This window comes from Streptomyces sp. KL109B (assembly GCF_030766935.1).
GTDB lineage: Bacteria > Actinomycetota > Actinomycetes > Streptomycetales > Streptomycetaceae > Streptomyces.
Window position 1 is genome coordinate 1 of record NZ_JASERL010000012.1, and the last position, 56,494, is coordinate 56,494.

General features: G+C 71.3%; 50 protein-coding genes (1 of these 50 cut by a window edge). 18 read left to right on the forward strand and 32 right to left on the reverse strand.

The features are described 5' to 3' along the window. The first annotated feature begins 54 nt into the window (after positions 1-54). Complete coding sequence (locus RBJ65_RS32090; RefSeq protein WP_306322806.1) at positions 55-1,161, forward strand: amidohydrolase family protein; 1,107 nt, start codon at positions 55-57, stop codon at positions 1,159-1,161. 91 nt (positions 1,162-1,252) lie between these two features. On the opposite strand, the gene RBJ65_RS32095 is transcribed toward RBJ65_RS32090, so the two are convergent. Beyond that, the gene (locus RBJ65_RS32095) at positions 1,253-2,443 is read right to left on the reverse strand and encodes an amidohydrolase family protein (RefSeq protein WP_306322805.1); all 1,191 of its coding nucleotides are present in this window, start codon (positions 2,441-2,443) and stop codon (positions 1,253-1,255) included. 642 nt (positions 2,444-3,085) lie between these two features. On the opposite strand from RBJ65_RS32095, the gene RBJ65_RS32100 reads away from it, so the two are divergent. After that, on the forward strand, positions 3,086-4,393 hold the full coding sequence (locus RBJ65_RS32100; RefSeq protein ID WP_306322804.1) for an MFS transporter: 1,308 nt from the start codon (positions 3,086-3,088) through the stop codon (positions 4,391-4,393). A 134-nt stretch (positions 4,394-4,527) separates the two neighbouring features. Here the strand turns inward: RBJ65_RS32100 and RBJ65_RS32105 are convergent, their stop codons facing one another. From RBJ65_RS32105 to RBJ65_RS32125, 5 genes are all read right to left on the reverse strand, one after another. Further along, positions 4,528-5,628, reverse strand: coding sequence for an amidohydrolase family protein (locus tag RBJ65_RS32105; RefSeq protein ID WP_306322803.1), 1,101 nt, complete (start codon positions 5,626-5,628; stop codon positions 4,528-4,530). 211 nt (positions 5,629-5,839) lie between these two features. After that, entirely contained in the window at positions 5,840-7,480 is a 1,641-nt protein-coding gene (locus RBJ65_RS32110; protein WP_306322802.1) for an FAD-dependent monooxygenase, read from the reverse strand. Further along, a complete protein-coding gene (locus RBJ65_RS32115) occupies positions 7,480-8,388 on the reverse strand; it encodes an alpha/beta fold hydrolase (protein WP_306322801.1) in 909 nt (302 codons plus the stop codon). Before RBJ65_RS32115 ends, RBJ65_RS32110 begins: the two co-directional genes overlap by 1 nt. Positions 8,389-8,556: 168 nt before the next feature. Then, a complete protein-coding gene (locus tag RBJ65_RS32120) occupies positions 8,557-10,017 on the reverse strand; it encodes an aldehyde dehydrogenase family protein (protein WP_306322800.1) in 1,461 nt (486 codons plus the stop codon). A 54-nt stretch (positions 10,018-10,071) separates the two neighbouring features. Beyond that, complete coding sequence (locus RBJ65_RS32125) at positions 10,072-11,031, reverse strand: amidohydrolase family protein (protein WP_306322799.1); 960 nt, start codon at positions 11,029-11,031, stop codon at positions 10,072-10,074. A 106-nt stretch (positions 11,032-11,137) separates the two neighbouring features. On the opposite strand from RBJ65_RS32125, the gene RBJ65_RS32130 reads away from it, so the two are divergent. Continuing rightward, positions 11,138-12,760 carry a bifunctional 3-(3-hydroxy-phenyl)propionate/3-hydroxycinnamic acid hydroxylase gene (locus tag RBJ65_RS32130; protein WP_306322798.1) on the forward strand — a complete coding sequence of 541 codons (1,623 nt, stop codon included), beginning with the start codon at positions 11,138-11,140 and terminating at the stop codon, positions 12,758-12,760. 68 nt (positions 12,761-12,828) lie between these two features. Next, on the forward strand, positions 12,829-13,647 hold the full coding sequence (locus RBJ65_RS32135) for an IclR family transcriptional regulator (protein WP_306322797.1): 819 nt from the start codon (positions 12,829-12,831) through the stop codon (positions 13,645-13,647). Between the two features lie 185 nt (positions 13,648-13,832). On the opposite strand, the gene RBJ65_RS32140 is transcribed toward RBJ65_RS32135, so the two are convergent. The 6 genes from RBJ65_RS32140 to RBJ65_RS32165 form a co-directional block, all read right to left on the reverse strand. Next, complete coding sequence (locus RBJ65_RS32140; RefSeq protein ID WP_306322796.1) at positions 13,833-14,399, reverse strand: VOC family protein; 567 nt, start codon at positions 14,397-14,399, stop codon at positions 13,833-13,835. A gap of 57 nt (positions 14,400-14,456) precedes the next feature. Beyond that, complete coding sequence (locus RBJ65_RS32145; RefSeq protein WP_306322795.1) at positions 14,457-15,299, reverse strand: fumarylacetoacetate hydrolase family protein; 843 nt, start codon at positions 15,297-15,299, stop codon at positions 14,457-14,459. A gap of 76 nt (positions 15,300-15,375) precedes the next feature. Further along, positions 15,376-16,599: an acyl-CoA dehydrogenase family protein gene (locus RBJ65_RS32150; protein WP_306322794.1), complete on the reverse strand. Its 1,224-nt coding sequence runs from the start codon at positions 16,597-16,599 to the stop codon at positions 15,376-15,378. An 88-nt stretch (positions 16,600-16,687) separates the two neighbouring features. After that, positions 16,688-17,209, reverse strand: a complete 522-nt coding sequence (locus RBJ65_RS32155) for a flavin reductase family protein (protein ID WP_306322793.1) — start codon at positions 17,207-17,209, stop codon at positions 16,688-16,690. Positions 17,210-17,440: 231 nt separating this feature from the next. After that, positions 17,441-18,130, reverse strand: coding sequence for a GntR family transcriptional regulator (locus RBJ65_RS32160; RefSeq protein ID WP_306322792.1), 690 nt, complete (start codon positions 18,128-18,130; stop codon positions 17,441-17,443). Between the two features lie 60 nt (positions 18,131-18,190). After that, positions 18,191-18,694 carry an Lrp/AsnC family transcriptional regulator gene (locus tag RBJ65_RS32165; RefSeq protein WP_306322791.1) on the reverse strand — a complete coding sequence of 168 codons (504 nt, stop codon included), beginning with the start codon at positions 18,692-18,694 and terminating at the stop codon, positions 18,191-18,193. A 284-nt stretch (positions 18,695-18,978) separates the two neighbouring features. On the opposite strand from RBJ65_RS32165, the gene RBJ65_RS32170 reads away from it, so the two are divergent. Further along, on the forward strand, positions 18,979-21,306 hold the full coding sequence (locus RBJ65_RS32170) for a pyruvate dehydrogenase (protein ID WP_306322790.1): 2,328 nt from the start codon (positions 18,979-18,981) through the stop codon (positions 21,304-21,306). A gap of 158 nt (positions 21,307-21,464) precedes the next feature. Here the strand turns inward: RBJ65_RS32170 and RBJ65_RS32175 are convergent, their stop codons facing one another. From RBJ65_RS32175 to RBJ65_RS32190, 4 genes are all read right to left on the reverse strand, one after another. After that, on the reverse strand, positions 21,465-21,932 hold the full coding sequence (locus tag RBJ65_RS32175; protein ID WP_306322789.1) for a hypothetical protein: 468 nt from the start codon (positions 21,930-21,932) through the stop codon (positions 21,465-21,467). Between the two features lie 647 nt (positions 21,933-22,579). Then, a complete protein-coding gene (gene proP / locus RBJ65_RS32180) occupies positions 22,580-24,067 on the reverse strand; it encodes a glycine betaine/L-proline transporter ProP (protein ID WP_306322788.1) in 1,488 nt (495 codons plus the stop codon). Positions 24,068-24,340: 273 nt separating this feature from the next. Next, on the reverse strand, positions 24,341-24,859 hold the full coding sequence (locus tag RBJ65_RS32185; RefSeq protein ID WP_306322787.1) for a lytic polysaccharide monooxygenase auxiliary activity family 9 protein: 519 nt from the start codon (positions 24,857-24,859) through the stop codon (positions 24,341-24,343). A gap of 286 nt (positions 24,860-25,145) precedes the next feature. Then, complete coding sequence (locus tag RBJ65_RS32190) at positions 25,146-25,352, reverse strand: EF-hand domain-containing protein (RefSeq protein WP_306322859.1); 207 nt, start codon at positions 25,350-25,352, stop codon at positions 25,146-25,148. Between the two features lie 108 nt (positions 25,353-25,460). Between RBJ65_RS32190 and RBJ65_RS32195 the strand changes: the two genes are divergently transcribed. Further along, positions 25,461-25,976, forward strand: coding sequence for a DinB family protein (locus RBJ65_RS32195; RefSeq protein ID WP_306322786.1), 516 nt, complete (start codon positions 25,461-25,463; stop codon positions 25,974-25,976). Positions 25,977-26,020: 44 nt separating this feature from the next. Here the strand turns inward: RBJ65_RS32195 and RBJ65_RS32200 are convergent, their stop codons facing one another. The 7 genes from RBJ65_RS32200 to RBJ65_RS32230 form a co-directional block, all read right to left on the reverse strand. After that, positions 26,021-27,562, reverse strand: coding sequence for an MFS transporter (locus RBJ65_RS32200; RefSeq protein WP_306322785.1), 1,542 nt, complete (start codon positions 27,560-27,562; stop codon positions 26,021-26,023). A 53-nt stretch (positions 27,563-27,615) separates the two neighbouring features. Then, the gene (locus tag RBJ65_RS32205) at positions 27,616-28,293 is read right to left on the reverse strand and encodes an AIM24 family protein (protein ID WP_306322784.1); all 678 of its coding nucleotides are present in this window, start codon (positions 28,291-28,293) and stop codon (positions 27,616-27,618) included. 39 nt (positions 28,294-28,332) lie between these two features. Beyond that, the gene (locus tag RBJ65_RS32210; RefSeq protein WP_306322783.1) at positions 28,333-29,028 is read right to left on the reverse strand and encodes a hypothetical protein; all 696 of its coding nucleotides are present in this window, start codon (positions 29,026-29,028) and stop codon (positions 28,333-28,335) included. Between the two features lie 10 nt (positions 29,029-29,038). Continuing rightward, entirely contained in the window at positions 29,039-30,253 is a 1,215-nt protein-coding gene (locus tag RBJ65_RS32215) for a methyltransferase (protein ID WP_306322782.1), read from the reverse strand. A gap of 78 nt (positions 30,254-30,331) precedes the next feature. After that, positions 30,332-30,619: a tetratricopeptide repeat protein gene (locus RBJ65_RS32220; protein ID WP_306322858.1), complete on the reverse strand. Its 288-nt coding sequence runs from the start codon at positions 30,617-30,619 to the stop codon at positions 30,332-30,334. Positions 30,620-30,758: 139 nt separating this feature from the next. Continuing rightward, on the reverse strand, positions 30,759-32,222 hold the full coding sequence (locus RBJ65_RS32225) for a GDSL-type esterase/lipase family protein (RefSeq protein WP_306322781.1): 1,464 nt from the start codon (positions 32,220-32,222) through the stop codon (positions 30,759-30,761). 78 nt (positions 32,223-32,300) lie between these two features. Beyond that, positions 32,301-33,746: a helix-turn-helix domain-containing protein gene (locus RBJ65_RS32230; RefSeq protein WP_306322780.1), complete on the reverse strand. Its 1,446-nt coding sequence runs from the start codon at positions 33,744-33,746 to the stop codon at positions 32,301-32,303. Positions 33,747-34,130: 384 nt separating this feature from the next. On the opposite strand from RBJ65_RS32230, the gene RBJ65_RS32235 reads away from it, so the two are divergent. Both RBJ65_RS32235 and RBJ65_RS32240 read left to right on the forward strand, forming a co-directional pair. Further along, positions 34,131-35,102: a triacylglycerol lipase gene (locus tag RBJ65_RS32235; RefSeq protein WP_306322779.1), complete on the forward strand. Its 972-nt coding sequence runs from the start codon at positions 34,131-34,133 to the stop codon at positions 35,100-35,102. Positions 35,103-35,293: 191 nt separating this feature from the next. Beyond that, on the forward strand, positions 35,294-38,542 hold the full coding sequence (locus tag RBJ65_RS32240; protein WP_306322778.1) for an amidohydrolase family protein: 3,249 nt from the start codon (positions 35,294-35,296) through the stop codon (positions 38,540-38,542). A gap of 23 nt (positions 38,543-38,565) precedes the next feature. Here the strand turns inward: RBJ65_RS32240 and RBJ65_RS32245 are convergent, their stop codons facing one another. From RBJ65_RS32245 to RBJ65_RS32265, 5 genes are read right to left on the reverse strand one after another with little or no spacing between them, the layout of a single operon-like run. Next, positions 38,566-39,216, reverse strand: coding sequence for an ABC transporter permease (locus RBJ65_RS32245; RefSeq protein ID WP_306322777.1), 651 nt, complete (start codon positions 39,214-39,216; stop codon positions 38,566-38,568). Continuing rightward, a complete protein-coding gene (locus RBJ65_RS32250) occupies positions 39,216-39,941 on the reverse strand; it encodes an ABC transporter permease (RefSeq protein WP_306322776.1) in 726 nt (241 codons plus the stop codon). The genes RBJ65_RS32245 and RBJ65_RS32250 overlap by 1 nt, the downstream gene beginning before the upstream one ends. Next, a complete protein-coding gene (locus RBJ65_RS32255) occupies positions 39,938-40,915 on the reverse strand; it encodes an ABC transporter ATP-binding protein (protein WP_306322775.1) in 978 nt (325 codons plus the stop codon). The genes RBJ65_RS32250 and RBJ65_RS32255 overlap by 4 nt, the downstream gene beginning before the upstream one ends. Continuing rightward, positions 40,912-41,808, reverse strand: coding sequence for a glycine betaine ABC transporter substrate-binding protein (locus tag RBJ65_RS32260; RefSeq protein ID WP_306322774.1), 897 nt, complete (start codon positions 41,806-41,808; stop codon positions 40,912-40,914). The genes RBJ65_RS32255 and RBJ65_RS32260 overlap by 4 nt, the downstream gene beginning before the upstream one ends. 2 nt (positions 41,809-41,810) lie before the next feature. Beyond that, complete coding sequence (locus tag RBJ65_RS32265; RefSeq protein WP_306322773.1) at positions 41,811-43,829, reverse strand: CocE/NonD family hydrolase; 2,019 nt, start codon at positions 43,827-43,829, stop codon at positions 41,811-41,813. Positions 43,830-43,972: 143 nt separating this feature from the next. On the opposite strand from RBJ65_RS32265, the gene RBJ65_RS32270 reads away from it, so the two are divergent. Then, entirely contained in the window at positions 43,973-44,815 is an 843-nt protein-coding gene (locus tag RBJ65_RS32270) for an N-formylglutamate amidohydrolase (protein WP_306322772.1), read from the forward strand. On the opposite strand, the gene RBJ65_RS32275 is transcribed toward RBJ65_RS32270, so the two are convergent. After that, positions 44,802-45,956: an alpha-hydroxy-acid oxidizing protein gene (locus tag RBJ65_RS32275; protein WP_306322771.1), complete on the reverse strand. Its 1,155-nt coding sequence runs from the start codon at positions 45,954-45,956 to the stop codon at positions 44,802-44,804. The genes RBJ65_RS32270 and RBJ65_RS32275 overlap by 14 nt on opposite strands. Before the next feature lie 77 nt (positions 45,957-46,033). After that, positions 46,034-46,591, reverse strand: a complete 558-nt coding sequence (locus tag RBJ65_RS32280; RefSeq protein ID WP_306322770.1) for a quercetin 2,3-dioxygenase — start codon at positions 46,589-46,591, stop codon at positions 46,034-46,036. A gap of 143 nt (positions 46,592-46,734) precedes the next feature. Between RBJ65_RS32280 and RBJ65_RS32285 the strand changes: the two genes are divergently transcribed. The 7 genes from RBJ65_RS32285 to RBJ65_RS32315 all read left to right on the forward strand — a co-directional run bounded on the left by RBJ65_RS32285 (position 46,735) and on the right by RBJ65_RS32315 (position 52,790). Further along, positions 46,735-47,163, forward strand: a complete 429-nt coding sequence (locus tag RBJ65_RS32285; RefSeq protein WP_306322769.1) for a MarR family winged helix-turn-helix transcriptional regulator — start codon at positions 46,735-46,737, stop codon at positions 47,161-47,163. Positions 47,164-47,237: 74 nt separating this feature from the next. Then, positions 47,238-47,891 carry a GntR family transcriptional regulator gene (locus tag RBJ65_RS32290; protein WP_306322768.1) on the forward strand — a complete coding sequence of 218 codons (654 nt, stop codon included), beginning with the start codon at positions 47,238-47,240 and terminating at the stop codon, positions 47,889-47,891. 48 nt (positions 47,892-47,939) lie between these two features. Continuing rightward, entirely contained in the window at positions 47,940-48,698 is a 759-nt protein-coding gene (locus RBJ65_RS32295) for a PIG-L deacetylase family protein (RefSeq protein WP_306322767.1), read from the forward strand. After that, the gene (locus RBJ65_RS32300) at positions 48,698-49,402 is read left to right on the forward strand and encodes a 4-carboxy-4-hydroxy-2-oxoadipate aldolase/oxaloacetate decarboxylase (protein ID WP_306322766.1); all 705 of its coding nucleotides are present in this window, start codon (positions 48,698-48,700) and stop codon (positions 49,400-49,402) included. Before RBJ65_RS32295 ends, RBJ65_RS32300 begins: the two co-directional genes overlap by 1 nt. Continuing rightward, positions 49,399-50,451: a PrpF domain-containing protein gene (locus tag RBJ65_RS32305; RefSeq protein WP_306322765.1), complete on the forward strand. Its 1,053-nt coding sequence runs from the start codon at positions 49,399-49,401 to the stop codon at positions 50,449-50,451. Before RBJ65_RS32300 ends, RBJ65_RS32305 begins: the two co-directional genes overlap by 4 nt. After that, complete coding sequence (locus tag RBJ65_RS32310; RefSeq protein WP_306322764.1) at positions 50,448-51,404, forward strand: catechol 2,3-dioxygenase; 957 nt, start codon at positions 50,448-50,450, stop codon at positions 51,402-51,404. Before RBJ65_RS32305 ends, RBJ65_RS32310 begins: the two co-directional genes overlap by 4 nt. Positions 51,405-51,443: 39 nt before the next feature. Beyond that, on the forward strand, positions 51,444-52,790 hold the full coding sequence (locus RBJ65_RS32315) for an aromatic acid/H+ symport family MFS transporter (RefSeq protein WP_306322763.1): 1,347 nt from the start codon (positions 51,444-51,446) through the stop codon (positions 52,788-52,790). Between the two features lie 73 nt (positions 52,791-52,863). On the opposite strand, the gene RBJ65_RS32320 is transcribed toward RBJ65_RS32315, so the two are convergent. After that, the gene (locus RBJ65_RS32320; RefSeq protein WP_306322762.1) at positions 52,864-54,432 is read right to left on the reverse strand and encodes a subtype B tannase; all 1,569 of its coding nucleotides are present in this window, start codon (positions 54,430-54,432) and stop codon (positions 52,864-52,866) included. Positions 54,433-54,836: 404 nt separating this feature from the next. Continuing rightward, positions 54,837-55,427, reverse strand: coding sequence for a TetR/AcrR family transcriptional regulator (locus RBJ65_RS32325; RefSeq protein ID WP_306322761.1), 591 nt, complete (start codon positions 55,425-55,427; stop codon positions 54,837-54,839). 90 nt (positions 55,428-55,517) lie between these two features. Here RBJ65_RS32325 and RBJ65_RS32330 point away from each other — a divergent pair, with 90 nt between their 5' ends. Together RBJ65_RS32330 and RBJ65_RS32335 are read left to right on the forward strand one after the other, a co-directional pair. Next, complete coding sequence (locus RBJ65_RS32330; protein ID WP_372341418.1) at positions 55,518-56,342, forward strand: class I SAM-dependent methyltransferase; 825 nt, start codon at positions 55,518-55,520, stop codon at positions 56,340-56,342. 53 nt (positions 56,343-56,395) lie between these two features. Beyond that, positions 56,396-56,494, forward strand: the start of a protein-coding gene (locus RBJ65_RS32335; protein ID WP_306322760.1) for a hypothetical protein. Its footprint extends 150 nt past the window's final position; only the first 99 of its 249 coding nucleotides appear in the window; its start codon is at positions 56,396-56,398; the stop codon falls past the right edge of the window.

Sequence of the window (56,494 nt, forward strand, 5' to 3'; positions counted from 1 at the left end):
ACAGCCGTACGCCCCCCACAGCCGTACGACCCCCAACGCACAGGAGAACCCCCGGTGACCCGAACCGCCCCCGAAACCACCGGCCCGGCCAGGACGGCCCTGCTCAATGTCCGCGTCCTCGACGGCCGGGAGCTGACCGAGCCGCGTACCGTCGTCATCGACGGCGATGTCATCTCACCCCGGACCGAGACCGGGGGCGCCAGGCTGGTGGACGGCACCGGTATGACCTTGCTGCCCGGTCTCATCGACGCCCACGTGCACCTGCACGGAGCCGACACACTGGCCGCCCTCGCCTCCCACGGAGTCACCACCGCCCTGGACATGGCCACCTGGCCACCACAACTGCTGGCCTCCCTGCGCCGGGTGCCGCACCTGACCGACATCCGCAGCGCCGGCACACCTGCCATCGGCGACGGCGGACCCCACGCCCGGATCCCCGGCATGTCCGAGGACGCCGTCGTGCGCGGCCCGGTCCAGGCCCGAGAGTTCGTGGCGGCCCAGGTGGCGGCGGGGGCCGACTACATCAAGATCGTGACCGAGGCGCCCGGCGAGGGCGGACCCGACCGGGAGACCGTGGACGCCCTGGTGGCAGCAGCCCGTGCACACGGCAGGAAGACCGTCGCGCACGCCGCGAGCGCGGGTGCGTACCTCATGGCCTTCGACACGGGCGTCGACCTCATCACCCACATCCCGCTGGACCGTCCGCTGGACGCCGCCGAAGCCACGCGCATGGCGGTGCGGGGACAGGTCTGCGTGCCCACCCTCACCATGATGGAAGGCACGGCGGCAGCGCGGGGCATCGCGCCCGCCTACCGCAACGCGGTGCGGAGCCTGGCCGCGCTGCGCGACGCAGGCGTGCCGATCCTGGCAGGCACCGACGCCAACACCCAGGCAGGGGTTCCCTTCCAGGTCGAGCACGGCGCGAGCATCCATCACGAACTCGAGTTGCTCGTCGAGGCCGGGCTCACCCCCGCCGATGCGCTGCGCTCCGCCACCGCCCTGCCCGCCGAGCACTTCGGCCTCGACGACCGGGGCTCCGTCACCCCCGGGCTCCGCGCCGACCTGATCCTGGTCGAAGGGAACCCGCTGGACGACGTCCGGGCCACCCGCGCCCTGCGCCACATCTGGTGTGCGGGCGTCGAGCAGGCCCCGGCCGCCTGACGGGGCGGCGAACTCGCTGCGGAGCCGCAGGATGTTCCCGTTGCGTCGGTCCGCCGGGACGCGGTCGCCACGGGCCGTCCGCTGCTGCCGGTCAGCCGGCGGTGGAGTACTCCACGCCGCCCACCCAGACACCCCGGATGGCGCGCGTCGCGGTGATGTCGGCGAGCGGGTCGCCGTCGATCAGGAGAAGGTCTGCGCGGCAGCCGGGACGGATGACACCACGGTCCCGCAGTCCGAAGGACTCGGCGGGCAGGTTCGTCGTGGCCCGCAGTGCCTCACGGGTGGTGAGCCCGGCCCGTACCAGCAACTCCAGTTCATGGTGGAGGCTGGTGCCGAACGGCGGCTGCACCGGGATCCCCGGCGTCCGATTGGCGTCCGTGCCCGCCAGGATCCGGGCGCCGGCCCGGCGCAGCGCGGCGACGCTGCCTTCGGCGGCCGCGTAGTCCATGCCGGGGATCCCGAGGCCGGCGAAGCCCTCCATCATCGTCAGGGTGGGTACGGCCACGGTGTTGGTGGCGGTGTAGCGTGCCGCCGTCGCGGCGGACAGGGCGCTGTCCAGGGGGACGTGGTGGATCATGTCGACGTCGGCGTCCAGCGCCCGCTCCACCGTCGCAGTGGTGGTCGCGTGGGCCATGACGAGCCTGCCGAAGGAATGCGCCGACGTCGTCACGGCCCTGATGGTCTCCGGGGCAAGGCCCGGTTCATCGACGATGATCTTGATGTAGTCCGACCCTTCGGCGATCCGCGTGCGTACGAACCGGGGGGCCTGGTCGGGGCCGGTCAGGACGGCGTCCGGCGGGAAAGTGGGCAGCTGGCTCTGCGCGCTTCCGGGCGCGACCGCCGGCGTGCCCGCGCTGCGGATGTCGGTCAGACCGGGCAGGCCGCGCAGTGAGTCGACGGCCGAGGGCGGGAAACAGGCCATGTCAAGGCCCGTCGTGACACCGGAACCCGCCAGCTGCCGAAGGGTGTTGACGTCCTGCAGGTGGAGGTGCGCGTCGGTGAGGCCGGGCAGCAGGACCGCGCCTGCGCAGTCGATTCTGCGGGCCCCGAGTGCGGTGACACCTATCCGCCCGTTCTCGATGACCACGGTGCGCGGTGCGGTCACCTCGGAGCCGTCGAAGACCCGCACATTGGTCAGCGCGACCTTCTCGGCGAGGCTGCCGGTCTGCTCCTGCGCGTGGGCGACGGTGGGCCCGGCCAAGGCCTGCACCCCCGCGACGGCGATGCCGGCCACCGCGGCCGTCTTGAAGAAGTCACGCCGGTTCGTGTGGTTGATGCACATTCTCGTGCCTCTCTGCGGAGCGGATGCGGAAAGTGCGGGGGCCTCGCCACGGGCCGGACACGGCTCCGGTGTCGGCTCCGGTGTCGGCTCCGGTCTCGGCCGTCGACGCGAAGTTCGGTGTGGCGCGGCTGCCGGCCGTGCGGGCCTCGGGTGTTCCGGGCGCCGGGCAATCCGGCGGTGACACCGGTGGGCGCGGCCTTGGTGGCCCCGACCGAAGAGTTCGGGGCCCAGGCGATCGGACCGACCGTAGCTGCAATATGTGATAACAGCAAGCCTTGGTGTCACTTGGCGACCCCATCCGGCGAGGAAGAGGTGTCGCCGCCGAATTCGGTAGGCAGAGGGCATTGACACGCACTCGTGTCGGGCTCCAGCATCACTGCCAGTTCCCTGCGACGTGACACGACGGAACGGGCCACGCCCGCGCCGACGTTCCCGCGCCCTTGCATGTCCGTGACGCCCGGCGACGCGTCCCGGCAATCCAACTCCCCTTGTGGTGCCCGCTGTTGGCGTCCACCGGGTGTGCTCTCTGAAGCAGGAATCCCTACCGCGGCACCCCGTTTTCCGGGTGTGGACGCACTCGCATGCCTTCTTCGGCGTCGCCGTGGCCTTCCACTCGTGCAGTCCCTCGTGAGGAGTACGGACATGAACCCCACCCCTGGCGCACTCGCGACAAGAGGCCGCCCCGGCCCCGCCGTGGCCCTCGGACTCGTCATCCTGTGCATCGAGGGCTACGACCTCTTCATCCTGGGGTCGGTCGGCCCCGCTCTGATGTCCCATCCCGACTGGGACGTCACCAAGTCGACGCTGGGACTGCTGGGCAGTCTCACCGCGCTCGGCATGCCCCTGGGCTCCATCGCGGCCGGCTGGGCCGGTGACCTCTACGGCCGTCGTCTTCCCATGCTCGTCAGCCTGGTCTGGCTGTCCCTGAGCATGCTCCTGAGCGCCGCCTCCGGTGATCTCGCCCTGTTCGCGGCGACACGGTTCCTGACCGGCATGGGCATCGGCGCCCTGATCCCCCTCGTCACCGCGTACGTCAGCGAAGCCGCCACGCCCGCTCGTCACTCCCTCCAGGTCGGGGCCGCCACCACGGGACTGCCCATCGGGGGGATTCTCACCGGGGTCGTCGGCCGCACCCTGCTGCCGGAATGGGACTTCCGTTGGCTCTTCCTCTTCGGGGTCATCCCCTTGCTCCTGGTCCCCGTGGTGTGGCGCCTGGTCCCCGCTGGGACGCGGGACCACCCGAGGCGGGACCACCCGAGGCGGGACCGGCTCGAAGCCGCGAACACCCCGACCGGAACCTCCCTCAAACGCCCCGCCAACCAGCTCGGCCAACTCCTCGCCCCCAACCACCGCCGGTCGACCCTGCTGTTCTGGGCGGCCACGTTCGCCGGCCTCGTCATCGTCTACGGTGCCAGCACGTGGCTCCCGGCCCTGATGGTCGACTCCGGCTACGACGTCGGCTCTTCGCTGGAGTTCTCCATCGCCTTCAACGCCGGGGCCGTGGTCGGCACCATCGGGGCCGCACTGGTCGCGGACCGGGGACTCCTGAAGGCCGCCACGATCGTGAGCTTCCTCCTCGCCGCCGCTGCCATGGTCACGCTGAGCACACCACAGCCCCGCCCGCTGCTCCTCGCCGCCTCGGCCGTCGCGGGTTCCGGGGCGCTCGGCACCCAGGCGCTCGTCAACATCTACGTCGCTCATGCCCACCCGGCGCGGCTGCGCGGCACCGCCCTGGGCTTCAGCCTCGGAGTGGGACGTGTCGGCGCGATCGTCGGCCCGAGCTACCTGGCCGCCGTCACCGTGCTGATCGCCTCCTCCAAGGCCGGCTTCTACGCCTTCGTCGTCCCGGCCCTCCTCGGCGCGGCCCTGATCGCGATGCTGACACCGTCCCGCCGTCCGTCCGGAGCGGAGCAGCCCGGGGTATCGGCCGGGGCGCCCACGACCTCCTGAAAAAGGGGCTGTTGGGAGGCCGCGCATGACATGGGCCCTGTGGCCGCCCCGGCCGCGGCCACCCTTGACGCCCCGCGCACCATGACGAGCACGGGGCGGGGCGCCAACGGTGTGCCTCTCGGTGCCTGGGCGCATCACAGCTTCAGGATGCGCTCGGCATTGCGGTGGGCGATTTTCTTGCGGTGGCCGCTCGACAGGTTCGCGTGACGCAGGAAACCGACGGCCTGTTCGCTCTTTTCGAAGGGGTAGTCGACGGCGAAGAGCACGTTGTCGATGCCCATGGCCTGGATGGCGGCCTGGAGCATGGTGTCGTCCATGACTCCCGAGGTGGTGATGGCGATGTTCTCGACGAGGTACTCGGACGGCTTCTTCTTCAGCGCCACGCGGGTGTTGATGTTCTGGATCTGTACGTCGAGGCGGGACATCTGGAAGGGCAGGAACTCGCCCATGTGGCCCACGATGAGTCTGGCCCCGGGGAAGTCGTCGAAGACCCCGCCGAGGATGACCCGCAGGGCGTGTCCACCGGTCTCGGCCGCCCAGCTGTAGAGCGGGCCGACCAGCTCAGGGCGGTCCTTCGTGAGACCCCAGTCACCGGCCGGGGCCGGAGTGGGGTGGAGGTAGAGGGCGGCGCCCAGTTCCTCGAGCGCGGCCCACACCGGCCGGAACTGCGGCTCGTCCAGGTAGTGGCCACAGGTGTGGCCGTTGACCAGGAACCCGGCCATCTTGAGGTCACGCATGGCACGACGGGCCTCCCGCACGGCCGCCTCGGGGTCCTGGAGGGGCAGCGCGGCGAGGCCGCCGAACCGGGTGGGGTGGGCCGCGATGATGCCGGCCAGCGCGTCGTTGGCGACCTGCGCGTCCCGCACGGCGACGGCCGCGTCGGGCTGCATCTGCACACCGGGCGGGGTGAGGGACAGCACCTGCATGGCGACGCCGTTCGCGTCCATGTCGGCGAGCCGGTAATCGGTGATGTCGGGGAGCCGCTTCATCCACTGCGCGGTGACCTCGGGTTTGAAGGGGATCGCACCGTTCAGTGCCGTGCCCTGGGTGATGAGGCCGGGCAGCATGACGGCTTCCTCGATGGCGATGATCCTCAGACGGCCGTCCCGGTCGGGCTTGCCGTCGTGGGCCGTGGCAACGCCAGAGGCCATCAGTGTGGTGGCGCCGGCGAGTGCGGCGCCTGTACCGGCGGCGGTGTTGAGGACCTGACGTCTCGTCCACGGGCGGGTGTTCATGCGGGCCACTTCCTTCGGGAAAGGGGGTTCGGGTGCGCAGCTGTCTCGTTCATCGGGTACAGGCCGCCCCGGCCGCGAGGCAGGTGCCTCGGACAGGGCGCGGCCGGGGCGGAGTCCGGTGTTCGGAGGGCAGACGTGCCGGTCAACGGAGCCGCGGAGCACGCCTGTTGAAGAATCGACGGACGATACGGGCAGGTCTGTGCGGAGGCCTTCAAGCGCGGCGAGGCGCCGCCGACCCGCCCGGGTTCGCGCGGCCGACCAGTGTGTCCACGAGAGCGAGGGCGTCCTCGGGGGCCGTGTTCCCCAGCCAGCCGACCACCTGGTCAGGGCGGACCAGCACCAGGCGGCTGCCCAGCAGCTCGGCGTAGTCGGTGCGCGCCGACTCCGGCAGCCGCACCACGGTGAGCGGCACGCCCCGCAGACGTGCGGCCTCCTCGATGGCGGTCTCCGACGCCCAGTCCCCGAAGGTGAGCAGCGTCAGATGGTCCCCGAGCAGGTCGTACAGGGAACGGCCGTCGTCGAGGAACACATGCGGCAGTCGGGCGCCCGTCCGCGCGGCGCCCTCCGGTCCGTCGCCGCCCGCGGGCACGATCGGTGAGGCGGTGATCCGGAGTCCGAGGACCAGGTCGAGGGCGTGGAACTCCGCCTTCTTGGTTTCCTGGATGCGCGCGCCCGCCGCGCGCCGGGCCTCGGCACCCGCCTCGTCCGCCGCGTCGAGGTTGGCGGCGAGCAACTCGGTGGAGAGCACGCGCATGTTGGCGGTCGCTTCGCGGATGACGCGTTCCTGGACGGGGCGGCGCTCATCCTCGTAACTGTCGAGGAGGCCCGGCCCGCCCCATCCGCCGAGCACGGCCGCGAGTTTCCAGCCCAGATCGACCGCGTCCGCGATCCCGGTGTTCAGCCCGTGCCCGCCGAACGGCGGGTTGAGGTGCGCGGCGTCACCGGCGAGGAAGACCCTGCGGCGGCGCATGCGGTCGACGATCTGCATCCGGGCGGTCCACGGGTCGGTGGACAGCACTTTGGCCCGCACATGCCTGCCCGCCACCGCGTCGATGATGTGCCGCGCTTCGCGCTCACCGGTCTCCCGGTCGACGCCGAAGGCGATCGCCCACCAGGTGTTCGCCCGGTCCAGCGGGCCGACCAGGGCCGGGGCGGTCGGGTTGACGACCCAGTACTGCACGGCAGGCCCGTGCCGTACGTGCTCCCACAGTCCGGGGCTCTCGAAGACCATGCCGAAGTTCGGGCTCAGTGACTTCCCACCCAGGTAACGGGAGTTGATCTGCTCCCGCACGACGCTGCGCGGGCCGTCGCAGCCGATCACGTAGTCCGCCGTGACGCTGCTGCGGTCACCGAGACGGTCCTCGACGGTCACGGACACCAGGTCGTCGTCCTGGTCCACGCAGGTCACCTTCGAGCCGAGGGCGAGCCGACATGTGCCGAGTTCGTCGACCGCGTCGCGAAGGACCTCCTCCAGGACGTACTGCGGTGCCTGCTGGCCGACTTCCGGGAAGCGGTCGCCCTCGGGCACAAGCCCCAGCACACCCCTGAAACGTGACAGTTCCCTGCCGGTCAGTGAGGTGCAGAACACGACGTCCTGCGCCCAGGACGTGGGCAGCGGGGCGCGTGCCCGCAGGCGCTCGGCCAGACCCCAGCGGCGTAGGTGCTCCATCGTGCGTACGTTGAGCGTCTTGCAACGGGGGCGAGCCCTGGAGACGGTGACACGCGGCTCGACCACCAGGCAGTCGACACCGCGCCGGCCCAGCTCGACGGCCGCCGCCAGACCGACCGGCCCGCCCCCGGCGATGAGTACCCGCACATGCCGGGGGAGGGGCTCGGCGTCGGCGGACGGCATCAGGTCTCGTCTCCTGCCCGCTGCCGCGTCGCAGCCCAGTGCGCACACTCCTCGGCGAACGCGAGCTGCCGCAGGTGCAGCGCGTCCCCGAGCACGTGGTGATCGATGCAGTGGCCCGTGTCCCGGGCGACGCTCGCGTCCACGAAGGGGGCCGCGGTGAACATCGCGGCGAACCGGGCGACGTTCTGAGAGCCGCTGCTCCACAGGGCGTCGAACTCGGCGAGCGCGTTGTGCACGGGAACCCGGACCCGTGGGGCGAGGGCGGGCAGATGCTCCCTCGGCCACGCCGGAGCCTGCACCAACTCCCGTACGGGCACGGGCGCGTAGGACTCGTGCGCCTGCCGCATCCCCTCGGCCCTGTAGGTGTGCGCGGGGCCGAACATCACCTTGTCCCGCTCCTGGTATGGCAGGTCCACGGTCTCGTCCGGAGGGAGGGAGCCGAGAGCCTCGGCCGCTCCGCCGCCGGGGATGACGGCCCCCATCCCGGTCGCCGAGACACCGATCAGCGGGACGTCGGGGGGCGAGGCGGCGATCATCAGGGCGAGCATGCCGCCGATCGAATGGCCGACGAGGAACACGCCGTCGGCCCCGAGACGTGTGGCCGCCTGGGTCATGGCGTCGCTGAGCAGAGCCACGTGCCGTGAAAAGGTGTTGGCTTCGGGGGCGAGAGGGGTGCTGCCGCCGTAGCCGGGGCGGTCGAAGGCCAGCACCGGGTGGCCGTGTGCGGCGGCGACGTCGAGGAAGGACCCCTCAGGGGAGCCCGCGACGTCGAAGTACTGCGCCGTGTACGTGCCGCCGTGCAGGGCGACGATCAGGGGCTTGCCGGTTGCTTCGGCCGGTCCTGCGGTCAGTGCGGTGATCTTGTGTCCGTCGACTTCAAAGGTCAGAACGTCGCGCTGCTTGGCCATGTGTGGCCTCTCCTGCCAGAGGTGGGTCCCGTCGGAGCCCGGTTCAGTTGCTTCGGGGCTCTGCGAGCGTATGTGCTATATGTGATAACAGAAAGGGTTGGCGGTGCTTTGTGGTCGGCCCTTGATGTGCCCTCGCCGAGTCGTCCGTCATCCGTCATCCGTCATCCGTCACCCGTTGTACGACGCGTAGTCCTGAGTGATCTGCTTGTGCTCCAGGAAGTCCTCGACGGACGCCAGGCCCCCGAGCCGGCCCACGCCACTGGACTTGAAGCCGCCCTCCTCGAACTCGACGGTCAGATTCGCCCAGCTGTTGACGGAGATGAGCCCCGCGTCGAGCTGCCGGGCCACCCGCGGCGGACGGTCCGCGTCCCGGGTCCAGACGCAGGCGCTGAGCCCGTACGCGGTGTCGTTGGCGAGGGCGACGGCCTCCGCCTCGGTGTCGAAGACCTGAACCGTCTGCACCGGGCCGAAGGTCTCCTCCTGGACGATCGGGAGCGAGGAGTCGGACACCGCGAGAAGGGTGGGGTGGTAGAACGCTCCCCCCGCCAGTTCGGGGCGAGTGCTCGGGCCGCCGCGGACGAGCGGCTTCGCGCCGGCGGCGATCGCCGCCTCCACGGCGGCGTCGACCCGGGCGACCGACGCCTTGTCGATCAGCGGGCCGATCTGGCTGGCCGGGTCGGCGGCCGGGCCGGGACGCACGCTCTCCAGGCGCCGGGCCAGGGCGGAGGAGAACTCGTCGGCGATCTCCCGCTGGACGAGGACCCTGCTGCCGGTCATGCAGAACTGCCCGGCGAAGACGGTGCACGACTGGACGGCGGTGGCGAGGGCGGCCTCCAGGTCGGCGTCGGCGAAGACCAAGTGCGGTGTCTTGCCGCCCAGTTCGAGCCCCACCCGCTTGAAGTGGGCCGCCGCCCCCTGGGCGACGAGCCGTCCGGTGGCGGTGCTGCCGGTGAAGCTGATCACGGGCACCCGGGGCGATTCGACCAGCAGGCGGGCGACATCGGAGCCGGACTCGACGACGACGTTCACCACGCCCTTCGGCAGGTCGGGGACGGACGCGAGGATCTCGCTCATGAGCGCCGCGGTCTGGGCAGCCTGTCCGGGCATCTTCACCACGGCCGTGCAGCCCGCGGCGAGGGCCGGGGCGAGCGCCCGGACGCAGAGGTAGGCGGGGGAGTTCCAGGGCACCACGATGCCGGCGACACCGACGGGCTGCCGGATCGTCATGGCCTGGCGGCCCGGATGGGTGTCGGTGACCCGGCCGTGCGGCTGCACGGCGAGACCCGCCGCGAAACGCAGTGCGCGCAGGATGAAGTGCGCCTCGAAGCCCGCTTCGTGCCGGAGCTTGCCGTTCTCCAGGCTGAGGGTGGCGATCACCTCGTCCATGCGCGCGTCGTACGCGTCGGCGAGGTGGCTCAGGGCGGTGGCCCGCGCCATCGGGTCAAGGCGCCAGGTGCCTTCGGTGAACGCGCGCGTCGCCGCGTCGACGGCCCGCTGCCCCACCGCGGCGTCGGCCTCCGCGTACGTACCGATCACTTCGCCCGTGGCCGGGTCGATGCTGTCGGCGGTGCGGGCGGAACCGACCCACTCGCCGTCGATCCAGTGCCGTGCGGCGCGCTCTCGGGGCATGTCGGCGACTCCTTGTGTGAGGGCGACTTGAAGGGAGGGGAAGGGGGTTGACGACTAGAGACCGAGCAGCCGTTCCGCGTTGAGATGGGCGATCTTCGCCCGGTCGGCCTCGCTGACCGGGGCCGTCTCCAGGAACGCGGTGGCCGCGGCCATCTCCTCGAAGGGGTAGTCGGTGCCGAAGAGGATGTGCTCCGAGCCCATCGCGAGGAGCGCGCACAGCAGGGGAGGGGCAGAGCAGACGCCGCTGGTCGTGATGTACAGGTTGTGGCGGACGTACTCCGAGGGATTGCCCCGGGCCAGCTCGATGCCGTGGTGGTTGTGGTAGTCCCAGCGTGAGTCCAGTCGCCACAGTGCGTAGGGCAGGCCCTCGCCCATGTGCCCCAGCAGCAGTTTGGCCTCGGGGAAATCGTCGAAGACTCCGCCGAACACGAGGCGCAGGAAGTGTGTGGCGGTGTCCGTGCCCCAGCTCCACATCGGCCCGACGAGTTCGGGGTGGCCCTCGATGACATGGGGTGTGCCGACACCGTTGGCGGGGTGCAGGTAGAGGGGGACGTCCAGCCCCTCGGCGCGCTCCCACACGGTGCGCAGCTCTGGGTCGTCGAGATAGCGGCCCTGGGTGTGTGCGTTCACCAGGGCTCCGCGCATGCCCAGTTCGGACACGGCGCGTTCCAGCTCCTTCGCGGCCGCCTGCGGATCCTGCAACGGAAGAGCGGCGAAGCCCGCGAAGCGGTCGGGGTGGTCCGCCACCACTGCGGCCAGCAGGTCGTTCACCGCCGCCGCCTGGCGGACCGCGGTCGCCGCGTCCGACTCGGCCTGGATGCCGGGGGAGTTGAGGGACAGCACCTGCATGTCGAGACCTGCCGCGTCCATCTCGGCCAGCCGCTCCCCGGTGAGGTCGAGGAGGCGCCGGGACGCCTCCTGCCACTTTCCGGGCTGAAGGATCGAGGCCGACGAGGCGCCGTAACCCACCAACTCCGGTGTGACGAAGTGCTCTTCAAGGCCGATGGTGCGCATCGCAACCCCTCTGCGTTTCACTTATATGCATTGACTTCATCGATGGTGAAACGTACGTTCCGTCGGTGTCAACCCTCTGGAAGGCCCGAGGAAAGGGAGGCGCCCGATGACGGGTGCGGACGGTGTCGTCGAAGATCGGCCCGCGGACGCAGGCGCGGTGGACGTGGCCGTGGTGGGATACGGGCCGGTGGGCATGGTGATGGCCGGCCTGCTGGGGCAGGCGGGGCACCGCGTCCTGGTCCTCGAGCGGTACCCGGGCCTCTACAACCTGCCCCGGGCCGCCAGCTTCGACGACGAGACCATGCGCACGCTCGCACGCCTCGGAGTGGCGGAGGAGCTACTCCCCAAGGTGCGCGTACAGCCCACCTACGAATGGCGAAACGGCGGCGGAGACCTGCTGATCGAGCAGCACTTCGCCGATCCGGGACGCAGCGGCTGGGCGGAGTGGAACATGATGTACCAGCCCGACCTCGAAGAGGCGCTGGACGCCGTGTGCCGGTCGATGCCCCAGGTGGAAGTGCGGCACTCCAGCACCGTCGTCGCCCTGGAACAGAGCCCGGAGAAGGTCACACTCACCGTCGAAGGACCCGAAGGCCGTCAAGTGCACGACGCCCGCTATGTCGTGGGCTGCGACGGAGGCAACAGCTTCGTGCGCTCGGCGCTGGACGTCGGGCTGCACGACTACGGCTTCTCCGAGCCCTGGATGGTGTGCGACTTCCGCTTCCGCCGCCCGACCCGGGTCCCGTACGCGTTGCAGCTCGGCGACCCGCGGAGCCCGACCTCGATCATCTCGCTCGGCCCGGCACACCACCGGTTCAGTTTCATGCTCGACTCGGTGGACGACTTCGGGGCCGAACGCGATCCGCGGCGCGTCTGGAAGCGTGTCGCCCCCTACCTCACGACCGACGACGCCGACCTCATCCGCGTCGCCACGTACACCTTCAGGTCCCTCATCGCGCACGACTGGCGCCGCGGCCGCGTCCTGCTCGCCGGTGACGCGGCGCACCAGATGCCCCCGTTCCTCGGGCAGGGAATGTGCTCCGGTTTCCGCGACGCGCAGAACCTCGCGTTCAAGCTGGACCTCGTCCTGCGCGCAACCGCACCGGACGACATCCTCGACACCTATCAGACGGAGCGTGAACCACATGTCCGCGCGGTGACCGAGAAGGGCATCGAGCTCGGCCATCTCCAGACCCTGCGCGACCCGGAACGTGCCGCGGAGCGCGACCGGATCCTGCTGGCCCGCCGCGCGGAGTCCGACGCACCCGAGGCCATGCGCTTCCCGAGCCTCGACAACGGGCTGTTCGCCCGCAACTCGGGTGCCGGGCAAGGCCAGTTGTCGGTCCAGGGCGTGGTGGACGACGGCACCCGCCGCGATCTCCTCGACCACATCGTGGGCGGCGGCTTCCACCTGCTCGTCGAAGAGCAACTCCTGGTCGCGCTGGAACGTGACCAACTGCTCGACGACCTCGCCGGGGCGGGCGTCCGGGTCGTCGTCCTCGGTGAGCGGACCACCGCGCACCCGGGAGCAGCCTTCGTCGTCGACGACGTGGACGGCACGTACCGCGACTGGTTCGCCGAACTGGGCTGCTCCGCCGCCGTGGTCCGCCCCGATTGCTACGTGTTCGGCACGGCGAGCGGGCCCGACGCGACGGCCGACCTGGCCGACGAGTTGCTGGGAGTGGTGCGCGGTGTCGCGTGCGCGGCGGACGCGGGCGTCGATGCCTGATGCCCGGCCCTCGCTGCTCGCGAAGGCCAAGGACAGCTGGTCTTGAACCGGTCACTATGATCGCCCCTGTGACAACTCAGCGTCCCTCCGACTCCGAGGCCGAGGCGGCAGCACCCGCGCGGCAGGGCATCCAGTCCGTCGAACTGGCGATGACGGTACTGCAAGCCCTCGAAGAGGGACGCGGGCCGATGAGCCTGACACAGCTGGCCGCCGCCAGCGGCATGCAGCCGAGCAAGGTCCACCGCTATCTCGTCAGCCTCGCCCGCGTCGGCCTCGTCGCGCAGTCTCCCAGCTCCGGGCGGTACGACATGGGGCCCGCCATGCGGCGCCTCGGCGTCGAGTCACTCCGCAGGATGGACGAAGTGGCGCTTGTCAGTGAGCACCTGCCGGGGCTGCGGGACACCACCTCGCACGCGGTGAACCTGGCGGTGTGGGGCGATCACGGCCCCGTCGTCGTGCGGTGGGAGTACGGCGCCCATGCGCTGCCGATCACCGTCCGGGTCGGTGCCACCATGCCGCTGCTCACCTCGGCGATGGGCGGCGCGTTCCTCGCGCATCTGCCCGCGCAGCTCACCGAGCCCGTGCTGCGTGGGCAACTGGAGGTGAAGACCCTGGACGCCGCCACCCGGGAGCGTGTCGACCGGATCAAGGCCGACGTCCTGCGGGAGGGAGTGGCCACCACGGAGGGAGGCGTCATCCCCGGAGTCACCTCGGTGGCCGCCCCCGTGTTCACCGCGGGTGAGTCCTTCCCGCTCGTCGTCACCCTCGTGATGCCCGCACGGGGCGTGACCGAGCAGGACGTGGCCGGCCTCTCGGCCGAACTGCTGCGCTCCACGCGTGCCATGTCCGACATGCTCGGGCACGCGGTGGACCGGCAGCTGCCGTAGCCACCGTCGCCGACGGGCAGAAGCACCGCTACGGATCTGCACGGCACCGAGCTGACGGACCGGCCGGCACAGCACCTTGCGGTGCCGGCGGACACACCGCGTACGAAGTCCCTTCGCCGAAACCCGCCGCGCGGCTTGGTCGTGTCTGTCCTCGCTGTACACGCCGGTGGGTGACCGGCTTCCGCTCAGCCGCCCATGAGGATTCCCATGGGGTCGGGCAGGTCCTGCTTGAGTGCCCAGGATCGGTCGGTGAGTTCCTCGGTGGCGGCGCCGGCACGGCGCGCGGCGAGCAGCGCGGCCGGGTCGAAGGCGGGGCCGACGGAGTCCTCGCGGTACTCGTCGCCGTGCATGTACGCGGTGGCCTGCTCCGGCTCGGCGAAGTTGTCGATCTGCATCTCGACGAAGTTGCCGTCGGGGTCGCGGTAGTACATGGACGTGGTGACGCCGTGGGCGATGCACACCGCCGGGAGCAAGCCGCCTTCCCGGAGCTTCTCGTAGCGCGCCAGGAGATCGTCGAGGTTGTCGAAGGTGTACGCGACGTGGTGGGCGCCGGCGGCGGTGGGGCTCTTGCGCTCCAGCGGGTCGGGCGGGGTGATCAGTGCTACGCGGTGGTGCTCCTCGTCGAAGGTGAGGAAGCACAGGGCGTCGTCCTGGAAGACGGTGTGACCGTCGAGGACCGCGCAGTACCAGTCACGCATCTCGGTGGGCTTGCTGGTCTGGAACACCACGTGGGCGAACTTGGGGGCTCCCATGTCGATCCTCCTTGATCGATACCGGGATCGATACCGGTGGTACGTACGCGTCGGAATTCAGTTGGTGAAGCGCTGGCGGAGCTCGCCGATGCCTTCGATGGTGCTGACCAGTACGTCGTTGGCGGCGATCCAGTGCGGCGGGTTCTGGCCGATGCCGACACCGGCCGGGGTGCCGGTGAAGACGACATCACCCGGGGACAGCGGGACGACGGCCGAGAGGCGGGCGAGCAGATCGGGAACGGAGAAGATCATTTCGCTGGTGCGGCTCTTCTGGACCTCCTCGCCGTTGAGTGTGCAGCGCACTTCCAGGTCGTCGGGGTTGTCGAGGTCGTCCGGGGTGACGAGCCAGGGGCCGATCGGGGTGAAGCCGGGGAACGACTTGCCCAGGCTGAACTGGGGTGAGGGGCCTTCGAGTTGGGTGATGCGCTCGGAGAGGTCCTGGCCGACGGCGAGGCCGGCCACGTGCTCCCAGCCGTCCTCGGCCGCGATGCGGTGGGCGTGGGCGCCGATGACCACCACGAGCTCGATCTCCCAGTCGGTGTGGCCACCGGGCGGGAGGGTGACCTCGGTGACGGGGCCGCTGATGCTGGAGTTGAACTTGGTGAAGACCGGTGGCATCCGGTCGGGCAGCTCGAACCCGGATTCGGCGGCGTGGTCACGGTAGTTGAGGCCTGCGGCGATGAGCTGGCCGGGCGCCGGGGCGGGCGAGCCGAGGTCGGCGGCGTCGAATTTGGCTCCGCGCGGCAGCCGGGCGCCGGCCGCCCAGGTGCGGAACTCCTCCCAACGCCCGTAGACGGCCTGCGGGTCGGCGGAGAAGAGGCCGTCACTGGCCTTCTCCACGTCGACGGCGAGGCCGTCGACGTGGAGAGCCAGACGGCCGGAGAGATTGGCGATGCGCACGATGTGCTCCGTGGGTACGGTGGCCGCCCGTGGCGGCCCGAATGGATGCTGGAGAGCGCGGCCCGACAGGCCCCGCTCACACCAGCGGGGTGATCTTCTCGTCGAGGTTCAGCAGCGCCTTGCCGTACACCTCGTAGCTGACGGCGGGCAGCGTGACCGCGTGCCGGGCGGCGACGGCGGAGTCCCGCCAGATCCGTTGCAACGGATTGACGTCGGCGAAGCTGCCGGCTCCGTGCGCGTACAGCAGCACGTCGATGGCCTTGGTGACGTGCTCGATGGCGCACGCGGTGTCGGCCCGGACCCGGGCTCGGGTCAGTGTGTCGGGGTACTCGCCGCGGTCGGCTGCCCGCTCGATGTCCTCGGCGGCGCGGTAGGCGTGCAGCTGGGCGGTGTCGATCATCATGGCGGCCTGGGCGATCTGGTTCTGGAAGGTCACCGACTCCGACTGCGTGTCGAAGAAGGTGTACGAGATCGGCTTCCGGCCGGCCTTGCCGCGCACGATCTCCAACGCCGCCCGACCCAGACCGAGTTGGGGTCCTGCCAGTACCAGGGAGAGAATGGGCACGAACGCCGAGCGGTACAGCGGCTCTTCGTCGCCCCGCTCCGTGGGGTAGTCACCTTCGATGGCGGCGGGCACGGACACCACGCGGTGCTCGGGGACGAACACGTCCTCGGCGACCAGGCAGTTGCTGCCGCTGCCCTTCATCCCGGCGACGAACCAGGTGTCCTCGACCGTCATCTCCGGCACCGGGATCAGTACCAGGCTATGGTCCACGGCCTCTCCGCTCTCGTCGGTGAGCGGCACCCCGAGAACGGCCCAGTCGGCGTGCAGGGAACCGGAGTTGTAGTACCAGCGCCCGGTCACCCGCCATCCACCGTCGACCTTGCGGGTGGTGGAGGTGGGAGCCAGTACGCCGGAGACCCGGGCGTTGGGGTCTGCGCCGAAGACGTCGTCCTGGGCCCGCTGCGGGAACAGCCCCGTCATCCAGGCGCAGATGTTGATGAGGGTGACCACCCAAGCGGTTGAGCCGTCGCCCTCCGCCACCTGGGCGGAGACGTCCAGCATGGTCTTCACGCCGGCCTCGTGCCCGCCGTAGCGCCTGGGCACGGCGGTCTTGAACAGCCCGGCCTCGGCCAGGGCGTCGATCACTTCCTGCGGGACGCGGCGGTCGGCCTCGGTACGCGCGGAGTGCCGGCGCACGAGCGGCCGCAGCTCCGCGGCCCGGGCGACCAGCGCCGCTCGCTCTGCCGCCTCGTCCGCGGGCGAGAGCGGGGGATGAGTGGGTGCCGTGGTGGTCATGTCGTCCCTTCGTGCTGAATGCAGGGGGTGCCGCACGCCGCTGCGGGAGTCGGCGTACGGCGGGGTGCCGTAAGTGCCGCGGGACGGATCAGCGCGAGCAGGCCAGCAGCTGATCGGTGAGTGGGCGGCGCGGGCGCCGGGCGAAGCCGGAGTGCGTGCCGAAGGTGCGGTGGCCGTAGACCAGCGGGGGAGCTGTCGTGGTCCGCGCGTGCGCGACCGAGCCAAGGAGCAGGCGGTGGTCTCCGCCGGGCACGTTCTGCGCGAGATCGCACACGATCCAGCCCGGCGCCTCGGCCAGCCGCGGCAGGCCGTGGTCCAGGTGCCACTCCACACCGTCGAACCGGTCGGCGGAGCGACGGGCGAACTGCGGAGCCAGATCGCCCTGCGCGTGCGACAGCACGTTGATGCCGAACCGGCGGGTCCGCTCGATCCTGGCCAGCAACTGGGAGTTGCTGTCCAGGGCGACGGTCACCATGGGCGGCCGCAGGGACAGTGAGGCGAAGGCGCTCACGGTGGCGCCGTGCGGACGGTCGTCCGCCATGGCGGTCACCACGGTGACCGGGGCGCATACGCCGGCCATCAGATCACGGAATTCCTGGTCAGCCACCATGGTCGACTCCTCGCAGAGGGTGGGTAACTGTGCAGACGGTGGGATCACGTACCGGCCGACCGCGATGCGCATCAGACTAAGCAGCTATATGTGATAACAGCAAGGGTGAGACGAAGCGAACTTCTTGAGGAGCGGCCGGAATTGATCAAGAAACGTGCTCGTCCGGGCCCATGGGACCCGCCCGGCAGGGCATCGGGCGGGTTGCCTGCCCGCGGCGGTCGGCCGGGCTGTTCAGTCGGCGACCGCGGCGATGCCCTGCTGGGCGATCTGCTCGTTGGTGTCCAGATGGACCAGTACGGCGTGGGCGGCGCTGCCGGGGTCGCGCTTCGCCACCGCGGAGAGGAGCTCGGCGTGGGCGGCTTCCCGGCGTCTCGGTTCGTCGGGGTCGCTGTCGCGGCCGCCGAAGGCCAGCCGTACGTAGCGCTCGGCGGAGTGCCAGAGCATGCCCAGGATCCGCAGGTCCCACTCGGTGGCCGCGGGGCGCAGCAGGTCCAGGTGGAACTCGTGGTGGGTCTCGTAGATCTCGTCGAGCCCCAGGCTCTCGTCACCGATGACCGCCAGGTGCTCCACGAGCCGAGCGTGGTCGCGGTCGGTCAGGAGCAGGCAGGCCCGGCCGACGAGTTCGGGTTCGATCTGCCGGCGCAGGCGGTAGATGGCGCGCAGGTCGTCGTGGCTGAGCGGGGCAACTGCCGCGCTCTTGCCGGGGGTCGTGATGACGAGGCCCTGGCTTTCGAGGTGACGAAGCGCCTCACGTACGGGGATCATGCTGACGCCGAGACGGCCGGCGATCTCCCGGAGCGAGAACTCCTGCGCCGGGAGCAGATCGCCGGAGAGGATGGACCGGCGGATCTCCTTGGTCACCTGCTCCACGACCGACAGTGGTTGCACGCGGCGTACGCCTTTGGTGCTCGCTTCGGCCATGACGGTCTCCCTGGGGCGTTGTCCTCGAGCCTCGCCGGCTCCGGGATGCCATCAGTTATATCAATTTGCGGTCCGGTGCTGGTGTTTGTCGACGGCCGCCCTTTTGAGCAGCGGGCTGATGCGGTAGTCGACCAGCTGACGCATCACGAGGGCGGTGGTGGTCCGTTCGACCCCGGTGATGCCGAGGATCCGGCCGGCTGTCCTGTACAGGTCCTCCGCGTCGGTGGCCACCACGTGCACGAGCAGGTCGCTGTCGCCGCTCAGGCCGTAGACCTGCAGCACCTCGCCGATGGCGGCGAGTGCGGTGGCCACCTCGTCGAGCAGGCGCTGGGCGACCCGCACGGTGACGAACGCGGCCAACGGATAGCCGAGCGCGGCAGGGTTGACGCGATGCTCGAAGGACGACAGGGCGTCGGTGCGCTCCAGCGTGGCCAGCCGGGACTGGACCGTGTTGCGGCTGAGGCCCGCGCGGTCGGCGAGTGCGACGGCGGTGGCCCGCGGGTGCTCGGTGAGAGCGAGCAGCAGTCGGGCGTCGGTGGAGTCGATCCGCGCGGAGCTGGGCATGATGCACGCCTTTCCTGGGGCTGGACGGGAAATGTTGAGCATCCTGCACTGTTATCACGCGGAGTCTTGTGCGTATTTCCGGACGGATGATCTCCTCGACGGCAGATGCGCACCGTCCGGTGCTTCGAGCCAGGCCGCGACCCGGCCTTCGCCCCACCGGCACACCGACCGGAGCCCTGGGCGTTCGCGGGCTCGCAGGTCGTCTTCCTCTGTCGTTTCTCCCGTCGATTCCCGACCGCTCACCTCGCTTCGGCGACAGCAGGTCACGAGGAGGTCCGATCCGTATGACCATTACCCCCGACCGAGCCGCCGCCTTCCGCGCGACCGACGACTTCGAGGCCCTGCGTGAGGTCGAGGAGCGCGTGCTGTGGCTGTCCAGCTCCATCGTCCACCACGCCAACCGGGTGCGCCCCAACCCGACCGGGCTCAAGGTGGGCGGTCACCAGGCGTCGTGCGCCTCGATGGTGTCGATCATGACCGCGCTGTGGTTCCGGCACCTGCGGCCGGAGGACCGTGTGTCGGTCAAGCCGCACGCCTCGCCGGTTCTGCACGCCATCAACCATCTCCAAGGCAGCCTCGACGCCGAGCATCTGACGACCCTGCGCGAGTTCGGCGGCCTGCAGAGCTACCCGAGCCGCTCCAAGGATCCCGACCCGGTCGACTACTCCACCGGCTCCGTCGGCATCGGCGCGACCGCCACCATCTGGGGCGCCAACGCCCGCCGTTACGTCTCCGCGGATCCCGGGACCCCGGCAGGCCGCCAGTACGCGCTGGTCGGCGACGCCGAGCTGGACGAGGGCGCCGTGTGGGAGGCGGTCATGGACCCCCAGGTCGCCGGGCTCGGTGAACTGGTGTGGATCGTGGACCTGAACCGGCAGTCCCTGGACCGGGTCGTGCCCGACATCGCGGCCGGCCGGCTGCAGGGCATGTTCGGCGCGGCCGGCTGGCAGGTGCTCACCCTCAAGTACGGGACCCTGCTGGAGGACCTGTTCGACCGCCCCGGCGGGGAGCAACTGCGCCGCCGCATGGACGCGATGCCCAACCCCGAGTACCAGCGGCTCCTGCGCTGCTCCGCCGACGAACTGCGCGACCGTCTGCCCGGCACGGGCGCGGATGCCCAGCCGATCGCGGCGCTGATCGGGCAGTTGGACGACTCGGTCCTGGTGCGGGCCCTGAGCAACCTGGGCGGCCACGACCTGCCCGCACTGGACACCGCACTCGACTCGGTCGACGACCACCGCCCGACCGTGATCTTCGCCTACACGGTCAAGGGCTACCGGCTGCCCACCCAGGGCCACCCGCAGAACCACTCCTCCCTGCTGACCGAGGACCAGATCAACGAACTCGCGACGCAGGTCGGTGCCGACGCGGACCGGCCCTGGGACGCCTTCTCCGCCGACAGCGAGGCGGGCCGGCTGTGCGCCGAGGCCGGAGCCCGACTGCGCAGGGAACCGATCGCGTCGGCCGAACCACCCACGGTGCCCACCGACATCGGCCGCACCCCCACCGGGACGACGACCACCCAAGCCGCGCTCGGCCGCGTCCTGCTCGACCTGACGCGCGCGGCCCCCGACGCGGCACGGAGCGTCGTGACCGTCAGCCCGGATGTCAGCTCCACCACCAACCTGGGCGGATGGGTCAACAAGGTGGGTGTGTGGGCCCCGTCCGAACGCCTCAACTGGTTCCACGACGACGCCGAGACCCTGCTGCACTGGCGCGAGAAGCCCACGGGTCAACACATCGAACTGGGCATCGCCGAGACCAACCTCGTCGGCATGCTGGGCGAACTCGGCGCGACCTGGAGCCGCTGGGGCAAGCCACTGTTCCCCATCGGCGTGATGTACGACCCGTTCGTCCAACGCGCCCTGGAACCCTGGTCGTTCGGCATCTACGCGGGCGGTCAGTCCATCCTGGTCGGCACCCCGTCCGGAGTCACCCTGGCCCCCGAGGGCGGGGCCCACCAGTCCATCACCACCCCCTCCCTCGGCATCGAGCAGCCCGGCTGCACGACCTGGGAGCCGGCCTTCGCCCTCGACACCGAATGGGTCCTGCTCGCGGCGCTGTCCCGCCTGGGCAGGCCGGACGGCGGCTCCACCTACCTGCGCCTGTCCACCCGGCCCGTCGACCAGACCCTCGCCTCGGTACCCACCGACCCCGCCGCCCGGGAACGCCGCCGACGCCAGGTCGTCGCCGGCGCCTACCCGCTGCGCCGCGTCGAGAGGCCGGAGGTCACGATCACCGCCATGGGCGCCATGGCCACCGAGGCGCTGCAGGCCGCCGACCGGCTCGGGCAGCAGGGCATCGCGGCCGACGTCGTCTGCGTCACCAGCCCCGGCCTGCTCTTCAAGGCCCTCGACGCACGCTCCGGACACGGCCACGCCGACACCTGGATCCTCGACCAGGTCTTCCCCGCCTCCCGGGCCACACCGATGGTCACGGTCCTGGACGGCCACCCGCACACCCTGGCCTTCCTCGCGAACATCAACCGCGTCGAGCTGCGCGCCCTGGGTGTGACCCGCTTCGGCCAGAGCGGCGACCTGCCGGACGTCTACCGCTACCACCAGATCGACAGCGACAGCATCATCCGGGCCGCGCTCGACCTGACGCGGTGAGGGAGTGCCGATGAAGGCTCTGAGCGGCATCGACCGTGTCTGGTCCGGCGCGCGGGCCGCACGCGGGCAGGAGAAGACCCCGCCGCCGCGGGTCCGTCACCTGGCACCGGGCGGCAGAATCGGGACGGTGATCTCGGCGGCGTCACCGATGGGTGTGCTCAGCCGTCGACGGTGACCTGGGTGCCCGACCCGGCGAGGCGCTGGTAGGCGCCGCGTACTGCTGGCACCAGCCGTGCCGCCTCCTCGGGTTCGCTCCGCTCCGAGGGCAGTTTGAGGATGTCGCCGTTCCTCCTGTCGGCGGGGACGTCCTCCGTGCGGGCGACGACAAGCACGTGGAAGTGGCGGTGGTTCTCGCCGAAGGCGAGCAGGTACGTCGCCGGGGCGCCGGTCACCTCGCCGACCGCCGCCGTGAGGTCCCGCGCACGGCGGCCGAAGGACTCCAACTCCGCGTCGCTCAGCCCCGTCAGACGCTCGGCGTGCCGTCGCACGCGCAGAACGAACCAGCCGGGCACGTCGTAGCCGGGCACCGTCTGCCCCGACCACAGGTCGTCACGGAACACCACGGTGGCATCGTCGCTGTCCTCCAGGCCGCACATGTGGCAGTCATGGTTCGGGGAGACGCTCAAGGGTCGCCTTCTTTCCGGTTCGGGTCGGCACGTGGATGCCGCGGCTGCGCCTCGATCAGCGTAAGTCGGTATACGTTATAACAGCAAGGGGCTGATGGACGGGACGTGGCTCAGCACTGCCCGGCGAGCGCCGTCGGCGCCGGGGAGTCGGACAAGGTCAGGGTGGTCACGTACAGCAGGAACAGTGGCTACAGCACCAGGCGCCCAGGCCGCCATCCGTGACTCCCGCTCTCCGCGCCGGGCGAACGCCACGACGCCCGGGAAGCCGTCCGCGACCGCCTGCCCGAGTGCCCCTTCGAGGCCGGCTTCGAAGCCGGCGGCAGGGGAGGCCCGTGCCGGCTCCGCCCGGGGAACAGCCACGGCCGCCGGGACGGCCCCTGCCCCTCCGGCTGCCGCTGCCACCCAGAGCGCGCACACGCCTGCCCACCGGGTCGCACCTCTTGCACGAACCGTCACAACCGCTCCCGCGTCTGTTGTTCGTATCGTTCGTGCCCCAGCGTTCCAAGCTGTCGCAGCAGTTGCCCATCCCGCTGGCACCCGACTGAGACGGAGGACAGCCCCACCCCCTGGAGTGCGGCGCTGTGGACTGGAGCGGCTCCCCTTGCCCGAGCCGCGCCCACGTCGCAGTGCCGGCACCGCATCCGCGATCAGTGTGTCGAGGAGTCTTCCTTGGCGTACCGGTACAAGTCCTGCGACGTGTCGATGAGTTCCTTCTGTTCCTCCGTCGAACCGACCATCGGAGGGGAGCCGTTGAGGGGGAGCTGTGCGCTCTCCGGCAGGAACTTGACGGTGATCAGGCCGATGACGCCGGCTGCCATCAAGTAGTAGGCGGGGACGAGCTTGTTGCCGGTCGCGTTCACCAGGGCCTCCGTCACCAGCGGCGTGGTGCCACCGAACGCCGCGACGGCGAAGTTGAAGCCGATGCCCATCGCCGCGTACCGGACCGCGGTCGGGAACAGGGCGGGGAGCGTGGCCGCGCTCGGCGCGGCGAAGCAGGCGAGGAGGGTGGAGAGGAGGAGGACGCCGAAGACGGGGGCCCAGGTGCCTTCCGACTTGATGAGCAGGAAGGCGGGGACGGCGAGGACGATCATGGCGATCGCCCCGCCCGCGTACAGGGGGCGCCTGCCGATGTGGTCGCTCAGGCGTCCGAGGAAGGTGATGATGACGACGATCCACACCATGCCGATGAGGACCAGGACGTCCCCCGAACTGGTGGAGCGGCCGAGTGTCTCCGTCTGATAGGTCGGGAGGTAGCCGGTGACCATGTAGTTCGTGACGTTGTAGAGCAGGACCAGGCCCATGCACACCAGCAGCGGGCGCCAGTGCTCGCGGACGATGGTCTTGAACTCGCTGCCGACCGATTCCTGCGCGAGGTTCCTCTCGTGCTCGTCGAGCTGCTTCTGGAAGGCGGGGGACTCCTCCAGCTTCAGCCGCATGTACAGGCCGATGACACCCAGCGGTCCCGCGATCAGGAACGGCAGGCGCCAGCCCCAGTGCAGCATCTGGTCGTCCGTGAGGGCGATGTTCAGGACGGTGACCAGGGCCGACCCCAGGGCGTAGCCGACGAAGGTGCCGAAGTCGAGCCAGCTGGAGAGGAAGCCGCGGCGGCGGTCCGGTGAGTACTCGGCGACGAAGGTGGTGGCGCCGCCGTACTCGCCACCGGTCGAGAAGCCTTGCACCATTCGGGCGACGAGCAGGAGGACGGGAGCGGCGATGCCGATGGTCTCGTAGCTCGGGATGAGGCCGATCGAGAAGGTGCCGGCCGCCATCATGATCATGGTGGTGGCGAGCACCTTCTGCCGCCCGATCCGGTCACCGAGCGGGCCGAAGACCAGGCCGCCGAGCGGTCGCACCACGAACGCGGCGGCAAAGGTCGCGAAGGACGAGATCAGCTGCGCGCCGGGGGAGGCACCGGGGAAGAAGACCTTGCCGATGGTGGCGGCGAGATAGCTGTAGACGCCGAAGTCGAACCACTCCATGCAGTTGCCGAGCGCCGAGGCGCCGACAGCCCGCTTGAGCAGTGGTTTCTCGACGACCTGGACGTCCTGCTTGCGGTAGCCCCGCTTGGTGCGCCGAAGCCGGCGGGCCAGTTCCTCGCGGACGTGCTGGGGCAGGCCCGCCACCGACTCCGGCATGCGCTTGCGGACTCTGGAGGTCGGGCCGTCCGAAGGTGTGTGGGACACGTGCCGATGCCGCCTCTCGCCGTCGTCCTCATCTCTTCTCGTCAGGGCCGAGTCTGCGCATTCCGATCACTCGGCGCACCTTGGGGACGGCTTCCCGGTACGTTCCTCGACACACCATCTCGTCACGACGCGCGCACGCACGTACGGCGCCGCGGGCCCTGGCGGACCGAGGTGGTCCGCCGTGGGGGAAGGGCCCGCGGCGCCGCTGAACCGAGGTGTGTTCCGTCAGCCGCCGACGTTCACGTCGATGCAGGCGTAGAAGGCGTTCGACGTGTCGGCGATGTTCCAGACGGCCAACACCTTCTGGTGGCCTGTCAGTGAGCCGAAGTCCACCTGGTGGGTGACCGTGGCGCCCGGCTTCGCGCCGTTGTCGTTGAACTCCGCGATTTCCTGGCCACCGGCGAAGTACTGCCAGGTGCTGGTGGCGTGCTGCGCCGTCAGCTTCCACTCGAAAGTGGTGCTGCGCGAGACCGGGGTGGCGACCCAGCCCTTGGAGTCGTCGTCGAGTTCGGCGAACCGGCTGTTGCCGCCGCTACAGCTGGTCAGCCCCTTGGGGCCCTCGACGCTCTGCGGTTCGTACGTGATGTCACCGCAGGAGACGGTGCCCGCGGCGCACTGGGCCTGCCGGCTGGGCGGGCTGGAGATGTAGCCGTGGGCGCTGGCCGAACCGGCGGGAAGGCTGACGGCGATGACCGGGGCGAGGGCCGCGCCGATGAGCGCGGCGGTCTTCCTTCTGGCGTTCATGCGTACTCCTTCACTTCAGGTCTTCCCGGGGCGTGCGTGAAGTGGGGGCGCACGCTCGGGCCGGCCTCTCGAGGGTGGGGCCAAGAGGCGCGAAGGGGGCAGCGGAAGCCGCCCGACGCAGAGGTCGGGTCAACTCCCGTAAGCGGAACGGCCGTTGCTTGGACTAGACCATACAAGTGGTCGTGGGCCTGTCAAGGTCCCCGCGAGGAACCGACGTCCGCCATACGCACTTGTGCCCCCGGATCGGCGGATCCGGGGGCACAAGTGGTGGCGCGGTGTGCGGAGTTCAGAGGCCCATGGAGGCCTGGAACTCCTCGAAGGAGACCTTGCGGTCGCCGTCGCTGTCGATGGTGTCGATGAGGTCCTGCGCGGCCTCCGCGGTGACACCCGTGTCGCCGAGCTCCGCGACGACCTGCCGGTACTCTTCGGCAGTCAACTGCCCGTCCCCGTCGACGTCGTACCGGTCGAAGACCTTCCGCGCGGCGGCTGTCATGTCGACCACTTGATCCCCATTTCCTTGCTGTTTCGAGACCGCCCCACTCTAGGACGTCCGGACGAAACCCCGGGACACCCGGGGGTGGGTCAGGCTAGCGTCCCCGGTATGTCACCTTCACTCGAGCGTCCCCCGTTTCGGTCCGACGAGCGCACGGCGCTCATTGGCTGGCTGGATCTCCAGCGGCAGATCCTGCGTTGGAAGTGCGAAGGCCTGAGCGATGCGGACGCGCTTCGCTCGGTCGTTCCGACGTCGCCCGCGTTGACGATGGCCGGACTCATCAGCCATATGCGGTGGGTGGAGCACCTCTGGCTCGAAGTGCTGTTCCTCGGTGGGGACAAGACGCTGAACCCGTCCTTCGACGAGTCGGAGGAGGACGCGGACTGGCGCACGGACGGAGTGCCGCTGAAGCAGTTGCTCGCCGACTACGAGGCGCAGTGCGACCGGAGCAACGAGATCGTGGCGGCGGCCTCCCTGGACGACGTCGGCCGCCACCCCGAGCACAACGCGGGCAAGGTGGACCTCCGGTGGATGCTGATCCATCTGATCGAGGAGACCGGGCGGCACGCGGGGCACGCGGACATCGTGCGGGAGCTGGTCGACGGGACGAAGGGCTACTACTGACGTCCCGGTCGGTGGTCCGGTCGGTGGTCCGATCGGTGGTCCGATCAGTGTCCCGGCCGGGGTTCAGTCTGACGCCGCGGCTCCTCGCCCGGCTCCAACGCCGGTGCGGATACGCCGAGATGGGACCGGCACTGCGGGCGCGGCGCCGCCTCCAGGCGCGGGCGGACCGCGCGTGGCCGGACGAACAGGGCCGCCGTGGCGGCGCCGAGCGCGAACAGCAGGGCGCTGCCGACCGCCGCCCGGTGGAACGACGTGTTCACGGCGTCCGGCCGGGTGTAGGCGTCGCCCGACAGGCCGACGGCGAGCGGCAGCGCGGCGACCACGAGGAGCTGGGCCACCCGCGCCGCCGTGTTGTTCACGCCGCTGGCCAGACCGGCGCGCTCCGGCGCGACCGACGCGAGGACGGTCGTCGTCAGCGGCGCCACGAAGAGGCTCATGCCGAACCCGAGCACGGCGACGGCGGGCAGCACATCGGCCGCGTACGTCGACTCCGGGCCGATCCGCAGCATCAGCAGCACGCCCGCCGCCGCGACGACGGGCCCCGCGACGAGCGGCAGCGTCGGCCCCACCCGGCGCGCCAGGTCACCGGCCCGCGCGGACAGCAGCAGCATCAGCACGGTGACCGGCAGTGTCGCCACGCCCGCCTGCAACGCGTCGTAGCCCAGGGCGACTTGGAGCTGTACGGGGAGGATGAAGAGGATGCCGCCGATCGCGGCGTAGAGGCAGAGCGTCATCCCGTTCGCGGCGCTGAACAGGCGCGAGCGGAACAGGGACGGCGGCAGCATCGGCGCGGACCGCCGCCGCTCCACCGCCACGAAGGCGACACCTGCGACGACGCCGACGCACGCGGCGAGCCACGTCGCCACCCCGGACGTACCGCCCGACGCCCCGATCAGCGCGTAGCTCACCCCGGCCAGACACACCGCGGCCAGCGCCGCCCCCGCCTGGTCGAACGGCGTGTCCGCCGCCGCGGCGGCGCGGCTCTCGGGAACGTACCGGAAGGCGATGGCCACCACGACCGCCGCGATCGGCACATTGATGAGGAAGATCCACCGCCACCCGGGCCCGTCGATCAGCCACCCGCCGAGAAACGGCCCCAGCGCCCCCGCCACACCGGTAAGACCCGACCAGGCGCCCACCGCCCGCGCCTGGTCGTCCGGGTGGAACACCGACCGCACCAGCGCGAGCGAGCCGGGCGTCAGCAAGGCCCCGCCCACCCCCTGCAACGCCCGCGCCGCGATCAGCGTGCCCTCCTCCGGCGCGAGCCCGCACGCCGCCGAGGCGACCGCGAACCACACGACACCCAGCACGAGCGCCCGCCGCCGGCCGATCCGGTCGCCCATCGCGCCGCCCCACAGGAGCAGCGCGGACAGCGTCAGCATGTAGGCGTTGACGACCCATTGCAGGGCGGAGAGGGAGGCGCCGAGGTCGCGGCCCATCGTCGGCAGCGCGACGTTGACGACCGTGCCGTCCAGCATCGCCATTCCGGACGCCAACACCACACACGCGAGGATCCACCGCCCGCGCGCCGAGGAGAGCCGGACGCCGGGGGCGGCGTCCGGAGCGGAGCGGGCGGTCGCAGCCATCGGCCACATTCTCCCGGAGCCACCACCCGTACGCGACCGCCGAGGGCACACCTCTAGTGCTGTGTCGGCTTCTGTGGTGTCGCCTCGCTGGGTCGTACGACGACGAAGCCCTCGCCTTCGAGCATGAGCTGCACCGCCTCGCCGGAGCCGCCGCGGATCATCGAGCCCAGCGACTGCGAGCGGTGCAGCGATGTCCGGAGCGCGGCGGTCCAGCCGACGACGGCGTCGGTGTCCACGTACACGGGCTGCTGCGGCGACACCGGGATGACGAGTGGGTTGCCCTCGCAGATCAGGCCGAGGCGGCCGTGCCCGGTGAACACGCTGTTGAACAGCCCGCCGCCGCTGATGCCCGCGCCCTTCACGGTCTTGATGTCGTACGACAGCGTGGCGTCGAAGCACAGCACGTTCCGGCCGTTGACGGTGAACACGTCGCCCGGCTCGATGTCGACGACGAACACGTTCTGCGCCTCTTGCGCGAACCAGGCCTCGCCCTGCCCGCGCACCTTCATCACGGCCAGCCCCTCCCCGGTGACGGCCCGCTTCAGCATGCCGCCGACGCCCTGCCCCTTCCGCTCGAACTTCAGATTCCCCCGGTAGGCGACCATGGCCCCCTGCCGAGCCAGCATCTCGCCGTCGACCACGTACCGGATCGACTTGGCGTTCTGCACGGTCATGCCCGGCGCCGCGGCGGGCTGCACCATGAACTCACTCGCGAAAAGATCACCCTTCATGCGGGCATCGTGGCCCGGAGGGATTCGTTCCTACAAGGCTCAAGTCACGGCTTGGGGTGCGCTTTGGGGCGCAGGACGTGCGGGGCGGAGCACGACTTCGCTGCCCAACGGGGTGAAGCCGCAGGCCAGGAAGGTGCGCAGGGAGCGGGCGTTGCCGGGGGAGACGGCGGCGTAGACCGGTTCGCCCTCGGGGACCAGGGAGAGGGCGTCGGTGAGGAGGGCGCGGCCGTGGCCCCGGCCGGGGGCGTGGGACGCGTGGAGTTCGATGCTCAGCTCGCGGCGTCCCGCGAGACCGTCGGCGAGGGTGACGAGGCCGCGTTCGTCGCCGTGGACGCGGACGTCGGCGCGCAGTTCGCGGGCGTGGCGTACGCGGGGGTGGGTGGCCGTGGAGGCGGTGTCGGTCAGGTCGGGGAGGCGCGGGGCGCCGCCGGTGCCGGGGGCGGTGAGGGTGGCGTCGGTGCAGCCGATCCATCCGGCGGGGCCCGCGAGGCGGCGCAGGAAGTCGGGGGCGAGGGAGGCGCCGAAGCCGTCGGGGCCGTGGGCCAGGACATCGGCGGCGGGCAGCGCGGTCGCGACGACCGCGTGTCCGGTGAAGGCGACGGAGCACTCCAGGCCGCCCGGGAGCGCGGGCAGCACGGTCACCGCGCCGTCGCAGGGCGGGAAGCGGCCTTCGTGGGCGCGGGTGAAGTACCCCAGGAGGGGGTGCGGGTGTGAGTACGGGTGTGGGTCGGTCACCGGGGCATTGTCAGGTGTGGCGGTGGCCCCGCGCACGCGACTCCCGTTTGATCGCCTTCAGGATCACGAACTTCGCGTTGCCCGCGACCAGTTGGCTGTTGCCGAACAGGCGGCGCAGCTTCACGTGGTAGCCGAGGTGGCGGTTGCCGACCACCCACAGTTCGCCGCCGGGGCGGAGGGCGGCGCGGGCCTGGACGAACATCCGGTACGCCGTCGCGTCCGTCGTCGCCTGGTGGCTGTGGAACGGCGGGTTGTTGAGGACCAGGTCCACGCTGCCGGGAGGCGTGTCGGCGAGGCCGTCGCCGACCTGGAAGTCGGCCGAGCCGGGGCGGTCGGCCGCGTTCGCCGCGTACGTGTCCCGAGCCGAGGCCACGGCCTGGTACGACTCGTCCGCGAAGAGCACGTCCGCGTCCGGGTGGCCGAGCGCCGCGCTCGTACCGACCACGCCGTTTCCGCAGCCCAGGTCCACGATGCTGCGCGCGCCCGTGACCTCGGGGAGGTGCTGGAGGAGGAAACGGGTGCCGATGTCGAGGTGCTCCGCGCAGAAGACGCCCGCGTGGTTGACGACGGGCCGGGAAGACAACGGGCCGATGTCCGGTGGGAGTTGGTAGGTGTGCGGCCATGGGTTCGGGCCGGGGGAGAGGGAAAGGTCCGGAGTCGTGAAGATGAGGCGGGCCTTCTTCTCCGCCAGTGACGTACGGGTCGGGCCGATGATCCGCTCGAACAGGTTCAGCGTCGAGGTGTGGATCTCCTTCACCATGCCGGTGCCGAGCACCACCGTGTTCTCGTGCACGGCGGGGCGCAGCCGGTGCAGCTGGTCCTCGAGGAGGGCGAGGCTCTTCGGGACGCGGACGATCAGGACGTCGACCTTGGCGGGCGGGGCGTCCTGGGTGGTGGGGAGGGGCGGGGTCGTGCGCCCGTTGCGGCTCAGGTTCGCGTGCGTCGCCTGCCGGCCGAGGTACGAGTCCGAGATCAGGGTCGGCGTGCACCCGGGCGCCCCCGTGAGCGCGGTGGCCAGGCCGCCCCAGCGGTCACCCACCACCGTCACCGCGCCGGTCAGGTCCGTGCCGGACTCGGCGAGGTGCCGCAGTGCGTACGTGTCCGCGGCGTCCCAGGCGCGGAGCTGCTCGCGCGGGTCCTCCGGGAAGCGGGTGAGGTCGACGTCTCCCCAGGGGGTGGTCAGTCGGGGGGCCGGGGCCTGGGTGGGCTGATCTGTGCGGTTCATCGTTCGGCAAGGCTAGCCGAGTGGGCGCGGTCGTCTGCTCCGCGCCCACTCGGCGTCCACCTCGCACGCACTCTGCGGCTACTCCGGGAAGTCGCCGTCCAGCGCCGCCGCCATCCGCAGATGCGGCGCCGCCTCGTCGTGCCGGCCCTGCCGCTCCAGGGTGCGGCCGAGCATCAGGCGGGCGTACTGCTCCACCGGGTCGCGCTCCACGATGGTGCGCAACTCGCTCTCCGCGCGGCGCAGTTGGGCCGAGTGGTAGTACGAGCGGGCCAGGAGGAGGCGCGGTCCGGTCTGCTCGGGAACCTCTTCGACGAGGCCGTCGAGGACCCGGGCGGCGTTCGCGTACTCCTTCGCGTCGAAGAACATCTGGGCGCGGTCCCAGCGCTCCGCCGACGTCCCGTGGGTGTAGTACGCCTGCTCCGTGTACTGCGTCCTCTGGTGTTGCTGTTGCACTGTTTCCTCCTTGCTCGACCGGCTCAACGGAAGCGGCGGCAGGAGTATTCCGTCAGTCGATGTTGGCCTTGGCCTGCGGCGACACCGGTGACACATCGGGGTACGGGCGCGGATAGCGGGAGCCGATGCCGAAGCGGTCCGCGAGGGTGTCGGCGAAGGCCGCGGCGATACGGATCTCCCCGTTGGGGTTGGGGTGGGTGCCGTCCCAGGTGTGTTCGGGGGCGGAGAACTCGGCGGCGGTCTCCGCGACCACGAGCGGCTCCGCCGCGGAGTCGAGGTCGGCGGCGACGGCGCGAATCCGGTCGTTGGTGGCGTCGACGCGGGCCGCGAAGGCGGGCTCGTCCACGGCCTTCTGGCAGTTCAGTACGGTGCCGAGCGCGATGGCGACGCCGGGGCGCCCGGCGCGGGCCCGCGCCACGAACTCGCGCAGGTTCGCCTCGAACCGCTCGGGCTCCACGCCGTACCAGAACAGGTCGTTGATCCCGAGGAGCACGAGCAGGTACTCGGGGTCGTGCTCGCGGGTCTTCGCCTCGATCTCCTCCTTCTCGTGGACGTAGGGCCTGCCCCACTGCGCGTCGTGGTCGCGGTCGAAGTCCGGGTCGGCGTAGGTGTCGTCGTCGTCACCGACCTCGGCGGTGCGGATGTTGTCCAGGGTGTCCTTCGGCCCGACGAGGTCGAGGTCGACGTCGTGGGCGCGCAGGTGGGTCCACAGGCGGTAGCGCCAGGTCCAGTCGCCGCTGCTGCCGTGCGAGATCGAGTCGCCGACGATCATGACGTTGATGACGTGGTCGTGGTCGTTGGTGGGCACGGTGTTCTCCTCGTACGTGGGCGGGGTGGGTGCCAAGGGGGACGGAGGGCGGTCGGGCTCCGGCGGGTACGTGCGCAGGACGCGTGCCGGTACGCCGCCGATCAGGCAGTGGTCGGGGAACGTGCCGCGGACGACGGCGCCCGCGGCCACCGCGACGTTCCGGCCGAGCCGGGTGCCCGGCAGGACGACGGCGCCCGCGGCGATCCAGCAGCCGTCCCCGATCGACACCGGGTGGTTGTGCGGGGGCTGGGCGCCGATGGGGGTGCTGGGGTCCGTGTACCCGTGGTTCTGGTCGGTGATGTAGACGTTCGGCGCGATGAAGACGTGGTCGCCGACGGTGACGGACTCGTGGGCCACGATGTGCGTACCCCGGCCGACGACACATTCGCGGCCGAGGCGGAGCACGGGGTCCGGGCCGAGGTCCAGGCCGGGGAGGAGCCCGGCGGTGAGTGTCACCTGGCTGCCGACGAGGGTGCCGTCGCCGAGGTGGATCCACGGTTCGCCGTAGCGGCAGCCGCCGGGGAAGCCGATCCGGGCGCCGGTGCCGAAGTACGCGAATCGGTGGGCCTCCGGCGCCTCGCCGGTGACGGCTCCGGTGCGTTCCGCCCACGCCCAGGCCCGGCGCACCGCCGCGCCTCCGAGGGCGCGGGCGCTTCGGCGGGCACGGAGCGTGAGACGTACGGCACGTCCCGTGTGCGGGGTTCCCACGTGATCAGGTTAGGGAGGGGCGGGCGGGCGCGCGCGGCGAACACGGTGACCCTGGCGACGTAAGGGCAGGTCAGGGCCTCACGGTCGGGTGCCGGTCGACTCCGCGCGCAGGGCCGCCTCCAGTTCGAAGCGGGCGTCCGGGTCGGTCAGGGCGGGGCCGAAGAGGCGTTGCAGGTGGTGCAGGCGCTGGCGGGCGGTCTGCGGGTGGATGTCCAGGCGCTCGGCGAGTTCGGGCGCGCTGCCGTGCGGGCACTGGAGGTGGGCGAGGAGGGTGTGGGCGAGGCGGTCGCGCTGTTTCGGGGTGAGTCCGGCGAGGGGTGCGAGGCGGCGCGCGGCCATGAGGCGGACCAGTGCGGGGTCGGCGAGCAGCAGCAGCTCCGTGAGGCGCTGCTCCGCTTCGCGTGGTGCCCCGGCGGGAACGGGTTCGCCGGATTCACCGGATTCACCGGACTGCCCGTGCTCGGCATCAGGTTCGTACTCGTCGTCGCCGGTGGTGCCGTTGCCGTCGGCCGCGCCGTGTTCGCGCAGGGTCCGCGCCCAGCGCAGCGAGTCGGCGGCCTGGGCGAGGGGGACGGCGGGGCCGATGACGCCCGAGCGCTCGCGCAGGAGCCGGTGCAGGCGGGGGTCGGAGAGGCGGGCCTCGGGGTCGGGGACGAGGAGGCAGGGGGCGGGGCCGTCGAGCTCGGCGAGGACGTCCACGGGGAGCGGCTTGCGACGGGCGGGGGAGGCGGCGCCGGGGTCGTGCCCTCGCGGCACCACGCCCGGAGCGGCCCCCGCACCCTCCGCCCTCGAACCCGCCCCCGGCGCCCCGGACCGCGCGCCTTCCGTTCCGGGGGTCCGGGATCGCGCGCCCACCGCCCCCGGACCCGCCCCCTCCCCCCTCGGCCCCAACGCCACCGCCGCCACCGTCTCCGGCAGTGCCCACTCCGCGTCGAGCGCCGCCTGCTCCAACGCCTCCGTCGGTGCCGCGTCCGACGCGATCAGGAGGGTGAGCAGGCGGTGGCGGCGGCGTCCCAGCGTGCCCGCCGCGTCCGCCTGGGCGCGCGCGTACGCGGCGACGGACTCCGCCGCGATCTCGTCGATGTGCGTGAACGCCGTCTCCGCGAGCTGCGCCACCGCCTCCGTGCCCAGGGAAAGCCGCCGCGCCACGCGCGCGTAGCGGCGCCACGCCACCCGGCCGCCCAGCCGGTACGCCGCCTGCAGCGCGTCCAGGCTGCGGCCCTCCGCCAACTCGCCGCGCCCGAGCGCCCGGTAGACCGGCAGGCGCCGCGCGTCGAGTTCGCCGCCGCCCTCGCCGACCCGGTCCACGAATTCCGCGAGGGCGGTTTCCACGCCGTTTTGGATGGACATTCCGAACTGCCCGGACAACGGCCGGGAGAATTCCGGTATTTGCCGCCGGATTTCGTGGATGATCTCGGCCGCGAGGGTGCGGTTCTCCTTGCGCAGCTCGTCCCCGAGGCGCTGCGGAAATGCCGCCCAGGCGCCACCGAATGGCGGCACGGCCGCCGTCCCGGAACCGTTCATCCCCTCACTCCCAGGTCCCTCCCCGGTCGCTCCCGGGTTGCTGCCAGGTCGCTGCCAGGTCCGCCCGTTCGCCGAGTATGGGCCGAGGTTACTCGCGGGTCAAGGTGTTGACGGAAAGTCAACTACCAGTGCTAGTCGCTCGTTCACCAGCGGTATTGCGGATCACTTGAGCCGTGAACTCGGCGAAGCGCTCACTTCGGTGACACCTTCGCCCGCCGCGCGGGGGGATTCCTGGCACCGCCCTGCGCGCCCAACGGCCCGCCGCGCCAACACCGTTGCCCGGCGCCTCGCACGTCTCCTAGCTTCACGCCGTCCGACGCCGCGCTGTATGCGGCGCGCATTCCACATTCCAGAACAAGGGACGGCAAGGGACGGTACTGGAAAATGAGACGCAGGATATTCGGCGCCGCCGCCGCGGGTGCCCTCGGAATTGCGGGACTTGTCTCGCTGGGCTCCCCGCACGCGACGGCGACCGAGGAGCAGCGCCCGGTCGAGTACAACTTCACCAAGGGGTTCATGGCCGGATTCTTCAAGCCCGGCGAGGCGCCTCCCGGCGCGAACGACTGGAACTGCCGGCCCAGCGCCGAGCACCCGCGACCCGTCGTCCTCATCCACGGCACGCTCGAGAACATGAACGACAACTGGCGCGGCGCCGCACCCCTGTTGGCGAACAACGGCTACTGCGTCTACGCCTTCAGCTACGGAGGCGACGAGCCGACCTCGGCCATCCAGGGCACCGGCCACATGAAGGACAGCGCCACCTGGCTCGGCGCGTTCGTGGACAAGGTGCGCGGCGCGACCGGCGCCGCCGAGGTCGACCTGGTCGGCCACTCGCAGGGCGGCGGCCCGCTGCCCCGCACCTACCTCAAGGACGACCCGAGCGCCGCGGGCAAGGTCGACAAGCTCGTCGGCATCACCCCGTCCAACCACGGCACCACCCTCTCCGGCATCACCGAACTCGGCCGCCAGCTGCACCTGTTGGAGCCGGTGAACGGCCTCCTCGACAAGACCGCCCCGGCCCTCGTCGAGCAGGAGATCGGCTCCGACTTCAACAAGGCCCTCGACGCCGGCGGCGACACCGTGCCGGGCGTCGACTACACCGTCATCGCCACCAAGTACGACGAGGTGGTCACGCCCTACACGAACAGTTACCTCAAGGCGGGCCCCGGAGCGGCCGTGCGCAACATCCGCCTCCAGGACAGCTGCGCCAAGGACTACTCCGACCACCTCCAGGCCCCGTACGACCCGATCACCCTCACCCACGTCCTCAACGCGCTCGACCCCGCACACCCCCGCCCGGTGAAGTGCCAGACGGTGCTCCCGCTCACCGGACCCACCGGACCGGTCGAGCAGTAGCAACTGCCGGTGCTCGATCCGGTTTCCGCCCGTCACACCAAGAGTGGCGGGCGGCTCCCATGTGTCGGCGCCTGTGTCCGCACCCCAGGCCGTGTTGACTCGCTGCGTGTGCCACGTATGTTGCTGTGCGTCCCATCTCCGACTCGCGCACCGTTACGTCACTGACACACCCTCCGCGCACTGGGAGCACCATGGACACCAGACCTGCCACCACCCCCGCCGCCACTCCCACCCCCGCCACGACGCCCGGCACCGGCCCCTCCTTCACCCGCCGCCGCTTCCTCCAGACCACCACCGCCACGGCCGGAGCCCTCGCCGCGGGCGCCGGCACCCTCCTCGAAGCACCCCAGGCGATCGCGGCCCCAGCCGCCCCCGCCGCCACCTCCCTCTCCTTCACCGCCGCCACCAACGGCGCCGCCACCCTCGCCCCCTCCGGTGACCGCTTCGTCGCCGAGATCCAGAACATCCTCTGGTCGATCCCGCGCAAGGGCGGCACGGCGACCCCGCTCACCGCCCCCGAACTGGAGCCGACCCGCCCGCAGTTCGCCCCCGACGGCAAGCGGCTCGTCGTCTGCGCCTACCAGGGCGGCGGCTTCCACCTGTGGCTCCTCGACGCCGACGGGTCCGGGACGCCGAAGCAGCTCACCGAAGGACCGTGGGACGACCGCGGCCCGGCCTGGTCCCCGGACGGCACCCGCGTCGCCTTCGCCTCCGAGCGCGGCGGCGACCCCGAGTCCGCCGCCCCGTACCGCATCTGGACCGTCGACGTACGCGACGGAACCCTCACCCGCCTCACCGGCACACCCGGCCAGGAAGGCCCCCAACAGGGCGGCGCCTGGGAGGACTTCGACCCCACCTGGTCCGCCGACGGCACCCGCGTGCTGTTCGTACGAGGCGTGCCCACCGAAGCCGGAACCCTCAAGGCGTCCACCATCGCCTCGGTCGCCGCCGACGGCACCGGGCCGGTCACCGCCGAGCACACCGACGACTCCGGCGCCCAGGTCATGACGCCCGCCGTCGCCCCGGGCCCGAAGGGCCCCCTCGCCTACCTGCGGACCACGCCCGCGCCCGCCGCCACCTGCGCCCTCGTCGTCGACGGCGAACCGGTCGACGTCCCCGGCGACCTCGCCCCCGTGCCACCCCGCTGGACCGGACCCGACACCCTCCTGCTCACCGTCGACGGCCGCTTCCGCCTCCTGCGCCCCGCCGCGCCCAGCGAGGGCGAACAGGTCGTGTTCACCGCCCAGTTGCCCGTCGACCGGCCCCACTACCGCGTCAAGCGCTACGACTTCGAGGCCGGGGGAGCCCGCCCGGTGCGCTCCCCGCACCTGCCCGCGCTCTCGCCCGACGGTGAACAGGTGGCGTTCGCCGCGCTCAACGCCCTGTGGGTCGGCGGCACTTCGGGTGGCCGGGCGCCGCGCAAGGTCGTCCAGGCGCCCGTCACACGCTACGTACTCGCCCCGTCCTGGACCCCCGACGGCAAGGCGCTCGTCTACGCCGACGACCGCGCGGGTCTGTTCTCCGTACGCCGCCACGACCTCGCCAGCGGGAAGGAGACCGTGCTCGCGGAGGGCGGCCGGGTGTTCCCCGCGCTCTCGCCCGACGGGAAGCGCCTCGCGTGTATCGACATGTCCGGCAACCTCGTGCTCCGGGACCTCGACGCCGAAACCGAGCGTGTCCTCGCCGCCCCGATGGGAAGCGGCGGGCTGCCCGGCAGGCCCTGCTGGTCGCCCGACGGCAGGTACGTGGCGCTGTGCGACCGCGGCCGCCTCAACCAGCGCTTCCGCGAGGGCTACAACCTCGTACGCGTCGTCGACACCGAGTCAGGCAAGGCGGTCGTGCACGCGGTCGCGCCGCATGTCTCGATCGCCGACCGCTACGACTCCGGGCCGGTCTGGTCGCCCGACGGGCACACCATGGCCGTCGTCGTCGAATCCGCGCTGTGGCTGCTGCCCGTCCGCCCCGACGGCACCCCGGACGGCGCACCCCGGCAGATCACCGAGGAGGCCGCCGACCACCCCAGCTGGTCCGCCGACGGCCGACACATCCTGTATCTCAGCGCGGGCCGACTCCGCCTCCTCGACGTGGCGAAGGGCACCGCCCGCACGGTCAAGATCCCGCTCGACCACCGCCGCCCCCGCCCCGCCGACACCGTCGTGCACGCGGGCCGCTTCTGGGACGGCACCGGGACCGAGGTCCGGGACGATGTCGACCTCACCGTCGAGGGCGGCCGCATCACCGCCGTCACCCCGCACCGCGCGAGCGGCCGGGGCGCGGCCAAGCGCGTCGACGCCTCCGACAAGACCGTGATCCCGGGCCTGTGGGACGCCCACACCCATCCCTGGCAGTCGACCTACGGCGGCCGGCAGACCGCGCTCCAACTCGCGTACGGCATCACCACCGCCGTCTCCCTCGGCGGCTTCGCGTACGAACAGGCGCGCATCCGGGAGGCCGTGTACGCGGGGGCGCTGGCCGGGCCGCGGCTGCTGGCCACCGGGGAGCTGCTGGACGGGCCGCGTGTCGCGTACAGCATGGGCCGCGCGCACCGCACCCGCGCGGGCCTGCGCCGCTCCCTCGACCGGGCCGCCGCGCTCGACTGGGACTTCGTCAAGACCTATGTGCGGGCCCCGGGTTGGCTGATGAAGGAGGCGGCGTCCTTCGCGCACGAGCACCTCGGCGTGCGCAGCGGCAGCCACCTGTGCACCCCCGGAATCCAGCTCGGCCAGGACCTGACGACCCATCTCCAGGCCACCCAGCGCCTGGAGTTCGGGCACGCGACGACGGCGACGGGACACTCCGGGCAGGACATCCCGGAGATCTACTCGAAGAGCGGGGACTTCCACCTCATCGCGACGCCGTTCACCGCGCAACCGCTGCTCGGCGCCGACCCGGCCCTCGCCGACGACCCGCGTGTCACCACGCTCATGCCGCCGTGGGACACCGCCGCCGTGGAGAAGCTCGCCGGGACTCCGCCCACGGCCGCCCAACTCGCCACCCTGGACACGGAACTCGCGGTCTACCGGCGGGTCCTCGCGGCGGGCGGCCACATCGCGCTCGGCACGGACCAGCCGCTCGTCCCGGTCGGCCTGCACCTCCACCTCGCGCTGCGCGCCCTGCACCGCGGCGGGCTCACGGCGGCGCAGGCCCTGCACACCGCGACCCTCATGCCCGCCCGCGTCTTCGGGGCGGACGCCGACCTCGGCACCCTGGAGGAGGGCAAGCTCGCGGACCTGGCGATCGTCGACGGCGACCCGTTCACCGACTTCGACGACCTGATCCGTACGACGTCGGTACTGCGCGGCGGCGTCCCCTTCCAACAGGACGACCTGGTCGGCTCGTTCGAACCGGTGGCCTCCAGAACACTGAAGGCCACCGGTGACGACTGGCTGGCGGTGGGCCGCCACATGCGCCGCGAAGGGTGCTGCGACGCCGGGATCTGATCCCGGGGCCAGCCTCCGAGCGGCTAACCCTGTACGCGCGTCCCGCGCGGCGCGAGACGGTTGCCGACGGCCCCGAACAGGCCGTCGGCGACCAGCGCGAGCACCGCCACCCACAGCGCCGCCGCGATCACCCCCGACAGGCCGTACGACACCTGGTTGAGGATGATGTCGCCGAGCCCGCCGCCCCCGGCGACAGCCGCGAGGGTCGCGCTGGAGATGACGTACACGACGGCGATCCGGATGCCGGTGAACAACACCGGGAGGGCGAGGGGGAGTTCGACGCGCCACAGGATCTGCCACTGCGTCAGACCCATGCCGCGCGCGGCCCGCACCAGGTCCGCGTCGACCTGCTCGACGCCCAGGTACGCGTGGGTGAGGACCGGCGGGATCGCCATGATGACGAGCGCCGTCATGACGTTCACGAAGCCGATGCCCAGCAGCCCGAGGAAGATGGCGATGAGGGCGAGCGAGGGCAGGGCCCGGCCGATGTTGGAGATGCTCACGGTCAGGAACGAACCCTTGCCGCGGTGTCCGAGCCACACACCGAGCGGCACCGCGATCACCAGCGCCACCGCGACGGCCACCGCCGACAGCAGCAGGTGGTCGAGGGTGCGGTCCAGGAGCAGTCCGAGGTGGTCGGCCATGAAGGAGAAGCTCGCGAGGAAGGTGTGCATCAGACGGTCCTCCGCGTCCTGGCCCACGGCGTGAGCACCCGGCCGAGCAGCACGAGCAGGCCGTCGGCGGCCAGCGCGAGCGCCACGGCGAGCAGCCCGGCCCCGATGAACTGCGTGTTGAACGGCGACTGGAGGCCCTGGATGATCGGCGAGCCGAGCCCCTGGTCGATGATGAACGCGGCGATCTCGACGACGCTGATCGTGGTCACCGTCGCCACCCGCAGCCCGCTGATCACGGCGGGCAGCGCGAGCGGAAGCTCGATGCGCCACAGGATCTCGCGCCGCGTCAGACCCATGCCGACACCGGCCCGCCGTACGTCCTCCGGCACCTCGCCGAGCCCGGTGACCGTCGACTTGAACAGCACCATGAGTGTGTACGCGACGAGGGCGATCTCGGCCGTGAGGACCGAGAGCCCGGTCACCGGCACGAGCAGCGTGAACAGTGCCATCGGCGGGATCGTGTAGAGGAAGGAGGTGAGTCCGCCCAGCGGCCTGACCAGCCACTTCCGGAAGTGCGCGAGCAGCGCCAGCGGGAACGCGATCAGGAAGCCGATACCGACCGCGATCACCGTGAGGCGCACGTGCTGGACGAGGGCGGGCCCGAAGACACTGGAGAAGTTCGCGGTGAACCAGTCCACGCAGAACACACCGTTGTCGCGGACACACGCACCGGCCGTGCCGAAGTCGGGGATGACCGGGTTCGGCCCGGAAGCCAGGAGACTCACGCCGCCTCCCGTATGAGCGCGACGGTGACCGAGCCGACCGGCTTCCCTGCCTCGTCCGAGACCGAGAGACGCTCCGCGTCACCGGCCATCAGCGCCGACAGCGCGGTGCGCAGGGTGTCGCCCGTGCGCAGGGAACCCTCGGCGCCGTCCGCCGGGTCCAGCTTCAGATCGCCGAGCGTACGCAGCGTCAGCGCCTTCAACCCCCGGTCCGTGCCGACGAATCGGGCCACGTAGTCGTCGGCGGGCTCGCGCAGGATGCGCTCCGGGGTGTCGTACTGGAGGAGCTTGCCGCCCTTGGCGAGGATCGCGACGCGGTCGCCCATGCGGACCGCCTCGTCGATGTCGTGGCTGACGAACAGCGTCGTCTTGCGCACCTGTTCCTGGAGGCGCAGGAACTCGCCTTGCACGTGCTCGCGGGTCACCGGGTCGAGCGCGCCGAACGGCTCGTCCATGAGCATGATGGGCGGGTCCGCCGCCAACGCCCGCGCGATGCCGACGCGTTGACGCTGGCCGCCGGAGAGCTGCGCGGGATAGCGGTGGGCGTACTCCTTGTGCGGGAGGCCGACGAGTTCGAGGAGTTCGCGGGTCCGCTCGGTGATCCTCGGCTTCTTCCAGCCGAGCACCTGCGGCACCGTCGCGACGTTCTCCTCGATCGTCAAGTGCGGGAAGAGGCCCGCCTGTTGGATGACGTAGCCGATTCCGCGCCGCAGCTCGATGACGTCCTGCTCGCGGATGCTGGCGCCGCCGATCCGGATGTCTCCGCTCGTCAGCTCGGTGAGCCGGTTGACGAGGGTCAGCGCGGTCGTCTTCCCGCACCCGGAGGCGCCGAGCAGGACGCAGATCTCGCCGGCGGGAACGGTCAACGACAGTGCGTCGACAGCGGGTTCGGCCCCGGAGTCGTACGTCTTGGTGGCCGCGTCGAAGACGATGTCGGCAGCGGTCTGCATCGTGGTGTGCTCCTCGGTCGCGGTCATATCAGGTCGTTCGCTCTCAGGAAGCGGTCGGCGACTCGGGTCGGGCTGAGCCGCATCATCGCGGCGGCCTCGTTCAGGGCCTGCATGGCTTCCTCGGTGAGCAACTCGTCCACGGCGTTCAGCGGTTCGGTGAGCTTCTCGCCGTACCGCTCGACGAGGGACGTCCGCACGACGGGGGAGACGTTCTGGAACCCGAACACGGCCTGGTCGTCGTCGAGGAGGGTGAAGTCGTAGCGGCGCAGCTGCGGGTCGGTGGTGAACACATCGGCCGCGGCCACGTCCCCGTTCTTGAGCGCCGGGTACTGGAGGCCGATGTTGAGCGGCCGCACCTTCATGTCGTGCAGGCCGTACGCCTTGACGATGGCGTCGAAGCCGAGCGGGCCCGTGATGTTGTCGGGGTACTCGGCGTACGAGATCCTCCCCAGCTTCTTGAGGTCGCCGATGGTCCTGAGGCCGTGCTCGCGGGCGTCGGCGGTGCGTACGGCGACGGCGTTGCGGTTCTGGAAGGGGGTCGGCGGCAGCAGCGAGACACCCCGCCCCGCCTCGAACCGCTTCGCCGCCTCGTACGTGCCGCGCGCCGTCGTCGGCATGTGTTTCGGCATCGCGAACGTCTGCAGGATGACGCCCGTGTACTCGGGGTACAGGTCGATCTGCCCGTTGCGCAGCGCGCGGTCGATGAGGTCGGCGCTGCCGACGTTGGACTTGAGGACGACGTCGAAGCCGCGCGCCCGCAGGATCTGCGCGTACAGCTCGCCCATCACCCACGACTCGGTGAACTGCTTCGAGCCGACCGTGACGACCGGCCCGGTTCCGGCGGCGGAACCGGTGGCGGTGGCGACGCCGGCGGCCGCGAGGACGCCGAGCGAGCCGGTCAGAAGCGTACGTCTGCGCATGCTCAGACCCCTTCCCGAGGTATCACGGCGTCGGTGGTGCGATGGAAGACGCGGGTGTCGCCTTCGTAGGCGGTGAGGGTGTTGACGACGGTGAACGCGGCGGCGTCGGAGGTCATCCGGCTGTGCGTGACGACCTTCCAGTGCCAGTCGCCGCGCCCGCCCTCCTCGGTGCGCTCGCACTCGACGACGGCGGACGACGGTTCGCCCTCGGTGAGCGCGAACCGGTCGACGGCGTCGCCCCGCTTCCACAGGCCGTCGGCCAGGTCCTTGAACTCCCCGTCGTTGATGGCGAGTTCGACGACCGTGCGGCCGCTGACCGGATCGTGCTCGACGCGCCGCGAGGATGCCTCGCCCGACGTGGCCAGGTCGACCGGCAGATCCGGTTGCGGCTCCCCGTACGGGCGCAGCGTGTCGTCCGCGTCCGTCGGCGGCCGTACGGGCAGGTGCAGCGCGGCGGCGGGGGAGGGGTGCAGGGTGACGGTGACCGGCTCGGGCGAGGGCCATGCCAGCGGCCAGTACGAGGCCGAGACCGCGACGCGGACGCGGTGGCCGGGCGCGAAGGCGTGCGCGGTCGCCATCAGCGGCACGGTCACGTCGTAGGGACGCCCCGGCTCCAGCGGCAGCGGCTCCTCATGGCCCTCGCGGTGCGTGAGATTGAGCAGACCGCGGCTGACGAGGCGTGAACTGCCGTCCGGTGCCACGTCGTTGACCCGCACCGCGAGCTGTGCGGCGGGCCGGTCGGCGCTCACCCGGAGCGTCACGGACGGGGCGCCGAGGATCTCCGCGCGCTCGTCGAGGGGCGTGCCGGTGAAGCAGTGCGCGAGGCCGTCGTCGGCGCCCTGCGGCCCGAACTGGCCCGCCGCGTCGCCGAATTGGAGCCAGCTGCCGCCCGCCGTGCCGAGGACGCGCGTGCTGTCGAGGTGCGCTTCGCGGAAGCGCAGCGGGTCGTGCCCGACCGCCTCCTCGCCCGCCGACTCCCCGGCGAGCGCGAGCCGTTGCCACGCGACGCGCGCCGAAGGCCACTCCCGCTCGGCCACCCACCGCCCGGGACGCTCCTCCCGGTCGTCCCCCGGCGCCGCCCACTCGGGCATCCACGCCCGCAGCGCAGGATCCTCCAGGGCGCCGGTGTCCTCGCCGCGCAGGAACTGGTCGAACCAGCGCACCACCTCACCGTGGAAGTCGATGGCGGGCCCCGGCGCCGCCTGATGCGGGTACGTGTGTGCCCACGGCCCGACGAGCGCCCGCACCGGAGCGTTGCCGACACCCTCCAACAGGCGCAGCACGGCGCCGCAGTACGGGTCGTACCAGCCGCCCACCGCGAGGACCGCCGCCTCGATCGCCCCGAAGTCCTCGCACACCGAGCCGTGCTTCCAGAAGGCGTCGCGGGTCTGGTGCCGCAGCCACTCCTCCACGTACACCGGGGTGTCGGCCATCCGCTCAAGCCAGCGCTCGCGCCACGCGTCGCCGACCACGGCCGGGTCGGCGGGGCGCGCGTTGTAGGCGAGCATCGTCGACGCCCACGGCAGCATCTCCGATGCGATCAGCGAACCGCCCGTGTAGTGCACGTCGTCGGCGTACCGGTCGTCCGTCGAGCAGACCGTCACGATCGCCTTGAGCGCGGGCGGGCGCAGCGCCGCGATCTGCAGCCCGTTGAAGCCGCCCCAGGACTTGCCGATCATGCCGACGGTGCCGTCGCACCACTCCTGCTCGGCGAGCCACGCGACGACCTCGACGCCGTCGTCCAGCTCCGCTTGCGCGTACTCGTCGAGCATCAGCCCGTCCGAGTCGCCGCTGCCGCGCAGATCGACGCGGACGGCGGCGTAGCCGGACGCGGCGAAGCGGGCGTGCAGGCTGTTGTCGCGGTCGGCCGTGCCGTCGTTCTTCCGGTACGGGATGTACTCCAGGATCGCGGGCGCCGGCCGGACCGGTCCCTCCGGGAGCCACACGCGGGCGGCGAGGCGGGTGCCGTCGGCGAGTGGAATCCACAGGTGACGCACGAGTTCTGAGGGTGCTTCGGGCAAGGTGAGGTACTCCTGTCGCGCTCCAGCTACTCACTGTCCATTCAGTAGCAGCGGCTGGGCTCCCTACCCGTCGACCACCCAGCGAAACCATGTGTCCCAGAAGTTGGACGGGCGGAGGCGTCCCGGATGGGAGGGTGAGGGGCATGGACACCACCCCGGACACCACCCCGGACACCACCCCGGACGCACCCCCGCGAGGCACCACCACCCCTCCGTACCGGCTGCTCCCCGGCGACCCGGCCTCCCCGGTGCTCCTGCACGTCCCGCACGCCTCCCGGACGATCCCGGCGCGCGTACGGGAAGGGCTGCTGCTTGACGACGCCGCCCTGGAGCGGGAGCTCGACCTCATCACCGACGCGCACACCGAGGTCGTCGCGGAACGCGCCGCGCGGGCCGCGAGAGTCACGCCGTGGCGGTTCGTCAACGAGCGGTCCCGGCTGGTCGTCGACCCGGAGCGGTTCCCCGACGAGCGGGAGGAGATGCGGGCGGTCGGCATGGGCGCGGTCTACACGCGCACGACGCACCGCGAGCCACTGCGGGCCGAACCTCCGGCGGACGAGGGCGAGTTGCTGGACACGTACTTCCACCCCTACGCGCGGGCCATGACCGACGCCGTGGCGGACCGGCTGGCCGCTACCGGCCGCGCGGTGATCGTCGACGTGCACTCCTACCCGAGCCGCGCCCTGCCCTACGAACTCCACGGCGCGGGCCGGCGCCCGCCCGTCTGCCTGGGCGTCGACCCCTTCCACACGCCCCACGCGCTCCTCGACCGGGCCCGCGAGGCCTTCGCCGGGCTCGGCGGGACCGCCGTCGACACACCTTTCGCGGGGACGTACGTCCCGCTGGAGCACTACGGCCGGGACCAGCGCGTCGCCGCGCTCATGGTGGAGCTGCGCCGGGACGTGTACCTCGACGAACCGACGACGCCGCACGAAGGACTGGACGCCGTGGCGTCGGCGTTGGCCGCGCTGGTCACACCGTGGTGAGTGCCTCCGGCGTGAGGTCCGCGAGCGTCGGGTAGCCGTCGACCGCCATGATGAGGTCGGCCTCGGCGAGGAGCGAGCGCAGGGTGTGGACCAGGCCGTCGACGCCGCCGACCGCGAGCCCGTATGCGTACGGCCGCCCGACGCCCACGGCCGTCGCGCCCAGCGCCAGCGCCTTGACGACATCCGCGCCCGAGCGGACCCCGGAGTCGAAGAGGACCGGCAGGCCGTCCGCCGCCTCGACGACGCCGGGCAGCGCGGCGAGCGCGGGAAGCCCGCCGTTGGCCTGCCGGCCGCCGTGGTTCGAGCAGTAGATGCCGTCCACGCCGCCGTCCTTGGCGCGGCGTACGTCCTCGGGGTGGCAGATGCCCTTGAGGATCAGCGGCAGATCGGTGAGCGAGCGCAGCCACGGAAGGTCGTCCCAGGTGAGCGGGTTGCCGAAGAGGCCGACCCAGGAACTGACCAGGTCCATGGGATCGGTGCTCGCGGCGATCTCCTGGAAGCGCGGGTCGGAGGTGTAGTTGGCGAGGCAATGGCCGCGCAGCTGCGGGAAGTTGGACGTCGCCAGGTCGCGCGGGCGCCAGCCGGTGACCCAGGTGTCGAGCGTGACCACGATGCCCTTGTAGCCCGCCGCCTCGGCCCGCTTCACGAGGCTCTCGGCCAGCGCCCGGTCGGTGGGTGTGTAGAGCTGGAAGAAGCCGGGGGTGTCACCGAACTCCGCCGCCACGTCCTCCATCGGGTCCACCGTCAGCGTCGACGCCACCATGGGCACACCGGTACGCGCCGCGGCCCGCGCCGTCGCCAGATCCCCGTGCCCGTCCTGCGCGCACAGCCCGATCACCCCGACCGGCGCCATGAACAGCGGCGAGGCGAGCCGCATCCCGAACAGGTCCACGGACATGTCCCGTTGCGTGGCACCCACCATCATCCGCGGCACGAGCCCGTACCGCTCGAAGGCCCGCACATTCGCCCGCTGCGTGTGCTCGTCGCCCGCGCCCCCGGCGACGTACGACCAGACGGAGGGGGAGAGGGCGGCCCGCGCGCGCTCTTCGAGCGTCGCGAAGTCCATCGGCTGCGTGGGTGTGACGCCGCGCAGTCCGTCGAGGTAGATCTCGAATTGGTAGTCGCCGAACTGCGGGCTCATCGCGCACCTCTTCACCAGGGGACAGGGGCACCCCAATCTGCCAGGTCAGCGGCGTGCCGCAAAGGGGTCGGCGGGTGTCACGACGTCCGCCACTCGTGGTCGGGGAGGAAACGCACGTCGTACCGCTGTGGCACCGTGCCGAACTTGTGCGGCTCGGGGACGAACGGCCGGGCGGGCAGGCCCATCTCCTCCACCGGCGTGCCCAGCGACTCGAAGAACCGCTCGAAGGTGCCGCCTGGGCCGGCCGCGACGCCGACGACCTGGGAGTGGTGGCGCTCCATGCGGTACGCGTGCGCGCAGTTCTTCGGCACGAACCCGAAGTCACCCGGCGTCAGCAGCCGTTCCAGCTGCTCGCCCTCGGGGTCCTCGGCGAAGAGCCGGACCGCGCCCTGCGTCACGTAGAACACCTCATGGGTGTCCGCGTGCACATGTGCCGGGATGATGTCGCCCTTCGGGCCTTCCACGGTGAAGAAGTTGAAGGTGTGGTCGGTCTGCTCGCCGCCCGCGTACACGGTGACGAGATCGCCGAAGAGGTGGGCCCGGTCGCCGTGCCCCTTCTCGATGACGTACGGCTTCGAGGGGTCGGCGGGGATGCGGGAGGCGCTGCGGTAGCGCGTCGCGTACTCCATGGTCATGGTGGGTCGCCCTGTTCCTGTCGTGGTGTGTCCTGCTGCTCTTTGTCAGGTCGCCTGACGGTATGTGTCAGGTAGCCTGACACGGCGCGCGGCCGACGGGCAAGGGCCCGTCCCGCGGAGACTTCCGGAAGGACGAGACGGTGATGGGTGAGCCCCGACGTGATCTGCCGCAGCTCCTGGGTGAGGCCAGGCGCTGGTTCGAGGACGGCCTGCTCGCGGCCCTCGAAGCGCGCGGAGTCGCCCCGATAACGCCCACTCAGGTGCAGCTCTTCGCGATGCTCGACGCGGACGGCACCACCGTCTCCGAACTGGCCCGCCGGATGGGCGTGACCCGGCAGACCGTCCATCAGGCCGTGCGCGCCCTGATCGAGGACGGGCTCCTGGAGCAGGCGCCCGACCCGGCCTCCGCGCGGCAGCGGCTCGTGCGCCGCACCGCGGCCGGGCGGCGCGCCCACGACCGGGCGCGGCGCGCCCTCGACGGACTTGAGGCGCGGCTCGCGGAGCGCATCGGCGAGGAGGCGCTCGGCGCGCTGCGGGCGGCGCTTGAGGAGTCGTGGGGTGAGCCCGCGTGAGTGTGTAAACGAAATCGTTGACAATTTGGTTGGCCTAGATTTAGCGTCGACACGCACTCACTCAGGGAGGGCACATGCCGAAGGAAGCCCGTCCGGGCTCCGGAGAGCAGGCCAAGCAGTACGCGCTGGATCAACTGCGGCAGGCCATTCTGCGCGGCGACATGTCACCGGCCCAGCGGCTGGTGGAGAACGAACTCGCCGAGCAGTACGACGTGACGCGGGGCAGCATCCGCGCGGCACTTCTCGAACTGGCTGCCGAAGGCCTGGTCGAGCGCATCCGCAACCGCGGCTCGCGGGTGCGGGTGGTCACGGTCGAGGAGGCCGTGGAGATCACGGAGTGCCGGATGGCACTCGAAGGACTGTGTGCGGCGAAGGCGGCAGAGGAGGCCACCGACGCACAACTCGACGGACTCACCGAGCTCGGCGACGCCATGTCGCAAGCCGTCGCGAACGGTGACCCACTCACCTACTCCGACCTCAACCATCAACTGCACGCCCGCGTCCGGGACATCTCCGGCCAGCACACGGCCGTCGGACTCCTGGAGCGGCTCAACGCCCAACTAGTGCGCCACCGCTTTCAGTTGGCGCTGCGGCCGGGGCGTGCCCAGCAGTCACTGAGTGAACACCTGGCCATCGTCGAGGCGATCAGGTCCAGAAAACCGCAGGAGGCCGAGACGGCCGCCCGCGCCCACCTCCGCAGCGTGATCGACGTGTTGCGCGCCGACTGACAGCGCTCCGGGGGACGGGCGCACACCTGTCACCAAGGAGATGCAGTCATGAGTAACGGCCACGCGCCCGCCACCACCCCGGAGCCACGATCGACCCTGGTGGTCACCGCGCACGCCGGGGACTTCGTGTGGCGGGCCGGCGGCGCCATCGCGCTCGCCGCCGCCCGCGGCGAGAAGGTGACCATCGCGTGCCTGACGTTCGGGGAGCGCGGCGAGTCCGCCAAGGCCTGGCGCGAGGGCAGGAAGCTCGACGAGATCAAGGCGATCCGCCGCGACGAGGCCGAGCGCGCCGCCGCCGTACTCGGCGCCGACGTGCGCTTCTTCGACGCCGGCGACTACCCGCTGGTGGAGAGCGCCGAGCTGACCGACCGGCTCGTCACCGTCTACCGGGACACCCAGCCCGACGTCGTGCTCACGCACCCGGTCGACGACCCGTACAACGGCGACCACCCGGCCGCGAACCGCATGGCCCTCCAGGCCCGCGTCCTCGCACAGGCCATCGGCTACCCCGGCGAAGGCGAGATCATCGGCGCCCCGCCCGTCTTCTACTTCGAGCCGCACCAGCCCGAGATGAGCGGCTTCAAGCCCGAGGTGCTCCTCGACATCACCGAGGTCTGGGACACCAAGCGCGAGGCCATGGAGTGCCTGGGCGCCCAGCAGCACCTGTGGGCGTACTACACCGACCTGGCCGTACGCCGAGGTGTGCAGCTCAAGCGGAACGCCGGGCCGAACCTGGGACTCGCCCACAACACGATGGCCGAGGCGTACATGCGCCCCTATCCGCAGATCGCGAAGGAGCTCGCCTGATGCCCGGCGTCATCGTCACCGACCCGCCCAAGGCCGACCCCGAGGACGTCGAGGCGCTCGCCGGATTCGGGGTCGCCACCGTCCACGAGGCGATGGGCCGCACCGGTCTCCTCGGCCATCAACTGCGCCCGAACCAACGGGACACGCGCATCGCCGGCACCGCCGTGACCGTACTGTCCTGGCCCGGCGACAACCTCATGATCCACGCGGCCGTGGAGCAGTGCGGGGAGGGTGACATCCTCGTCGTCACCACCACGTCGCCGTCCACGGACGGCATGTTCGGCGAGCTGTTCGCGACCGCGCTGCGGCGGCGCGGGGTGCGAGGCGTCGTCACGGGCGCCGGGATCCGGGACACGGCCGAGCTGCGCGCCATGGGCTTCCACGCCTGGTCGGCGGCCGTGTCCGCGCAGGGCACGGTGAAGGCGACCGGTGGCAGCGTCAACGTACCGGTCGTCATCGGGGGCGAGAGGGTCCGCCCCGGCGATGTCGTCGTCGCGGACGACGACGGTGTCGTGGTCGTGCCGCGCGAGCGGGCCCGTGAGGCCGCCGAGAAGTCCCGGGCCCGGGAGGAGAAGGAGGCCGCGACGCGGGCGGCGTTCCAGGAGGGTCAACTGGGCCTGGACCGCTACGGGTTGCGCGACACCCTGAAGCGGCTCGGCGTCGAGTACCGCACGTACCAGGAGCACGAGGAGTACACCTCGTGACCGGGCCAGAGGAACTGCGCTGCATGCTGATGCGCGGCGGAACCTCCAAGGGTGCCTACTTCCTCGCCGACGACCTGCCCGCCGAACCGGCCGCCCGCGACGAGCTGTTGCTGCGGGTGATGGGCAGCCCCGACCCCCGCCAGATCGACGGGATCGGCGGCGCACACCCGTTGACCAGCAAGGTGGCGGTGGTGTCACCGTCCAGCGACCCCGCGGCGGACGTCGACTACCTCTTCCTCCAAGTGGGCGTCGAAGAACCCGTGGTGTCGGACCGTCAGAACTGCGGGAACCTCCTCGCCGGAATCGGCCCCTTCGCGGTCGAGCGCGGCCTTGTGGGAGCGGGGGAGACCTCGGTACGTATCCGGATGGTGAACTCCGGTGACCTCGCCATGGCCACGTTCTCCGGAGATCTCGGGGACGGCGTCGAGGTGTCCCTCGAATTCCCGCCGGGCGACGGGCCGTTGCTGCCCACCGGGCACCCCCGGGACACCGTCGCGGACACCGAGGTCACCTGCGTCGACAACGGCATGCCGACCGTGCTCGTCCCCGCCGACTCCCTGAAGGTCACCGGCTGCGAGGTCACCGGATACGAGGACCCCGAGGAGCTGGAGAGCAACCGGGAGCTGGCCGTCCGGCTGCGCGAAATCCGGCTCGCCGCCGGCGAGTTGATGGGCCTCGGTGACGTCTCCGACGCCACCGTCCCCAAGCTGACCCTGCTCGCCCCGCCCCGGCACGGCGGCGCCGTCACCACCCGTACGTTCATACCCGTGCGCTGCCACACCGCCATCGGCGTGCTCGGCGCGGCGAGCGTCGCGGCGGGCCTCCGTATCGAGGGAGGTGTGGCCGACGGCATCGCCCAACCGCCCACCGACGGCGACCGGTTGCGCATCGAGCACCCCACCGGATCGATCGACATCGAAAGCAGCCTCACCGAAGGCCCCGACGGCAGGCCGGCGGCCCGGCGCACCGCCGTCGTCCGCACCGCCCGGAAACTCTTCGACGGCACGGTCTTCCCGCGCCCCATACCCACTCCAGGAGGTCAACGATGACTCCGCCGCTCGGCGACATCGCGCACATCGGCCACGCCCAGCTGTTCACCCCCGACCTGGACGCCAGCGTCGGCTTCTTCACGGACTTCCTCGGCCTCACCGTCTGCGGCCAGGACGGCGACCACACCGTCTACCTGCGTACCTTCGACGACTACGAGCACCACAGCCTCGTCCTCACCGCCCGCGAACGGCCCGGCCTCGGCCGCCTCGCCCTGCGCACCTCCAGCGCGGAGGCACTCCAGCGCCGCGTCAAGGCGGTCGAGGAGTCCGGCGGCACCGGACACTGGACCGAGGACGAGCCCGGCATCGGCAAGCTGTACGTCACCACCGACCCGGACGGCCACGAACTCGCCCTCTACTGGGACAGCGAGCACTACCGGGCCCCCGACGCGCTGAAGCCGGCGCTGAAGAACCAGCCGCAGGCCAAGCCCAACCGCGGCGTCGGCGTCCGCCGCCTCGACCACGTGAACTTCCTCGCCTCCGACGTCGCCCTCAACGCCGACTTCCAGTCGGACGTCCTCGGCGCCCGCCCCACCGAACAGATCCGGCTCGACACCGGGCGCATCGCGGGCAAGTGGCTGACCTTCACCAACAAGTCGTACGACGTCGTCTACACCGAGGACTGGACCGGCGCGAACGGCCGCCTGCACCACATCGCGTTCGCGACCGACAACCGAGAGGACATCCTGCGCGCCGCCGATCTCGCCATCGACACCGGCGTGTTCATCGAGACCGGCCCCCACAAGCACGCCATCCAGCAGACGTTCTTCCTCTACGTCTACGAGCCCGGCGGCAACCGCGTCGAACTGTGCAACCCGCTCACCCGTCTCGTCCTCGCGCCCGACTGGCCGCTGATCACCTGGACCGAGGAAGAGCGCAAGAAGGGCCAGGCCTGGGGCCTGAAGACCATCGAGTCCTTCCACACCCACGGAACCCCGCCGATCGCGCCCTGACCTTCCCACCCCCGACCTGCCCGCACGAGAGGAACAAAGATGTCCTCGCGTTACCGCTCCCCCCTGCCCGAAAACACAGCCGCCCCCTCCCTCAGAAGCCGCGCCATCGTCATCGCCCTGTGCTGGGCACTCGTGTTCATCGACGGCATCGACACCTTCATCTACGGCTCCGCCCTGCCGCACATGCTCGGGTCGAAGGCGCTCGGCCTGACCGACGCCACCGCCGGTGACATCGGCAGCTACACCACCTTCGGCATGCTCGTCGGCACCATCCTCTCCGGCACCGTCAGCAACTGGGTGGGCCGCCGCAAGACCGTCTTCACGTCGGTCGTGATCTTCACCCTCGCCACCGTCGGCTGCGGACTCGCCCAGAGCGCCGGGGTGTTCGGCCTCTGCCGCCTGGTGTGCGGCTTCGGCCTCGGCGCGCTGCTGCCGATCGCCATCTCGTACGGCATGGAGTTCACCACCGGCGCCCGCAAGGCGCTCGCCACCGGAGTCATCATGACCGCCCACCAGACCGGCGGCGCCGTCGCTCCGCTGCTCGCGTTGTGGCTGATCGACGACTTCGGCTGGCGCTCCGCCTTCGTCGTCGGCGCGATACCCGCGCTGATCTTCCTGCCGCTCGCCCTGAAGCTGCTGCCGGAGTCACCGACGAACCTGCTCACGCGCGGCCGCACCACGGACGCGCGAAGCCTCGCGGGCACGTACGGACTCGAACTCCCCGAGCCCAAGGGGCATGCCGAGGACAAGCTGGAGAGCCTCAAGGCCCTCTTCCGCGGCCGCCAGTGGCTGACGACGCTGTGCTTCTGGCTGACGTCCTTCGCAGGACTGCTGCTCGTCTACGGCGTCGGCCAGTGGCTGCCGAAGATCATGGGCGACCTCGGGTACGAGACCGGTGACTCGCTGCTCTTCTCGACGTTCCTCAACGTCGGCGGGATCGTCGGCATGCTCGTCGCCGGCCGCCTCGCCGACCGCATCGGCCCGCGCCGCGTCGTCATCATCTGGTTCGCGCTGACCGCGGTCTTCGTCTATCTCATGGGCGTGCACATGTCGGTGGCTGTGCTGTACGGCGTCGTCTTCCTCGCCGGACTGCTCCTGTTCAGCGGGCAGACGATGGTGTACGCGACGGTCGGCTCCCACCACACCGAGGAGGACCGGCCCACCGCGCTCAGCTGGGTCTCCGGCATGGGCCGCTTCGGCGCCGTCTTCGGCCCGTGGCTGGGCGGGCAGCTGCTCGCGGCGGGCCACGCCGACCTGGGCTTCACGATGTTCGCGGCGGCGGCCGTCTTCGGCGCGGTGATGATGGCGCTGGCCGCGCTCACCATCAGGGCCGGTCTCAACCGGGGGAGCGGAGACCGCAAGGGGGCGCCGGCGCTGGCCGGTTGATCCGTGCCCGTACGCCGCTGTGGCCCGGCCCTTACGAGAGGGCCGGGCCACAGTGCCGTACACACCTCGCGCCCTACTTCTTCCGGTAACCCGTCACCTCGGCGATCCAGGCGATGAAGTCCGCGGGGTCGGTATTGGCTCCGTGCCCCGCGTCCCAGTAGTAGCGGTGGTCGACCTCGTCGCCGAGCCCGGCCGCGCTCGCCGCGAGATTGGCGGAGACGGTCAGCGACGTGTCGCTGTCCTTCGTGCCGAGCCGGATCCACCAGTGCTTGGAGCGGCCCGGATTGCGCCGTGCCAGGTGGTGCATCGGGTTCATCAGGTCGAGCTTCTCGGGGATGTCCGGCGCCACGCGCCTGCTGTCGAGGCCGCTCGTGTCGTGCCGCGCGCCGTACGCGGTGAAGTGCCGCGCCTCGGTGGTGCCCGCGCCGAACTCGTTGTTCTCGGGCGAGGACAGGTCGAACGGGTCGAAGGCGGGCGTGTCCTTCTTGCGCGCGCCCACGTGGGTGAGGAAGTCCTGCCACGTGAACGTGGCACGCCCGCCCCGCCACGTGATGAACGTGTTGTCGGCGAGATACGTGGCGCGCTCGCCCTCCGGCAGAGCCGCCAAGTAGCGGGTGGCGGAGGGCTGCAGATAGTGCGTCAGGAGGTAGTCGTCGTAGTTACGGGCGGTCAGTGTTCCGCGGCCGTCCATCCTGCGCAGCCTCAACGCGGCCTGATACTCGGCGAATTGGGCGCGCAACTGCTTCGATGTCGCCTGGTCGACCTGTGTTCCGTCGTTCTGCTTGTTGGTGCCCCAGTTCCACTCGTACGCGCCGTCGGCGTGCTCCAGGTCGGTGATCGGGCACCAGGCGCCGGTCGCGAAGATCGCGTCGGAGGCGTCGGCGGCGCCGAGCTCGGCCAGGTGCGCGGCGTAGCTCCGGCTGTCCCCGGAGGCGCCGAGCAGCGCGGACAGGGCGCCGCCCGCGCTGGTCCCGGCCGACACAATGCGGTCGGTATCGCCGGGGATCCGGCCCTTGTTGGCGCGGACGTAGCGCACGGCGGCCTTCAGGTCGACGATCGCGGCGGGCGCGGTGCCGTAGTACGTGCCGTCGTCGTCCTTCAGGGTGCGCCCGCGAGCTCCCGGCTCCACGACGACGTATCCGGCGGCCAGGGCGAGCAGTTGGTTGGAGACGAGCGGGCCGCCACCGCCTCCGGGCGGGCCGTCACCACCGCCGGGCATACCGCCTCCGCCACCTCCGACGCCGTCCGCGTCCGCGACGGAGGACGGCATGTAGCCCCCGATGGAGTTGGCGAGGAGGATGGGCGCGCCGGAGGCGTCGACCGCCTTACCGTCGATCTCCACCGGCACGCTGACGTTGAGGCTCTGGTACTTCTCGTCGACCGGCTCGGCGACATACGTGATCGCCTTCCAGAAGTGGTACGTCACCTCCTTGTCGCCGTCGTCGGTGGTGACGGTCGTCGTCAGCTCCGTGTACGCCTCCTTGTCGAACGTGAGGGCGCCGGAAGGCCCGTCCGGTGTGGACCCGGTCGACGCCCGCGCGGAGAGGGTGAGGCCGCCGGCCGCCACGGCGCCCGCCGTCGCGCCGATCCCGATCACGACATTTCTGCGCTTGATGGCCCTGTTGATCGCCCTGTGCTTCAACTCGTGGCTCCCGTATGGCTCTTGGGGCGAGTGGTTCCCGCCGCGTCAGGCCCTACGCCATCAAGCGTCAACGTAACTGTCAACAATTTGGGTGACATTCTCAGGTGGTGCTCAGGCGGCGCCCAGGTGCGCCCGGCCGGTGTTCCGGCATGAGCCGGTGCTCCGGCATGAGAAAGGCGGCGGTCACATGGAACACACCCGCACAGTGCCGTGACCGCCGCCCGGACGCGGCCGCGCTGTCGCTCGGGCGCGGCGGCGTCCACCATGGCCAACTCCGGTGCCCCGTGTGAGTGACGGCCGAACGTGCCGTCCCCCTCGGACGGTTGTCCAGTCGAGCGGATGTGCCCATGGGGGTGGGGTGCGGCGGTCTTGCGTGAGGGGTCCAGCGAGCTTGCGTCAGGGGTCTAGCGGGGCAGCGCCCCGGCGACGGCCGAGGTCACGACGCGGCGGACGTCCGCGTCCGTGGGCGGGCCGTCCTCGCGGCTCGCGAACAGCAGGTGGCCCGAGCCGATGAGGGTCAGGCCCAGGGAGTCGATGTCGGTATGGGCCGCCAGTCGGCCCGCCTTTCGCTCCGCTTCGAGGTACGAGCGGATCATCGCGGTGGCGTCCGCCAGGACCGTGACGCCCGGGCGCCCCGCCCCCCGCAGCCGCGCGCGCAGACCGTCACGGAAGGTCAGCAGGCCGACCATGGCGACGACGACCGGAGTGAACAGGTCCGTCAGCGCGTCGGTGAGGAGGTCGACGACGCCGCGGGTGCCGGCGGACGCGACGAGCGCGGCGGCGCGTTCCTCCATGCGGCCCGCGCGGTCGAGGACGAGGTCGGCGAGGAAGGCGTCGAAGTCGGCGAAGTGGCGGTGCAGGACGCCCTTGGCGCAGCCCGCCTCCGTGGTGACGGCCCGGCTGGTGAGCGCGGCGGCGCCGTCGCGCATGAGGACGCGCTCGGCCGCGTCGAAGAGCTGCTCGCGGACGTCGCGGATGGCCACACCGGTCGGCACCTGCGCTTCTCCTTCGTTTCCATCGTTCGGCTCGGGTCTCTGACCCCGGCAACAGTAGAAGAGTGGGCATGTGCCCACTAGGGTGGGCGCATGCCCACTCAGGATGTGAACCAGTCCGGTCCCTCGTCGAACGAACCGCACAAGGCCCGCGCCATGGCGGAGTCCTTCGGCACCGACCCCGAGCGCTACGACCGCACCCGGCCCCGCTACCCCGACGCCCTGGTGGCCCGGATCGCCGCCGCCGCGCCAGGACCGGACGTCCTCGACGTCGGCTGCGGCACCGGCATCGCGTCCCGCCAGTTCCGGGCGGCGGGCTGTGGTGTCCTCGGCGTCGACGTCGACGCGCGCATGGCGGAGTACGCCCGCGGCCGTGGACTCGACGTGGAAGTCGGCGCGTTCGAGGCCTGGGATCCCGCGGGCCGCACCTTCGACGCGGTCGTCGCGGGCCAGACCTGGCACTGGATCGACCCGGTCGCGGGCGCCGCGAAGGCGGCCGAGGTGCTGCGCCCGCGCGGCCGCCTCGCCCTCTTCTGGAACGTCTTCCGCCCCGGCCCCGACCTCGCGGACGCCTTCGCCGCGGCCCACCGCGAGGCCCTGCCCGACTCGCCGCGCAACCCGTGGGCCCGCCCCACCCTCGACGCGTACGGCGCGATCTTCGCGAATGTCGCCGACGGGCTGCGCGACACCGGCCTTTTCGGCGAACCCGAGGAGTGGCGCTTCGAGTGGGAGGCCGGGTACACGCGCGACGCGTGGCTGGAGCAGCTGCGTACCAGCGGGGAGGCGGGCACGTACCGGCCGGAGGAGCTGGAGGACCTGGTGGCGCGCACCGGCGCCGCGATCGACGCGTTCGGCGGGGAGTTCACGTTGCCGTACACCGCGGTGGTGGTCACGGCCGAGCGGGCCGCCGCGGCCTGATTGTCAGTGGCGGCTGCTTACCTGGACTCGTACGGAAAGGGGAAGCGGCAGTCATGAGTGAGCAGCCTCGGCGTCGGCAGCCCGGACGGGACCTGTGTGTGCGACGGCACCCGGACACGCGGGTGGAGTGCGTGCTGGCCGACACGCACTAT

What these genes read in the sequence shown, in the direction of transcription:
- RBJ65_RS32095 (WP_306322805.1), bottom strand. Translation starts at nt 2,443, where the DNA reads ATGTGCATCAACCACACGAACCGGCGTGACTTCTTCAAGACGGCCGCG.
- RBJ65_RS32100 (WP_306322804.1), top strand. Translation starts at nt 3,086, where the DNA reads ATGAACCCCACCCCTGGCGCACTCGCGACAAGAGGCCGCCCCGGCCCC.
- RBJ65_RS32105 (WP_306322803.1), bottom strand. Translation starts at nt 5,628, where the DNA reads ATGAACACCCGCCCGTGGACGAGACGTCAGGTCCTCAACACCGCCGCC.
- RBJ65_RS32110 (WP_306322802.1), bottom strand. Translation starts at nt 7,480, where the DNA reads ATGCCGTCCGCCGACGCCGAGCCCCTCCCCCGGCATGTGCGGGTACTC.
- RBJ65_RS32115 (WP_306322801.1), bottom strand. Translation starts at nt 8,388, where the DNA reads ATGGCCAAGCAGCGCGACGTTCTGACCTTTGAAGTCGACGGACACAAG.
- RBJ65_RS32120 (WP_306322800.1), bottom strand. Translation starts at nt 10,017, where the DNA reads ATGCCCCGAGAGCGCGCCGCACGGCACTGGATCGACGGCGAGTGGGTC.
- RBJ65_RS32125 (WP_306322799.1), bottom strand. Translation starts at nt 11,031, where the DNA reads ATGCGCACCATCGGCCTTGAAGAGCACTTCGTCACACCGGAGTTGGTG.
- RBJ65_RS32130 (WP_306322798.1), top strand. Translation starts at nt 11,138, where the DNA reads ATGACGGGTGCGGACGGTGTCGTCGAAGATCGGCCCGCGGACGCAGGC.
- RBJ65_RS32140 (WP_306322796.1), bottom strand. Translation starts at nt 14,399, where the DNA reads ATGGGAGCCCCCAAGTTCGCCCACGTGGTGTTCCAGACCAGCAAGCCC.
- RBJ65_RS32150 (WP_306322794.1), bottom strand. Translation starts at nt 16,599, where the DNA reads ATGACCACCACGGCACCCACTCATCCCCCGCTCTCGCCCGCGGACGAG.
- RBJ65_RS32155 (WP_306322793.1), bottom strand. Translation starts at nt 17,209, where the DNA reads ATGGTGGCTGACCAGGAATTCCGTGATCTGATGGCCGGCGTATGCGCC.
- RBJ65_RS32160 (WP_306322792.1), bottom strand. Translation starts at nt 18,130, where the DNA reads ATGGCCGAAGCGAGCACCAAAGGCGTACGCCGCGTGCAACCACTGTCG.
- RBJ65_RS32165 (WP_306322791.1), bottom strand. Translation starts at nt 18,694, where the DNA reads ATGCCCAGCTCCGCGCGGATCGACTCCACCGACGCCCGACTGCTGCTC.
- RBJ65_RS32170 (WP_306322790.1), top strand. Translation starts at nt 18,979, where the DNA reads ATGACCATTACCCCCGACCGAGCCGCCGCCTTCCGCGCGACCGACGAC.
- proP (WP_306322788.1), bottom strand. Translation starts at nt 24,067, where the DNA reads ATGCCGGAGTCGGTGGCGGGCCTGCCCCAGCACGTCCGCGAGGAACTG.
- RBJ65_RS32185 (WP_306322787.1), bottom strand. Translation starts at nt 24,859, where the DNA reads ATGAACGCCAGAAGGAAGACCGCCGCGCTCATCGGCGCGGCCCTCGCC.
- RBJ65_RS32190 (WP_306322859.1), bottom strand. Translation starts at nt 25,352, where the DNA reads ATGACAGCCGCCGCGCGGAAGGTCTTCGACCGGTACGACGTCGACGGG.
- RBJ65_RS32195 (WP_306322786.1), top strand. Translation starts at nt 25,461, where the DNA reads ATGTCACCTTCACTCGAGCGTCCCCCGTTTCGGTCCGACGAGCGCACG.
- RBJ65_RS32200 (WP_306322785.1), bottom strand. Translation starts at nt 27,562, where the DNA reads ATGGCTGCGACCGCCCGCTCCGCTCCGGACGCCGCCCCCGGCGTCCGG.
- RBJ65_RS32205 (WP_306322784.1), bottom strand. Translation starts at nt 28,293, where the DNA reads ATGAAGGGTGATCTTTTCGCGAGTGAGTTCATGGTGCAGCCCGCCGCG.
- RBJ65_RS32215 (WP_306322782.1), bottom strand. Translation starts at nt 30,253, where the DNA reads ATGAACCGCACAGATCAGCCCACCCAGGCCCCGGCCCCCCGACTGACC.
- RBJ65_RS32220 (WP_306322858.1), bottom strand. Translation starts at nt 30,619, where the DNA reads ATGTTCTTCGACGCGAAGGAGTACGCGAACGCCGCCCGGGTCCTCGAC.
- RBJ65_RS32230 (WP_306322780.1), bottom strand. Translation starts at nt 33,746, where the DNA reads ATGAACGGTTCCGGGACGGCGGCCGTGCCGCCATTCGGTGGCGCCTGG.
- RBJ65_RS32235 (WP_306322779.1), top strand. Translation starts at nt 34,131, where the DNA reads ATGAGACGCAGGATATTCGGCGCCGCCGCCGCGGGTGCCCTCGGAATT.
- RBJ65_RS32240 (WP_306322778.1), top strand. Translation starts at nt 35,294, where the DNA reads ATGGACACCAGACCTGCCACCACCCCCGCCGCCACTCCCACCCCCGCC.
- RBJ65_RS32245 (WP_306322777.1), bottom strand. Translation starts at nt 39,216, where the DNA reads ATGCACACCTTCCTCGCGAGCTTCTCCTTCATGGCCGACCACCTCGGA.
- RBJ65_RS32255 (WP_306322775.1), bottom strand. Translation starts at nt 40,915, where the DNA reads ATGACCGCGACCGAGGAGCACACCACGATGCAGACCGCTGCCGACATC.
- RBJ65_RS32260 (WP_306322774.1), bottom strand. Translation starts at nt 41,808, where the DNA reads ATGCGCAGACGTACGCTTCTGACCGGCTCGCTCGGCGTCCTCGCGGCC.
- RBJ65_RS32270 (WP_306322772.1), top strand. Translation starts at nt 43,973, where the DNA reads ATGGACACCACCCCGGACACCACCCCGGACACCACCCCGGACGCACCC.
- RBJ65_RS32275 (WP_306322771.1), bottom strand. Translation starts at nt 45,956, where the DNA reads ATGAGCCCGCAGTTCGGCGACTACCAATTCGAGATCTACCTCGACGGA.
- RBJ65_RS32280 (WP_306322770.1), bottom strand. Translation starts at nt 46,591, where the DNA reads ATGACCATGGAGTACGCGACGCGCTACCGCAGCGCCTCCCGCATCCCC.
- RBJ65_RS32285 (WP_306322769.1), top strand. Translation starts at nt 46,735, where the DNA reads ATGGGTGAGCCCCGACGTGATCTGCCGCAGCTCCTGGGTGAGGCCAGG.
- RBJ65_RS32290 (WP_306322768.1), top strand. Translation starts at nt 47,238, where the DNA reads ATGCCGAAGGAAGCCCGTCCGGGCTCCGGAGAGCAGGCCAAGCAGTAC.
- RBJ65_RS32295 (WP_306322767.1), top strand. Translation starts at nt 47,940, where the DNA reads ATGAGTAACGGCCACGCGCCCGCCACCACCCCGGAGCCACGATCGACC.
- RBJ65_RS32300 (WP_306322766.1), top strand. Translation starts at nt 48,698, where the DNA reads ATGCCCGGCGTCATCGTCACCGACCCGCCCAAGGCCGACCCCGAGGAC.
- RBJ65_RS32310 (WP_306322764.1), top strand. Translation starts at nt 50,448, where the DNA reads ATGACTCCGCCGCTCGGCGACATCGCGCACATCGGCCACGCCCAGCTG.
- RBJ65_RS32315 (WP_306322763.1), top strand. Translation starts at nt 51,444, where the DNA reads ATGTCCTCGCGTTACCGCTCCCCCCTGCCCGAAAACACAGCCGCCCCC.
- RBJ65_RS32330 (WP_372341418.1), top strand. Translation starts at nt 55,518, where the DNA reads ATGCCCACTCAGGATGTGAACCAGTCCGGTCCCTCGTCGAACGAACCG.